63 protein-coding genes, 2 pseudogenes and 1 other annotated feature (1 of these 66 only partly in view) are annotated in these 54,915 nt (G+C 55.7%); of the genes and pseudogenes, 26 read left to right on the top strand and 39 right to left on the bottom strand.

Annotation, left to right across the window (positions count from 1 at the left end; all coding sequences use genetic code 11):
• The 3 genes from KDN35_RS05940 to KDN35_RS05930 form a co-directional block, all read left to right on the top strand.
• On the top strand, window positions 1–904 hold the 3' portion of the coding sequence (locus tag KDN35_RS05940; protein ID WP_171565643.1) for a DEAD/DEAH box helicase. 800 nt of this gene lie to the left of the window's left edge; 904 of the gene's 1,704 nt are visible here — the last part of the coding sequence; its start codon lies off the left edge, out of view; it ends in the stop codon at window positions 902–904.
• 66 nt (window positions 905–970) lie between these two features.
• The gene (locus tag KDN35_RS05935) at window positions 971–2,125 is read left to right on the top strand and encodes a YqhG family protein (protein ID WP_171565644.1); all 1,155 of its coding nucleotides are present in this window, start codon (window positions 971–973) and stop codon (window positions 2,123–2,125) included.
• A 110-nt stretch (window positions 2,126–2,235) separates the two neighbouring features.
• On the top strand, window positions 2,236–3,108 hold the full coding sequence (locus KDN35_RS05930) for a hypothetical protein (RefSeq protein ID WP_481752766.1): 873 nt from the start codon (window positions 2,236–2,238) through the stop codon (window positions 3,106–3,108).
• 100 nt (window positions 3,109–3,208) lie between these two features.
• Here KDN35_RS05930 and KDN35_RS05925 read toward each other — a convergent pair whose 3' ends face one another.
• The 5 genes from KDN35_RS05925 to KDN35_RS05905 all read right to left on the bottom strand — a co-directional run bounded on the left by KDN35_RS05925 (window position 3,209) and on the right by KDN35_RS05905 (window position 7,275).
• Window positions 3,209–3,463 carry a YkuS family protein gene (locus KDN35_RS05925; protein WP_212132359.1) on the bottom strand — a complete coding sequence of 85 codons (255 nt, stop codon included), beginning with the start codon at window positions 3,461–3,463 and terminating at the stop codon, window positions 3,209–3,211.
• 23 nt (window positions 3,464–3,486) lie between these two features.
• On the bottom strand, window positions 3,487–3,648 hold the full coding sequence (locus KDN35_RS05920) for a YqzE family protein (protein WP_171565646.1): 162 nt from the start codon (window positions 3,646–3,648) through the stop codon (window positions 3,487–3,489).
• 66 nt (window positions 3,649–3,714) lie between these two features.
• Window positions 3,715–4,242 (bottom strand): shikimate kinase, encoded by a 528-nt coding sequence (locus KDN35_RS05915; RefSeq protein WP_212132358.1) that lies wholly within the window; start codon window positions 4,240–4,242, stop codon window positions 3,715–3,717.
• A 45-nt stretch (window positions 4,243–4,287) separates the two neighbouring features.
• Window positions 4,288–6,081 (bottom strand): stalk domain-containing protein, encoded by a 1,794-nt coding sequence (locus KDN35_RS05910; RefSeq protein ID WP_249178949.1) that lies wholly within the window; start codon window positions 6,079–6,081, stop codon window positions 4,288–4,290.
• Between the two features lie 228 nt (window positions 6,082–6,309).
• Window positions 6,310–7,275: a substrate-binding domain-containing protein gene (locus tag KDN35_RS05905; protein ID WP_171565649.1), complete on the bottom strand. Its 966-nt coding sequence runs from the start codon at window positions 7,273–7,275 to the stop codon at window positions 6,310–6,312.
• Between the two features lie 150 nt (window positions 7,276–7,425).
• Between KDN35_RS05905 and modA the strand changes: the two genes are divergently transcribed.
• From modA to KDN35_RS05890, 3 genes are read left to right on the top strand one after another with little or no spacing between them, the layout of a single operon-like run.
• Window positions 7,426–8,232, top strand: a complete 807-nt coding sequence (gene modA / locus KDN35_RS05900; protein WP_171565650.1) for a molybdate ABC transporter substrate-binding protein — start codon at window positions 7,426–7,428, stop codon at window positions 8,230–8,232.
• Between the two features lie 24 nt (window positions 8,233–8,256).
• Window positions 8,257–8,943: a molybdate ABC transporter permease subunit gene (modB, locus tag KDN35_RS05895; protein ID WP_212132356.1), complete on the top strand. Its 687-nt coding sequence runs from the start codon at window positions 8,257–8,259 to the stop codon at window positions 8,941–8,943.
• Window positions 8,944–8,958: 15 nt separating this feature from the next.
• Window positions 8,959–9,645, top strand: coding sequence for an ATP-binding cassette domain-containing protein (locus KDN35_RS05890; RefSeq protein ID WP_212132355.1), 687 nt, complete (start codon window positions 8,959–8,961; stop codon window positions 9,643–9,645).
• A gap of 120 nt (window positions 9,646–9,765) precedes the next feature.
• Here KDN35_RS05890 and KDN35_RS05885 read toward each other — a convergent pair whose 3' ends face one another.
• Window positions 9,766–10,530, bottom strand: coding sequence for a LamB/YcsF family protein (locus KDN35_RS05885; RefSeq protein ID WP_171565653.1), 765 nt, complete (start codon window positions 10,528–10,530; stop codon window positions 9,766–9,768).
• A gap of 131 nt (window positions 10,531–10,661) precedes the next feature.
• Window positions 10,662–11,018 (bottom strand): YlbG family protein, encoded by a 357-nt coding sequence (locus tag KDN35_RS05880; RefSeq protein WP_212132354.1) that lies wholly within the window; start codon window positions 11,016–11,018, stop codon window positions 10,662–10,664.
• Window positions 11,019–11,113: 95 nt separating this feature from the next.
• Here KDN35_RS05880 and KDN35_RS05875 point away from each other — a divergent pair, with 95 nt between their 5' ends.
• The gene (locus KDN35_RS05875; protein ID WP_171565655.1) at window positions 11,114–11,437 is read left to right on the top strand and encodes a hypothetical protein; all 324 of its coding nucleotides are present in this window, start codon (window positions 11,114–11,116) and stop codon (window positions 11,435–11,437) included.
• Here the strand turns inward: KDN35_RS05875 and KDN35_RS05870 are convergent.
• Together KDN35_RS05870 and KDN35_RS05865 are read right to left on the bottom strand one after the other, a co-directional pair.
• Window positions 11,432–11,887: a YlbF/YmcA family competence regulator gene (locus KDN35_RS05870; protein ID WP_171565656.1), complete on the bottom strand. Its 456-nt coding sequence runs from the start codon at window positions 11,885–11,887 to the stop codon at window positions 11,432–11,434. The genes KDN35_RS05875 and KDN35_RS05870 overlap by 6 nt on opposite strands.
• A gap of 59 nt (window positions 11,888–11,946) precedes the next feature.
• Window positions 11,947–13,842, bottom strand: a complete 1,896-nt coding sequence (locus KDN35_RS05865; protein WP_171565707.1) for a hypothetical protein — start codon at window positions 13,840–13,842, stop codon at window positions 11,947–11,949.
• A gap of 71 nt (window positions 13,843–13,913) precedes the next feature.
• Here KDN35_RS05865 and KDN35_RS05860 point away from each other — a divergent pair, with 71 nt between their 5' ends.
• Entirely contained in the window at window positions 13,914–14,342 is a 429-nt protein-coding gene (locus tag KDN35_RS05860; RefSeq protein WP_212132353.1) for a protease complex subunit PrcB family protein, read from the top strand.
• A gap of 123 nt (window positions 14,343–14,465) precedes the next feature.
• Here the strand turns inward: KDN35_RS05860 and KDN35_RS05855 are convergent, their stop codons facing one another.
• The 5 genes from KDN35_RS05855 to KDN35_RS20225 form a co-directional block, all read right to left on the bottom strand.
• On the bottom strand, window positions 14,466–14,885 hold the full coding sequence (locus tag KDN35_RS05855; protein ID WP_212132352.1) for a hypothetical protein: 420 nt from the start codon (window positions 14,883–14,885) through the stop codon (window positions 14,466–14,468).
• 84 nt (window positions 14,886–14,969) lie between these two features.
• Window positions 14,970–15,695 carry a thermonuclease family protein gene (locus KDN35_RS05850; protein ID WP_212132351.1) on the bottom strand — a complete coding sequence of 242 codons (726 nt, stop codon included), beginning with the start codon at window positions 15,693–15,695 and terminating at the stop codon, window positions 14,970–14,972.
• Window positions 15,696–16,034: 339 nt separating this feature from the next.
• A complete protein-coding gene (locus KDN35_RS05845; protein ID WP_212132350.1) occupies window positions 16,035–17,084 on the bottom strand; it encodes a MerR family transcriptional regulator in 1,050 nt (349 codons plus the stop codon).
• A gap of 271 nt (window positions 17,085–17,355) precedes the next feature.
• Complete coding sequence (locus KDN35_RS05840) at window positions 17,356–17,799, bottom strand: CBS domain-containing protein (protein ID WP_171565661.1); 444 nt, start codon at window positions 17,797–17,799, stop codon at window positions 17,356–17,358.
• Window positions 17,800–18,114: 315 nt separating this feature from the next.
• Window positions 18,115–18,195: a putative holin-like toxin gene (locus KDN35_RS20225; protein ID WP_171565708.1), complete on the bottom strand. Its 81-nt coding sequence runs from the start codon at window positions 18,193–18,195 to the stop codon at window positions 18,115–18,117.
• Window positions 18,196–18,386: 191 nt separating this feature from the next.
• On the opposite strand from KDN35_RS20225, the gene KDN35_RS05830 reads away from it, so the two are divergent.
• Window positions 18,387–18,731 carry a YugN family protein gene (locus tag KDN35_RS05830; protein WP_171565662.1) on the top strand — a complete coding sequence of 115 codons (345 nt, stop codon included), beginning with the start codon at window positions 18,387–18,389 and terminating at the stop codon, window positions 18,729–18,731.
• Between the two features lie 83 nt (window positions 18,732–18,814).
• Window positions 18,815–19,984, top strand: a complete 1,170-nt coding sequence (gene ftsW, locus KDN35_RS05825; protein WP_171565663.1) for a putative lipid II flippase FtsW — start codon at window positions 18,815–18,817, stop codon at window positions 19,982–19,984.
• A gap of 56 nt (window positions 19,985–20,040) precedes the next feature.
• Here ftsW and KDN35_RS05820 read toward each other — a convergent pair whose 3' ends face one another.
• Both KDN35_RS05820 and KDN35_RS05815 read right to left on the bottom strand, forming a co-directional pair.
• Window positions 20,041–20,373, bottom strand: a complete 333-nt coding sequence (locus KDN35_RS05820) for an Asp23/Gls24 family envelope stress response protein (RefSeq protein WP_171565664.1) — start codon at window positions 20,371–20,373, stop codon at window positions 20,041–20,043.
• A 51-nt stretch (window positions 20,374–20,424) separates the two neighbouring features.
• Complete coding sequence (locus KDN35_RS05815) at window positions 20,425–22,080, bottom strand: thiamine pyrophosphate-binding protein (RefSeq protein ID WP_212132349.1); 1,656 nt, start codon at window positions 22,078–22,080, stop codon at window positions 20,425–20,427.
• A 134-nt stretch (window positions 22,081–22,214) separates the two neighbouring features.
• Here KDN35_RS05815 and sleB point away from each other — a divergent pair, with 134 nt between their 5' ends.
• Window positions 22,215–22,970, top strand: coding sequence for a spore cortex-lytic enzyme (sleB, locus tag KDN35_RS05810; RefSeq protein ID WP_171565666.1), 756 nt, complete (start codon window positions 22,215–22,217; stop codon window positions 22,968–22,970).
• A 55-nt stretch (window positions 22,971–23,025) separates the two neighbouring features.
• On the opposite strand, the gene KDN35_RS05805 is transcribed toward sleB, so the two are convergent.
• On the bottom strand, window positions 23,026–23,283 hold the full coding sequence (locus tag KDN35_RS05805; protein WP_171565667.1) for a hypothetical protein: 258 nt from the start codon (window positions 23,281–23,283) through the stop codon (window positions 23,026–23,028).
• Between the two features lie 168 nt (window positions 23,284–23,451).
• Between KDN35_RS05805 and cax the strand changes: the two genes are divergently transcribed.
• On the top strand, window positions 23,452–24,495 hold the full coding sequence (cax, locus tag KDN35_RS05800; RefSeq protein ID WP_171565668.1) for a calcium/proton exchanger: 1,044 nt from the start codon (window positions 23,452–23,454) through the stop codon (window positions 24,493–24,495).
• 91 nt (window positions 24,496–24,586) lie between these two features.
• Here the strand turns inward: cax and fosX are convergent, their stop codons facing one another.
• Both fosX and KDN35_RS19850 read right to left on the bottom strand, forming a co-directional pair.
• Window positions 24,587–25,000 (bottom strand): FosX/FosE/FosI family fosfomycin resistance hydrolase, encoded by a 414-nt coding sequence (gene fosX, locus KDN35_RS05795; RefSeq protein WP_212132348.1) that lies wholly within the window; start codon window positions 24,998–25,000, stop codon window positions 24,587–24,589.
• Between the two features lie 309 nt (window positions 25,001–25,309).
• Complete coding sequence (locus KDN35_RS19850; protein ID WP_249178948.1) at window positions 25,310–25,510, bottom strand: hypothetical protein; 201 nt, start codon at window positions 25,508–25,510, stop codon at window positions 25,310–25,312.
• A gap of 3 nt (window positions 25,511–25,513) precedes the next feature.
• Here KDN35_RS19850 and KDN35_RS05790 point away from each other — a divergent pair, with 3 nt between their 5' ends.
• Window positions 25,514–25,942, top strand: coding sequence for a hypothetical protein (locus tag KDN35_RS05790; RefSeq protein WP_249178947.1), 429 nt, complete (start codon window positions 25,514–25,516; stop codon window positions 25,940–25,942).
• A gap of 100 nt (window positions 25,943–26,042) precedes the next feature.
• Here the strand turns inward: KDN35_RS05790 and KDN35_RS05785 are convergent, their stop codons facing one another.
• The 5 genes from KDN35_RS05785 to KDN35_RS05765 form a co-directional block, all read right to left on the bottom strand.
• A complete protein-coding gene (locus KDN35_RS05785; RefSeq protein ID WP_171565671.1) occupies window positions 26,043–27,380 on the bottom strand; it encodes a sodium-dependent transporter in 1,338 nt (445 codons plus the stop codon).
• A 63-nt stretch (window positions 27,381–27,443) separates the two neighbouring features.
• Window positions 27,444–27,696 (bottom strand) — a binding site (T-box leader).
• Between the two features lie 103 nt (window positions 27,697–27,799).
• On the bottom strand, window positions 27,800–28,078 hold the full coding sequence (locus KDN35_RS05780) for an Fpa/YlaN family protein (RefSeq protein WP_029099385.1): 279 nt from the start codon (window positions 28,076–28,078) through the stop codon (window positions 27,800–27,802).
• A gap of 157 nt (window positions 28,079–28,235) precedes the next feature.
• A complete protein-coding gene (locus tag KDN35_RS05775) occupies window positions 28,236–29,408 on the bottom strand; it encodes a MalY/PatB family protein (RefSeq protein WP_212132347.1) in 1,173 nt (390 codons plus the stop codon).
• Window positions 29,409–29,542: 134 nt separating this feature from the next.
• Window positions 29,543–31,072, bottom strand: coding sequence for an AbgT family transporter (locus KDN35_RS05770; protein WP_212132346.1), 1,530 nt, complete (start codon window positions 31,070–31,072; stop codon window positions 29,543–29,545).
• A 13-nt stretch (window positions 31,073–31,085) separates the two neighbouring features.
• Window positions 31,086–32,294 (bottom strand): amidohydrolase, encoded by a 1,209-nt coding sequence (locus KDN35_RS05765; RefSeq protein ID WP_171565674.1) that lies wholly within the window; start codon window positions 32,292–32,294, stop codon window positions 31,086–31,088.
• A 145-nt stretch (window positions 32,295–32,439) separates the two neighbouring features.
• Here KDN35_RS05765 and KDN35_RS05760 point away from each other — a divergent pair, with 145 nt between their 5' ends.
• Window positions 32,440–32,943 (top strand): molybdopterin-binding protein, encoded by a 504-nt coding sequence (locus KDN35_RS05760; protein WP_212132345.1) that lies wholly within the window; start codon window positions 32,440–32,442, stop codon window positions 32,941–32,943.
• Window positions 32,944–33,114: 171 nt separating this feature from the next.
• On the opposite strand, the gene sda is transcribed toward KDN35_RS05760, so the two are convergent.
• Together sda and KDN35_RS05750 are read right to left on the bottom strand one after the other, a co-directional pair.
• Window positions 33,115–33,252 carry a sporulation histidine kinase inhibitor Sda gene (gene sda / locus KDN35_RS05755; protein ID WP_171565676.1) on the bottom strand — a complete coding sequence of 46 codons (138 nt, stop codon included), beginning with the start codon at window positions 33,250–33,252 and terminating at the stop codon, window positions 33,115–33,117.
• 324 nt (window positions 33,253–33,576) lie between these two features.
• A complete protein-coding gene (locus tag KDN35_RS05750; protein WP_171565677.1) occupies window positions 33,577–34,788 on the bottom strand; it encodes an ornithine--oxo-acid transaminase in 1,212 nt (403 codons plus the stop codon).
• A 226-nt stretch (window positions 34,789–35,014) separates the two neighbouring features.
• Here KDN35_RS05750 and KDN35_RS05745 point away from each other — a divergent pair, with 226 nt between their 5' ends.
• Together KDN35_RS05745 and KDN35_RS05740 are read left to right on the top strand one after the other, a co-directional pair.
• Window positions 35,015–36,403, top strand: coding sequence for a sigma-54 interaction domain-containing protein (locus KDN35_RS05745; protein WP_212132344.1), 1,389 nt, complete (start codon window positions 35,015–35,017; stop codon window positions 36,401–36,403).
• A gap of 199 nt (window positions 36,404–36,602) precedes the next feature.
• On the top strand, window positions 36,603–38,006 hold the full coding sequence (locus KDN35_RS05740) for an amino acid permease (protein WP_212132343.1): 1,404 nt from the start codon (window positions 36,603–36,605) through the stop codon (window positions 38,004–38,006).
• A 376-nt stretch (window positions 38,007–38,382) separates the two neighbouring features.
• Here the strand turns inward: KDN35_RS05740 and KDN35_RS05735 are convergent, their stop codons facing one another.
• Window positions 38,383–39,600: an MDR family MFS transporter gene (locus KDN35_RS05735; RefSeq protein ID WP_212132342.1), complete on the bottom strand. Its 1,218-nt coding sequence runs from the start codon at window positions 39,598–39,600 to the stop codon at window positions 38,383–38,385.
• A 131-nt stretch (window positions 39,601–39,731) separates the two neighbouring features.
• On the opposite strand from KDN35_RS05735, the gene KDN35_RS05730 reads away from it, so the two are divergent.
• Window positions 39,732–40,622, top strand: coding sequence for a LysR family transcriptional regulator (locus KDN35_RS05730; protein WP_171565681.1), 891 nt, complete (start codon window positions 39,732–39,734; stop codon window positions 40,620–40,622).
• A 59-nt stretch (window positions 40,623–40,681) separates the two neighbouring features.
• Here the strand turns inward: KDN35_RS05730 and KDN35_RS05725 are convergent, their stop codons facing one another.
• Entirely contained in the window at window positions 40,682–41,137 is a 456-nt protein-coding gene (locus KDN35_RS05725; protein WP_171565682.1) for a DUF188 domain-containing protein, read from the bottom strand.
• An 84-nt stretch (window positions 41,138–41,221) separates the two neighbouring features.
• Here KDN35_RS05725 and KDN35_RS05720 point away from each other — a divergent pair, with 84 nt between their 5' ends.
• On the top strand, window positions 41,222–41,536 hold the full coding sequence (locus tag KDN35_RS05720; RefSeq protein WP_230076823.1) for a hypothetical protein: 315 nt from the start codon (window positions 41,222–41,224) through the stop codon (window positions 41,534–41,536).
• Between the two features lie 89 nt (window positions 41,537–41,625).
• On the opposite strand, the gene KDN35_RS05715 is transcribed toward KDN35_RS05720, so the two are convergent.
• The 5 genes from KDN35_RS05715 to rnz all read right to left on the bottom strand — a co-directional run bounded on the left by KDN35_RS05715 (window position 41,626) and on the right by rnz (window position 44,933).
• Entirely contained in the window at window positions 41,626–42,549 is a 924-nt protein-coding gene (locus KDN35_RS05715; protein WP_171565684.1) for a S8 family peptidase, read from the bottom strand.
• A 209-nt stretch (window positions 42,550–42,758) separates the two neighbouring features.
• On the bottom strand, window positions 42,759–42,857 hold the full coding sequence (locus KDN35_RS05710) for a YjcZ family sporulation protein (RefSeq protein ID WP_029099369.1): 99 nt from the start codon (window positions 42,855–42,857) through the stop codon (window positions 42,759–42,761).
• 146 nt (window positions 42,858–43,003) lie between these two features.
• On the bottom strand, window positions 43,004–43,624 hold the full coding sequence (locus tag KDN35_RS05705) for a YczE/YyaS/YitT family protein (protein ID WP_171565709.1): 621 nt from the start codon (window positions 43,622–43,624) through the stop codon (window positions 43,004–43,006).
• 82 nt (window positions 43,625–43,706) lie between these two features.
• Window positions 43,707–43,931, bottom strand: a complete 225-nt coding sequence (locus KDN35_RS05700) for a hypothetical protein (RefSeq protein WP_171565685.1) — start codon at window positions 43,929–43,931, stop codon at window positions 43,707–43,709.
• Between the two features lie 24 nt (window positions 43,932–43,955).
• Complete coding sequence (gene rnz, locus KDN35_RS05695; protein WP_171565686.1) at window positions 43,956–44,933, bottom strand: ribonuclease Z; 978 nt, start codon at window positions 44,931–44,933, stop codon at window positions 43,956–43,958.
• Between the two features lie 134 nt (window positions 44,934–45,067).
• Here rnz and KDN35_RS05690 point away from each other — a divergent pair, with 134 nt between their 5' ends.
• Genes KDN35_RS05690 through KDN35_RS05680 form a run of 3 tightly spaced genes read left to right on the top strand, consistent with a single transcriptional unit; the run spans window position 45,068 to window position 47,617 of the window.
• Entirely contained in the window at window positions 45,068–46,060 is a 993-nt protein-coding gene (locus KDN35_RS05690) for an ABC transporter substrate-binding protein (RefSeq protein WP_171565687.1), read from the top strand.
• Window positions 46,061–46,065: 5 nt separating this feature from the next.
• On the top strand, window positions 46,066–46,863 hold the full coding sequence (locus KDN35_RS05685) for an ABC transporter ATP-binding protein (protein WP_212132341.1): 798 nt from the start codon (window positions 46,066–46,068) through the stop codon (window positions 46,861–46,863).
• Complete coding sequence (locus tag KDN35_RS05680; RefSeq protein WP_212132340.1) at window positions 46,850–47,617, top strand: ABC transporter permease; 768 nt, start codon at window positions 46,850–46,852, stop codon at window positions 47,615–47,617. The genes KDN35_RS05685 and KDN35_RS05680 overlap by 14 nt, the downstream gene beginning before the upstream one ends.
• A gap of 42 nt (window positions 47,618–47,659) precedes the next feature.
• On the opposite strand, the gene KDN35_RS05675 is transcribed toward KDN35_RS05680, so the two are convergent.
• The 3 genes from KDN35_RS05675 to KDN35_RS05665 form a co-directional block, all read right to left on the bottom strand.
• Window positions 47,660–48,151 carry an arsinothricin resistance N-acetyltransferase ArsN1 family A gene (locus KDN35_RS05675; protein ID WP_249178946.1) on the bottom strand — a complete coding sequence of 164 codons (492 nt, stop codon included), beginning with the start codon at window positions 48,149–48,151 and terminating at the stop codon, window positions 47,660–47,662.
• A gap of 149 nt (window positions 48,152–48,300) precedes the next feature.
• Complete coding sequence (locus KDN35_RS05670) at window positions 48,301–49,167, bottom strand: permease (protein ID WP_212132338.1); 867 nt, start codon at window positions 49,165–49,167, stop codon at window positions 48,301–48,303.
• 55 nt (window positions 49,168–49,222) lie between these two features.
• Window positions 49,223–49,672, bottom strand: a complete 450-nt coding sequence (locus tag KDN35_RS05665; protein WP_171565691.1) for a MarR family winged helix-turn-helix transcriptional regulator — start codon at window positions 49,670–49,672, stop codon at window positions 49,223–49,225.
• Between the two features lie 169 nt (window positions 49,673–49,841).
• Here KDN35_RS05665 and KDN35_RS05660 point away from each other — a divergent pair, with 169 nt between their 5' ends.
• Window positions 49,842–50,897 carry a flavin-containing monooxygenase gene (locus KDN35_RS05660; protein WP_216369379.1) on the top strand — a complete coding sequence of 352 codons (1,056 nt, stop codon included), beginning with the start codon at window positions 49,842–49,844 and terminating at the stop codon, window positions 50,895–50,897.
• Between the two features lie 64 nt (window positions 50,898–50,961).
• On the opposite strand, the pseudogene KDN35_RS05655 reads toward KDN35_RS05660, so the two are convergent.
• The 3 genes and pseudogenes from KDN35_RS05655 to KDN35_RS05645 all read right to left on the bottom strand — a co-directional run.
• Window positions 50,962–51,135: pseudogene (locus tag KDN35_RS05655) on the bottom strand (low molecular weight phosphatase family protein); the annotation flags it as partial.
• A 202-nt stretch (window positions 51,136–51,337) separates the two neighbouring features.
• Window positions 51,338–51,604: a hypothetical protein gene (locus tag KDN35_RS05650; protein ID WP_171565693.1), complete on the bottom strand. Its 267-nt coding sequence runs from the start codon at window positions 51,602–51,604 to the stop codon at window positions 51,338–51,340.
• Window positions 51,573–52,607 (bottom strand): TIR domain-containing protein, encoded by a 1,035-nt coding sequence (locus KDN35_RS05645; protein ID WP_171565694.1) that lies wholly within the window; start codon window positions 52,605–52,607, stop codon window positions 51,573–51,575. Before KDN35_RS05645 ends, KDN35_RS05650 begins: the two co-directional genes overlap by 32 nt.
• 418 nt (window positions 52,608–53,025) lie before the next feature.
• On the opposite strand from KDN35_RS05645, the pseudogene KDN35_RS05640 reads away from it, so the two are divergent.
• The 4 genes and pseudogenes from KDN35_RS05640 to KDN35_RS05625 all read left to right on the top strand — a co-directional run.
• Window positions 53,026–53,508, top strand: a pseudogene (locus KDN35_RS05640) (DUF2975 domain-containing protein).
• 10 nt (window positions 53,509–53,518) lie between these two features.
• Entirely contained in the window at window positions 53,519–53,734 is a 216-nt protein-coding gene (locus tag KDN35_RS05635; protein WP_171565696.1) for a helix-turn-helix domain-containing protein, read from the top strand.
• Between the two features lie 79 nt (window positions 53,735–53,813).
• Window positions 53,814–54,611: a DUF817 domain-containing protein gene (locus KDN35_RS05630; RefSeq protein ID WP_212132337.1), complete on the top strand. Its 798-nt coding sequence runs from the start codon at window positions 53,814–53,816 to the stop codon at window positions 54,609–54,611.
• A gap of 11 nt (window positions 54,612–54,622) precedes the next feature.
• The coding region (locus KDN35_RS05625; protein WP_481752765.1) for a hypothetical protein at window positions 54,623–54,915 on the top strand (293 nt) is incomplete at its 3' end.

Raw genomic sequence — 54,915 nt, 5'->3', positions numbered from 1 at the left:
CATCCAGTTTACCAACCGCGTGGTACGGTCCATCCCCATCGTGCTGTCGCCGGAGGAAAAGGCCCTGTACGACGGGGTCACCCGCTTTGTCAAGGAACAGTATCACTCCGGGACGGGCGGCTTCAACTCGCTCGCCTTGATCACCTTGCAGCGAGAGGTCTGCTCCAGCCGGGAAGCGGCGTTCATGACGCTGTACAACATGCACCAGCGCACCCCGGAGGACTCCCCGGCAAGAGCCGAGATCATGGAGCTGGTGGAGCTGATCAAGCGGATCGAGACCCACTCCAAGGCGGCAAAAACCGTGGAACTGATCCGGGAAATCAACGACAAGGTGATCATCTTCACCGAGTACCGGGCGACGCAGAATTATCTGCAAAAGTACCTGCATGAACACGGGATTACCTCTGTGCCGTTTCGCGGCGGATTTAAACGGAGCAAAAAAGACTGGATGACCGACCTGTTTCAAAACCGGGCACAGGTGCTGATCGCCACCGAGGCGGGCGGCGAAGGGATCAATCTGCAGTTCTGCAATCAGGTGATCAACTACGATCTGCCCTGGAACCCGATGCGCGTGGAACAGCGGATCGGCCGCGTCCACCGGCTGGGGCAGCAGCGGGACGTCCACATCTACAACCTGTCCACCGTCGGCACCATTGAACAGCACATCCTCAACCTGCTCTATGAAAAAATCGACCTGTTTGAAATGGTGATCGGTGAATTGGACGACATCGTGGAGCGGCTCAATCTGAATCAGACACTGGAAGAAAATCTCATCAGCATCATCATGGACTCCCGCTCCGAGAGGGAAATGGCCGTCAAGCTGGACAACATGAGCCAGGCCATTCGCGCGATCCGGGAGGCAAACCGGTCGCGGGACGCGCTGCCCGATGTGGCGGAACACTAACCGATCCCGGTGATTGGCCGCGGCTGCCGGCCAGCATTTTATAGTCAGACGGGAGGGAAACGATGCATGCAGCAAGAGCAGATACGCCGATTTACAGAGCGCTACCTGGCCGCCTTTTCCGCCCATATTATGGAGACGCATCCCGACTACCTGACCGTAAAGCTGCCGGTCGAGGTGGACAAAGATATCGGCAATAGACCGTTTTACTGGACCTGGGTGGAGAAAATGAATCTACCCTACCAGCCCATGGTGCTCACGTTTTACTTTGACAGCGAGCGGAAGCCGGAGGGACTGCGAGCGGAGCACCTCCATCTCGGCGCAGGCCGTCTGCAGCAGATCTTTCAATCCGCCCGCAAGCACGGAAGTTTCGTCTGCATGTACGAACAAACCGCATCCCCCCGACCGGGCGGCCGGCGCACCACCCCGCTCGTTCCCTGGCTGGGATTGAACTGGAAAGTCTCCTTTATTTGCGACAAAAAGCGGGACATGCTGCTCCATTTCGGGATCAACCTGCACCAGCCCCAGATCGTAACCGACTTTTACCCGTTTCTGCAGCAGCTGTCGCTCGCCCCGTCCATCCCGGATTACTGCTACACGCTGGAAAGACGCCTCTCTCTGACAGAGGCCGCCGCCATTGCCGAACGGGAGACCCGCCGCCTGCTGGACGCAGAGGACGGACGCTGGGCAGAGGAAGCGCGGCAGCGGCTCAATGAAGAGTTGCAGATTCTGGAAGCGTACTATGCCGAGTTGGTCTCCCGTGAAGCGGAAAGCCGCGAGCGCGACAGCGGCGCGGCGGATGGTGACGAATCCTCGGACAGCGGGAAAAGCGGCGGCAGTGAAGCACATGCTCTCTCTTTGCCGGACGTTCTGGCGAAGACGGCGACAGAAGCTGCTCAGGTGAACCAATCTGTCCCGGCTCCCCCTGTCCATATTGCACCGCCCACCGTCCAACCTGCGACCGAACCGTCTGCAGCCCGGGAGGAGCCGCAGAGCAGCGGCGGCCGCATCCTGGACTTTTTGCGTGCCAACGGCATACCCGAAACGCCGCGCGAAGAGATCGACCAGACAGAGTGGCGCAGCAGCACGCCGGAAGAGGAAAAGCAGCGGCGCATGGACGAACTGCACTGGCAGTACGAGCCTCGCATCGAGGTGCAGTTTATCAATGGCGGGCTGTTTTACCTCCAGTCCGCGCCTCCCGCCAAAAACAGGCGAATTCTGTAAAAGAAGTGCGAGAAAAAACGATCGCAAAGAGACAGATAGCAACAAATCTTTTTCGTCAACCTGGTTACAATAGGTACCAAGAAGCCTTGTACAAAAGGTGGTGCATGCTTGTGGCCAGTAAAATGACCCGATCCGTATGCGCACTGCTCTGTGCGCTCGCGATCGCGTGGCCGGCCGTCACGCACGCCGAAGAGACGGATTGGGACAAGCGTTTTCACACGCAGGTTCAGCAGTGGATGAACACGATCATCGAGCGGGATCCCAGTTTCCGCGACTGGAAAAACGCCCAAATCGATGCTCAATCGCTCGGTGCCAACCAACATCAGTGGCTGGTCAGCATCACGCGAGACGGCAGACAGGTGGGTTACATGGTGGTGGGCGAATCCCCCGCTTCCGGAACACAGCCGACGTTTGTGCTGCTGGAATACGGCGTAGGCGAATACATTTTGTTCGACGACGCGTTTGCCCCGCGCGCAGTGGCGGCGGAACCGGTCTATGACGGATTCGCCTCCCACTGGCTGGTCGCGCGTCAAGAGCAGCGGGAACTGGTGGACGCCAAGACGGGCGAAACGTACCCCGCATCCGCTGTTGCCGGCCCGCCGGTGATCACCACGCTGTCTAAAGCCGAACTGGTTCGCCCGGAAGAAGTCCTCACTGCTGCCCGCGTGCTGTCCGGTGCAGTACAGGACCCGTTTGACCGGATTGACTGGCTGACCGACACGTCCAACAGGCGTCAGCTGACCTGGACAGACCTCTGGCAAAAAACATCCGCCGGCCCGGTAACGCTTACTGTGCCGCTCCACCACTCCAATGTGCTGGCACCGTTTGCAGTGCAGTCGCTGCATCTGTGGAACGGCCGCGCGGCATACGTCGGCGTCTGGGACGAGGGGCTGCGCTTCGTTCCCTACGCATACGCGATGAAAGTGGGACAGTTTCATGCTGTTGATACCGGCGCACACAAAACAAGCTCTCTGCCGGAATGAACCGACAGAGAGCTTGTTGTCTGGGCGGCTGTGTGCTGTATGGGATCAGCTCGCCGCGTCCGTTTCAACGCCTGATTGGGGAACTGCCCCGTCAGCACCGTCAGCTATGCTCAATGGGCGACAGTCGGGTGTGTACCGCATGAAACACTTCCTGGGGAGTCATGCCAGCGGCGTTGATGACCGGAGCACCGGATATGGTTTTGCTCTGGTCGTTCAGCACGTTGACATCCTGGCCGGTGATCACGATGGCGTCCACCATGTTTTGCCAGTTGCCCAGATCCACCACGTCGTACCCGTTGTCACGCAGCATTTTGCGGATATGGGTAAGGGAACGTTCCACTGCCACTCTCGCCATATGCTACCTCCATCCGGCTGGGATTATTTGCGCCATAACAGCTTGATTGACATCGGGATGGCCCCGAACCAGCGCGTGGACCAGGCCTCGCGCGGCTGTTTTCGCCGCCGCCGCTCTTCCTTCGGGGTCTCCACATACTGCACAAACAAGCGGGTCAGGTATTTTAAATACTCCTGAAACGACATCACACGTGCCTCCTTCATACGCACGTTTCCGCGCCGTTTGCCGTGAAGGCGGAGCGCTTTCTTCCCCTAGTCTCTCCCGATCAGGCCGCTTTCAACCATCCTTCCGCGTATTTCCGCCACGATATCGGACACGTCCTTGCCGGTTGTGTCGATTTGAATCGGGGCAAAATCATACGCCCCTTTCCGCTCGTCCAACAGTCTCCGCACCCGTTGCGCCATGTCGCCGGCGATGAGCGGACGGCCGGTATCTCCTGCCAGGCGGCGGATCAGTTCCTCCTCCGCTGCAGACAAGGCGATCACCGTTCCCTCACTCAGCATGAGCCGGACATTTTCCGGACGAAGCACCGCTCCCCCTCCGGTGGTCAGCACCTGCGGCTTCTCTTGCAGCAGCTCCCGCAACATGGCGCTTTCCGCGTCCCGAAAGTACTGCTCTCCCTTTGTAGCGAACAGCTCGGGAATCGAGCATCCCTCCCGCTCTGCGATCGCCTCGTCCAAATCGCGGTGCGGAATGCCCAGATCCTTAGCCAGCGCGCTCCCCACCGTAGTTTTCCCTGTTCCCATGAATCCGACGAAAATCACATTTCCGTATGTCATCGGCTGTCTCCTGCCTTTCGTAGTCGTAGATGACTGTCCGCAACGTCACTGCAAGGTCACGGTCTTTGCCTCTTTGTCATAGGAAACCTGCGCGCCAAGCCCCTGACTGAACAAGGTGAGCGGCGCCATCGTCTTCTCGGCGATTTCCAGCAGCGGCTGCCCCAGATCGACGCGCTGGCCGTCCCGTTCAACAACGCGTTGGCCCTGTTTGAGCACGACCTGATGCCCTCTGCCCTGCACCATCGTCGCCTGCTTGTCCGGCAACCAACTGACGCGATACCCCATCCGTTCCGCCACTTCGCGCAGCGGGAGGTAGACGGTCCCGTTTTTCACCCTCGCTGGAACGGATGGGTAAAAGCTCGTCCCGTTCACGATGGTCGTCACATACGGTTCCAGCTCCACCTGACGCAAGGGCGCCTTGTTTTCCGTCCGGACATTGGGGACGAAGTAGCGCGCTTCTCCTTTCAGCACCTGGCCCAGCGCCTGATCGAGGTGCTCCGGACCGATAACACTGCCGTGGTAGGTGCGCTGCACGCGCTGCAGGAATTGTTTGTAGGCGTCGTCGCCGATCTGCCTGCGCAGGTGGTCGTACAACAGCGCCCCTTTGGAGTACCAGGTCCAGTGGAACTCCTGTTCACCGGCAAACTGGTTGAGCCGCTTGCCCAATCGGCCGGACGGATAGAGCTGCTTCAACTTGTCCGCGTCGCGGCTGTACGATGACAGGAGGGCGGCGGCCTTCTGGGAACCGTAGCGGTGCTGCAGATAGTGATAGACGCTCATTTCCACCAGCCCCTCGTCCAACCAGCCGTGCACCGCTTCCAGCGTGGCGACGCTGTTGTACCACCACATGTGGGCCACCTCGTGCGGCAGCCAGTGCTCGATCAGATTGTTGTGGTGCATGTCCCGCTTAAACACCGCCATGTTGGCGTACTCCATCGCATACGTCGTGCCGGTGCCGGTCTCGGCAATCGCCACCCGGGGATACGGCAGCGGGCCGTACCATTCTGTATAGACCGGAAACACAGACCGGGCGATCGCTTTGATCCGCTCGATGTTGCCCTTGTCCACAGACGCGATGTCTACCGTCAAATTGGGCGCAAAGGTGATCGTCTCCACATGGTAGCGCGGGCTGCCCACCAACGCAAAATTGAGCAGGCGGCTGCCGCGGTACCGCACTTCCTGCCGGTTGCCGGCCAGCGGCTTGGTCTCTCCCCTTCCCCAGGAGCTCACCCATTGAAAGCCCTTTGGCGACACAAACGACACGTCGTAATCAGCGTAATGGTACACGAACGGATCGCCGAAATTGACCCGCTGCGGCGGAGTGTACCAATTGCCGCGCTGGTCCATCGCACCCAGCATCGGATACCAGGTGGTCAGCGTCCAGATGTCGTCCTTTACCCCAAAACGGGTGCCGCGGCGGGGAACGGGATTCTCAAAAGTGACCGTCAAGCTCCCCCGCTTCGCCGAACCGAACGGATTGGTCAGATGGACAACCGCCTGGCGCCGTTCGAATGTAAGCGGCTTGTCCCCGGCGCGAATCTCCTTGATCGTCATCAGATTCCATGGATAGTCGTAGATGAACAGGCGAAGATCCGGCGTGCGCGGATTATCGAACTCCACCGTGACACTTCCAGCAATCATCGCCTTTGTCGTATTCAGTTCAGCACGAATCGTATAGGTCGGATGCAGATCTTTCACATAGGAGGGCAGCGGCGGATTGTAGGCGAACGGATCAGCTCCCGCCCCTGCCGTCACTGTCGCGTTGTTTATGAAAAACGGCGCCAGCACAGGCCACTTGGCGATCACCCCGACCGAAGCGAAAACGATCAAAATTGTCAAACAGATCAACAAGCTCGTTTTGTGCAATGGTTTCATGTCAGCCCCCGACTCATAAGCGACAAGCACGATGTTATTTCGTCGCAAAGCTTATCCAATTTATTGTAGCAAATCTCGACAGGGCTGAATAGAAAATCTTGCCACAACACAGCTACATGACAGCGGCCCGCATGCAGCGACACCCCATTCATAACAGCGGACGCGCTTACTCGCTGCGGCTGTTATGGGTCATTACCACGTCTCGTACATGATCTCGCCCGTGTAGGTCAAATCGTACCCCCCGATCGCAGCCAGTTCGTCGCGAAACGATGCCGATCGCAAAATGTCCCGCACGATCTGGATCAGCTCCTCGTTTTCCGCGTTTTTCAGGATGACCAGATCGTACCGCTCCCGAATTACAGGCAAAAACTCCACTCCGACGATCCGGGCAGCCTTTTCGATCCCCACGCCGACGTCCGCTTCCCCCCTCGCTACTGCTGCGGCCACAGCGAGGTGATTCGCCTCTTCCCTGTCGTATCCAGCCACGTCCCGTCCGGCGATGCCGTGCAGCCGGAGCTGTTCTTCGATCAGGGTGCGTGCTCCTGACCCTTTTTCCCGGTTCACCATGCGCACCCCGGGTTTGCCGAAATCGGTCCAGTCGACTATCTGCTTCGGGTTGCCCGCCCGGACGTAAAAACCGGCCCAGCGGGACAGCAGATTGACGATCACGTAGCGGTATCCGCACAAAATCCGCCGCACATACGGCGTGTTGTATTCCCCGGTGTCGCCGTCGAACAGGTGCGTGCTGACGACATCCGCCTCACCTGCGTACATCGCCAGCAGGCTGTTGATGCTGCCCGCATAAGCGCGAAGCGGCCGCATCGTTTTGCCTCTGCGTTCGAGATGACTGGCCAGCATGTCAAGGCTGACGTCCTGACCGCTGATGATAACCTGACGAACGTGCTGCGCTCCCTGCGGCCAGGCGCTGCGCTGCATGGGCGTCACAGGCGCCGAAGCGCTCGGAACCGCCGCTGCCATGCCGGATACTCCTTTTGCTCTCGCCTTGTACGCTTCCAGATCGGACGCGTCCACCCGCATCTGCCGGCCGACGCGGTACGCGGGCAGTTCCCCTTTTTTGATCAAATCGTACACGGTCAGTTTGGAGATTCGCAGCATCTTGGCAATTTCTTCAGTCGTGTAAGAAATGTCGTCGTTCATCGCCGCCTCCCGGATCAATTGCTGACTTGTCTTTCTCCATTTTCGTTTACTATTCACATGTTTGCAATTGATCAATTGAAATCATTCAGATAATCTAATTATAACTAATTATTATTACATATAACGAAACACAACTCAGGAGGTCGTATCATGCAAAAACAACTGACGGCCATCCTTGCGGCACTCTGCATGATGTGGGCCGCCGGGTGCGGTGCGCAGACCTCAGACCAGCAAACCGCCCCGCAGCAGCCATCGGCCAAGCCGGCGGAAACGACACTGATGGTCTCGGCTGCCGCCAGCCTGACCGACGCGTTGAATGAGCTGAAAACTGCGTTTGAACGCGAACATCCCGGAGTGGTGATTAGCTATAACTTTGGCAGTTCCGGCAAGCTGGCCTCCCAAATCGAGCAGGGCGCTCCCGCCGACGTCTTTTTGTCCGCCAGCAAACAGGATATGGACAGGCTGGAAGAGAAACAGTTGATTGTCACGGACACGCGCGTTGACTTTGCCAAAAACGAGCTTGTACTGATCTCGTCGGCTTCCAGCCCGCTGGCGCTTTCTTCATTTGAAGAGCTGGGCGATGATGCCGTCAAGCATCTCGCCGTCGGCGAACCAACGACCGTCCCGGCCGGCCGCTACGCCAAAGAAACGCTCGAACACCTGAAGATGTGGGACAACCTGTCGGACAAGCTGGTCTTTGCCAGCGACGTGCGCCAGGTGCTGACCTATGTCGAGTCCGGCAACGCCGAAGCCGGCATCGTCTACGCGAGCGATGCGGCCATTTCGCCCAAGGTGAAGGTGATCGCCGCAGCCGAACCGGAGTGGCACAACCCGATCGACTATCCGGCCGCCGTCATTGCCGCCTCCCGTCAGGCGGACACCGCCAGGATGTTTCTTGCGTTTGTGACCAGTGACAAAGGCAAGGCAATCTTTAAACAATACGGATTTCACGAGTAGGAGAACAGAACAGGAGGCGGACACATGAATCATCCCGAATTGACACCGCTGCTGCTGTCGCTGAAAGTGGCGGCCCTCTCCACCTCCATCGTATTTGTCTCCGGTCTGCTGATCGCCCGCTTCCTGACGCGCAGGCACTTTTGGGGCAAGCACGTACTGGAGTCCTTTCTGCTGCTGCCGCTGGTGCTGCCCCCCACCGTCGTCGGATTCGGCCTCCTGCTTTTGTTTGGAAAAAACGGGATAATCGGCAAGTGGCTGACGGAGTGGTTTGGAGTCCAGGTCGTCTTTTCGCTGACCGGTGCCGTAATCGCTTCCGTGGTCGTGTCGTTTCCGTTGATGTACCAGAGTGCCGCCGCCGCCTTCAGCGGGATCGACCGGCGGTACGAAGACGCTGCCCGAACGATGGGGGCTTCGGAATGGCGCGTCTTCTGGACGATTTCCTTTCCGCTCGCCTGGCCGGGGCTGTTGGCCGGATTCGTTCTCTCCTTTGCCCGGGGTCTGGGGGAGTTCGGCGCCACGCTGATGCTGGCGGGATACATTCCCGGCAAGACCGATACGATCCCCGTCGCCATCTACTTCGCCGTGGAAGCCGGCCAGATGGACAAGGCGCTCTTTTGGGTGATCATGATCGTCTCGCTGGGCATGGGAACGACCATGTGGTTGAACTGGTGGAGCCGACGCAGCGTCCGCCGGTTTGCCAACACGAAATAAGGCGGGAGAATGACCATGCTGTATGTCGACATGCAAAAACGGCTGCCTGACGGCGTCCTGCACGCGCGGTTTACGGCAAAAGACGAGATTGTCGTCCTGTTTGGCCCTTCCGGTGCGGGGAAAACCACCATGTTGAATTGTGTGGCGGGATTGACCAATCCCGATGCGGGCATCATCCGGCTGGGCGACACCGTCTTTTTTGACAGCGATTCAAAAAAGGCCCTTCCGCCGCAGCAGCGCAACGTGGGCTATCTCTTTCAGGACTACGCCCTGTTTCCGCACATGACCGTGGAACAGAACATCCGCTACGGACTGAAAAAGGGGACCAACCTGCGGCTGGCCGAACTGCTCGCCTCCGTCGGGATTGATCGGCTGCTGGATAAATACCCGCATCAACTGTCCGGCGGGCAAAAACAGCGAGTCGCCCTGGTACGGGCACTGGCCACGGAACCGGATATCCTGCTCCTGGATGAGCCGCTGTCCGCCCTGGACGCAGATACACGCCGCCAGTGCCAGGATGAACTGCTCCGACTGCACGAGATGTGGCGAATACCGTTTCTCCTGGTCACCCACGATCTCCAGGAGGCGGAACGGTTGGGCAGCGTGATCCTCGTGGTGCAGAACGGCCAGGTGCTGCCCCACGGTCCCAGGCGATCAAACGAGTCGTCTTTCCACGCCGGGACCGCGCACGAATCCTCTTGAGGTGTTAGCTGTTCGGGCATGTGAAGCTGGACGGATACGACAAAAGCCGTGCTTTCGCTCCGCCGCCTTTTGGCTGGCGGCCGGAATGGCACGGCTTTTTCATTCGCTTATACATCTGCGTTATTTGCCACAGAACGGCTCGATTTTCACGTCATGCTGTTTGGCCCAGCGGTGCAGTTCGGTGAGAAACGGCAGCAGATCCGGGCTTTCGGCGTGTACGCAGAGCGTGTCCGCAGCCAGTGCAATCACACTCCCGTCCACGGTTTGCACCGTCTGTTCCAGTACGAGCTGCCTCGTCTGCTGCATCTGCTCTTCCTTGCTGATCAGCACGCTGCCCTCCAGTTCACGCGGAGCCAATCTGCCGTTTGGCAGATACGCGCGGTCGGCAAATACTTCTTCCGCCACCTGCAGACCGTATTCCAGACCGATCTCCACCAGTTTGCTGCCCGACAAGGCATAGAGGATCAGGTCGCCGTCGATGTCGACGATCGCCTGCACTACTGCCTCGGCCAGTTCAGGCTGCTCGGCAGCCTCGTTGTACAGCGCCCCGTGCAGTTTCACGTGATGCAGGCTCCCTCCCAGCGCCTTTGTCACGCCGGACAGGGCGGCCACTTGATACAGTACCAGTTCGTACACCTCCCGCGCCGAGAGGTTCATGGAACGGCGGCCGAACCCCTGTACGTCGGGGTAGCCTGGATGCGCGCCGATTTTCACCCCGTGCCGGAGCGCCGCTTCTACTGTTCTGCAGATGTTATGGGGATCGCCAGCATGCAGGCCGCAGGCAACGTTAACGGACGTAATCCACTTCATGATGCCCAGGTCTTCCGTTTGCCGTCCGCGGCTGAACCCTTCCGCCAAGTCGCAGTTGATATCCAGGTGAATCATGTACGCACCGCCCTTCTGTAAACGCTGTCATTGTCAGTATCGCTTTCCATGTCCATTACATTTCCCATTTCTTACAGCATATCATGCCACACCCACCAGCAAAAGCAAAAAAGCTGCCGAAATGTGGCAGCTTAGCGGACGATTTCTGTCGAAACGCCTGTCGGCACCAATCCATCGTCGTTTTGCAAGTTTTCCGTCAGGGCCATGAGCTGGCTTTTCTCCTGTTTGTAATCGTATTCTTTCGCCTTGTCCGGCTTGGCGTTGTTGTACTCGATTGGAATCTCGTGTCGGTGGGACCGCTCGATTTTCGTGACGAAGTGCAGCTTTTCCATCATGCGGATTGTTTCGTCGATCTGATTGGCATCGACGTACATCGACACGTAGTTCAACCGCTTGGAGATGTAGTGAATGGTGCCAAATTTGCGTAAATTTTTGGCGGCACGCGTGTTTTTCACCCACACGGCGACCCCAAGACGTCGTTCTCTCATGCTGGTCGTCGATCTCCTTCCCGAACGTGATAACATGTTTCATAACAGACGCATTACCCGGCCCGCAAAATACTTCCAAAAGCGAGGGATGACACATGCGCCTGGACACGTACTACCAACGGTTTACGGACGCGATCCTGCAGCAGGACGTCGCCGCTTCAGCGTACTGGCGCCAGTTTGCTGGCCAGCGCTTTTTTTATATAGCCAGTCCGCTCCCCGCCACTCAACTGGCCTGTCAGCTGTTGGCGACGGGGGAACGGATCACGGCGGACACCAAGCTGAAACTGGAGTGCGTCTACGTGCGCTCCGACAGCTCGCAGCACGTCTTTCGCGTGCGCTTCCTCGTGCCGCAGGAGAAGCAGTTCTGCTGCGGAAACTTGTGCGAAGACTGCTTCCTTCTCAGGCAGCCGCGGTCATGAGCGTTTTTTTATGCTGCACCCGCAGCTTCCCCCGCTGCCGCAGCCGCTGCTTTTCGCCTCCAGAAACGGATTGTTGCTGGGGACCTTGATCGTCTCCGAGACCGCGTCAGCGATGGTTCGTCCCACCTGGTACAGCAGACGGTCCAGGTTGTCCTCCGCCCGCTTGAACGCCTGGACAGAATCCAGCATTTCGATTTTCCGCTTCAGCTCGCGGACCTCTTTCGATATCTGATCGTAGTCGGGATGATATTTCCCAAACCGCTGAACATCTTCGTATTGGGCCTTTTTGCGTTCGAACAGCGCGAGCAGGCGCTGCGCCTCCTCGTCCGCTTCCATCCGCTGCTTGGCATGAATGTACTCCGAGACCTCGCGCGAATGGTTGATCATCGTGGACAGCTCGTGCGAATGCAGGATAAGCTCGGCCATATCCACCGTCTCCAATGCTTCCATGCAGCGAGACCCCCTTTCTTGAAAGCCCTTATCTTGCATTGTACCACGAAACAATCCGGCTAGTACAGATAATCCGGCAGGAGAATGCGCACGCGATCGATCTCGTCCAGCCGACACCGTCTTTTTCCGCTGCGATCCTCCAGGACAAGATGCCAGTACCCCATTTCCACAGCCAGCTGCCGCGGGATGCCCTCCCACGTCTGACCGCTCATGAGACGCAGCTGAACCTCCAGTTCCAGTTCGCGGGCCCGCTGCAGCAGATCGCGCAAGGTTTGCGGATGGTAGGACTGGAAATGCTGCGTCCACATCTTGGGCAGAGTTGCCGCTTGAGGCATGCCTTCCCACTGGTTGGGAAAGGTGTTTTCCACTGCGTATCCGTCCCAGGGCCGGTCCACGGCAAACAGACCGGCAGTCGGCCCATCGTCACTAATATCCGTCTCTTCCCTTTCCACACGCATCAGCGCCCCATCCTGCGGCTCGTAGCCATACGCCCGAAACAGGGCCAACAGGCTCTCCTTCTGGGCAGGCGTCACGAGGAAATCGGTCGGGGAAATGACCATCTCCAGATACGGCTGAAACGCTTCGATCTGCCGCAACTCCTCCAGCAGACCGGGGTGGGCGGTCCGCACCCGAAACAGCGGTTCCAGTTGGATTTGCCGCGCGTTTTTCCCCCACATGTGGATCAGCTGACTGACCGCTTCCGGCAGCGGGTGGGTGCAGGACTGGCGCAGCGTCTCCACGGCCTGCTGCTCCGTTCCGCCTGCGGCCAGAAACGCCTGTAACGGTTTGGCCTGCAGTTCGCCGCGCAGCAGCTCCCCATCAAACGCCAGCGGACAGAAACGGCTCAACGCCCATACCGCCTGCAGCGGAACGAGCGGCGGTATGGTAATGATTCCGGCTGGATCGACAAACCACCCTTCTTCCCGGGGCAAACGGGGCAGGCTGTTCCATCGCCAGTAAAGCGCTCCGTCCTCTGCGGTGCCGAGCTGAATCCAGCCAAACCCCAAGAGCAGGTGAAGCCACTCGTCCACGGCCCGTTGCTTTGCCTCGTCCGGCAGAACAAATCCAGCCTCCGCCAAACGTTGCAGCATGTAGTCGAGCGAGTGCCACTGTTCCAGCGGAGAACGCTTCATCCACAAGGCAAGTGCGTCCCACCAGCTTTCATGGGGCAGGTACTGCTCGGCTGCCAGCTCGTACAATTGTTCCCAACTCTGCTCCGGTGTCATGTCCAGCCATTGGAGCACGCGTTGCTCTGCCAGGACCAGACGTTTCTCCTGCGGACGGACAAGCCCCAGGCGCAGCGCCACATCCAGAACGACAGCCAATGGCAGCCCATCCGGTTCCTCATCGGCTAGCGGCGGCAGTTTCCATCCGGCTACATGGCTTCTGTTCAGTGACAGCAGTGCTGCCATCTTTTGCCGGACCCGGCGGTGAACGCCGCCTTTTTGCGTCAGCGGCACGTCATTGTCGCGAATGAACAGCAGGACGGCAAAAAGATCCAGATGTAACCCCCGTCCTGCTGTTATATAATAAGGGAGCGTTTTTGGCGCCAACGATGGGGTTTTTGCCTCCGGCAGCAGGCAGAAGGTCAGATGCTCCCGCACTTCACGGGGCATCAGGTAACCGATTTCGCTCCACCTCTTGCGAACAGTTAGCACCAGCCCGAGCCGGCGCAGTCTGTTCAATCCGACGGCCAGATGCCTGTGGTTTTGGGCGCTGAGCCGATCCCACTCTCTCTTCCGGAAAAATCCTCTGGCAGAAGTGGTGACGAACAGCCGAATTGCTTGCCGTTCGGGTTCGCTGGCCTGCTTCCACACTTCCATGGCAAAGGCGGGATCAGCCAGGCGAATGTGCACATCCCGTTCATCGCGGATGCCCAGCCGCTTTTCCTGCTCGGCTATCATCGCTTGCCGTGTCGAGTGGGAAAGGTATTCGACGCATTGCTGCACACGCACGCTTGTCACCCCGCTTTCACCGTTATTTGCCACATGTTCGTCAACCTACAATCGCAAGGAGGGATATCGACATGTTGCATGCAATGTACAGTTTGATTTTGGCTGCCGCCCTGGCGATTCCGGGGGTACAGCCGTTTTCTATAGATCATCCTACTCCAATCGCCGTCCCTGCGGAAGGGACGAACGCAACTGAATCCGTCTCTGCTTCTTACCCGCCTGCGGTCCGCGATGCCCTGAAGCAGGTGCAAAAAAGCGGCGGTCACACGATCGTCCGCGCCGACGGTAAGACCTATGTCGTCATCGGTGTCGGGCAGCGTCCGACCGGCGGCTACCGTCTGGTGACCGAGCGGGTGGAGCGCACCGGCGCACACGGATTTGTCATCCACGTCCGTGAACAAAAACCGGCCGCCGGCGCGATGAAGACACAGGTTATTTCCTATCCAACCCTGGTGGTTGCGCTTCCTGACGCGCAGGCCCAGGTGCAGGTAACTATCTCTTGACACAGGAAAGCCGGCCCATGCTTGTCCCGTCGATACGGGATGAGGGTCGGCTTTTTGCATGCGCCCGCCCCGGATGCGCGTTCGCTGTCCTAAAGCGGCCGCTCCTGTTTGACGCCGGCCGGGCTACGGCTTGACGTCGATCTGCAGCTTCTGCTGCACGCCGTATGATTCGTGATTGTTGTGCGCCAGTTCGACCACGACTTCGTGTCGGCCCGGCGGAATGTCTTTTAACACGTACTGCGGTTCAAAGATTTTGGCCACCTTTTTGCCGTCCAGGTAGAGATGGACGTGCCCCTCACCGTATCGGTTGTCCTTCCCCATGTTTTCCAGGGAAAAGGTAAAACCGGTCACGTTCAGCTTCAAATGCAGGTCATCCTGTTTCAGCGTATGGGACACGTTCAGCGTAGGGAGCGGGTGCTGATCGTGAACGGCTTCGACCGGCGCTTGGGTGTTTGCATCGCGGTTCGCATAGACAAACAGCTCGATGCACGCGGCCACTCCAATCAGTATCAGCAGGCGGGTGATCAGTTGCGGGGCCTTCATCGGGACACTCCTTTCCACATCCTGTCACCCACCAGTGTTCCCGAACCGAGACCGCTTCATTCGCGTGCGCCTGCTGACCGGCGGCTACCGCTTGGGCGGACGAAATCCTGCTGCCTTGGCCTCTTCTTCCGTGGCGAACCAGACCTCCGCTTTCGTCCGTTCGTAGTTGGCCGATCCGGGCACATGATAGATTTTCTCTCCTTTGGCATTGATGTTGCCCTTGATCGGCTTGCCCGGCGGCGGGGTCTCCGCTGCGCTATCCGTCTGCTTCGCTTTTTTGGTCTTACTGTCTTTGCTGTTATCGGCTTCTTTTGCTGTCGATGTAGTCTGGGAATCGGACAGTCCCCACAGCCCTCGGTTGTGTTCCCGCGCGTCCCGCTCCGCTTCCAGAAACAGATCGGCGTAAGCCACATTGGGCGGGACGGTCATGATTCGCGCGTATCCGTCCCGGACCAGCTTCTCGTTGACAAACGTGCCGTCCGCCATGTACACATAGGCCAGCAGCCGGCCGTAACGGTCGTGGGGTTCGACGTCAAACTTGAGTGTAACTGTTTGCCCCGTCAGCAGTTTCTTGCTGAATTCGCTCGCTTCCTTTCCGTATGGTTCCACGGGGTGGTTGGGCTTGACCGTCTCCGGCGTGTCAACGCCGATCATCCGCACTTTTTCCCCGCTCGAAATCTCAAATGTGTCTCCGTCCACCACGCGCTTGACGACCGCGGTCATCTCGCCGTTGGGACTCGGCTGATCGTTGGCCGCACAAGCGGTCAACACAAGGCACAGGCCGATCAGCCAATGGATGATGTGTTTCATCGGTGTTCTCTCCTTTTCTCGCTGTGCTGTTTACCAGCGTAGCCGATCGTCCTGGAGAGGTCAACCCGGGGTGAAGGCGGACGGGAAAAGGAAATACACAAAAACGACCCAGCCAGCAGGTCGTTTTGTCGAGGAAGTTTAATCTCGGTCACTGAACAAAAACAGCAAGATCACCACGACGATGATAATCCACAAAAAATCATCGTTCTCCCGGTCGAAAAAACCATCCAGAAAACCCATGGTGGAGTCCCCCTTTCCTTCTCGCTTACAGCCTATGCAGCTGACTAGACGGGTGTCATTGGCTGTATGAGCCCAAAAGTGGGCAGGACAGGGGGCCGCTTACGCCAATGTGGCGAAGACGAGGTGTACATAGGTCGTCAACTGCTCCGCTTCCGGCTGAAATCCCAGTTCTTTTAGCGCGGCCAGCAGCCGCGAGCGGTCGGCATAATACCCGTATTCGATCCGTTCAATCGCATCCGTCCGGCCGGACTGCCGCAATGCCTCCAGGTGATTCGCGCGATGGCCGGCGTCCACGAACATGAAGTCGGCAATCGCCAACCGCCCCGCCGGTTTCAGTACGCGCCGGCACTCCGCCAGCGCCAGCACCTTCTGCTCGTCGGTCAGATGGTGCAGCGCGTAACTGGTGGCGACAAAGTCAAACCGGCTGTCCAAAAACGGAAACGCGAAAAACGTGCCGAGCTTGGCCTCCACCCCAGGATTTTTTTGCCGGCATCGCTTCAACATCTCGGGTGACTGGTCGAACGCGCAGACGGTCACCCCTCGTTCCCGCAACCGCCGTGCCAGATTGCCCGTGCCTGTCCCGGCGTCAAGACCGGTTTCACCCGGCTGAGGAGCGACCTTCTCAACCAGGGCATCCAGCACTTGTTCATACCGTTCATGCGGATGAAATCCGTCGCGCGCTTCCGTGACCATTTGGTCGTAGTTGGCCGCCAATTGGTTGAAATTCCACCGGTCCACCCAGTTGTTTCGCGCCTGACGAAGCCGTTTGCTTGCTTCCGCCAGTTCAAACAGGGAGGCGGGATCGCTTTCTCCATCCCTCTTTACCCGCTCAATCATCGCCTCCGTGGTGTGGATCACCTTGCTCAATTCCACCCAGCGGTCGTACACGAAGGAAAGCTGCAGCTCCAGGTAGTGCAGCAGACCGCCCTCTCCTTCGTCCAGCTGCCTCAGCACGTGCCGGATGTCTTCGATGGACATGCCCACCTCGCGCAGGGTGATGACGGTTTGCAGGCGCCACACATCCGCTTCCGTAAACTGCCGGTAGCCGGAACCATCCGCCTTTTTCGGCGTAATCAATCCCTTTTCTTCGTAAAAACGAATTGCCCGCGGCGTGATTTGCAGTCGGCGGGCCAACTCCTTGATCTGCATGAGCCGCTGTTCTCCCCTCCATACGCTTCTTACCCCATTGTAAACCTTGCCGTTGCGTGAATGTACAGCCCTGTTTTTTACGATGGAGAGGCAGCTGCACCCGCGTGTTTTCCTGTCCATACAATTTGCCTGTCCATAAAAAAGAAAGGCTGCCGGTCGCGCGCCGACAGCCTTTCCGTTCCCGGGACCCGGGACAAACGTCCTTTTGCCGCCGTAAGATGGCGGTGTATCATGCGCCTTGCGATTGAGCAGAACGCTCCGCGCCAGCAGCTTAGTGGCGGGGCGCCGGTTCGGAGATTTCGTACAGCGCTTCGCTTGCTTCGTCGTGGTGTGCCTGGCGGACCGCCATGTCTCCCAGCGCAACAATCCCCACCAGCTTGCCGTTCTCCACCACCGGCAGACGGCGAATCTGATGCTGGGCCATGATTTTGGCCGCTTCGTCCACCGTCATGTCGGGCTGACCCAGGATGATGTCGCGGGTCATCACCTCTTCCACGGCAGCCGAACCTTCCCGTTTTTCGGCCAAGCCGCGAATGACGATGTCGCGGTCGGTGATGATGCCGATTACGTCCTGCTTCTCATCCACAACGGGGATGACGCCGACGTTCCAATCGCGCATTTTGCATGCCACTTCGTAGACGTTATCTTTAAGCGTAACAGTAGCCACGTCTTTCGTCATGATCTCGCGCAGCGTGCGGTTTTCCACTTTTGCCATCTTCTTCTCCTCCTTGTCGCTGGTAACGTTTGTAGTGTGTCCGACCCTCATGAGTTTCATGCAAAATGGGACAAGCGGCGTGATTTCCATCTGGAGATGACCGGGTACCTTGTGATAAGATGAGAACATGATGCTGTCAAAAACGGCATCACTCTTGTGTTCGCCCCCAGGCTTATTTGCCGTGGACGGACGCAAAAAAAGACCGCCGGGTGGGGCAACACCCTACGGTCGTAAGTACAATAGACGTTCCCCAAAAGGGGGGCGGCTCTGCATTCCTGATTGTAGACCCCCTGGCTGTTTTAGCTCAAGGGAGGTCTACTTCTTTTTACTAGACGACAGCATTAAGACTAAAGTCCCGAACGCCAGCATAAGACTTAGTGCTTCGAATACTGTCATGCTATCACCCCCTTTCCGATAACGGGGATGAACCGACCACCCTTGAGGAGCCCACCTATTGTGTTACACGATTATACCATATAATGGGAACAGGGTCATCATTCTTTAGGCTCGATATATCCATTGCGCTGTATCCAAAAACAGACTATCATAAGAAAGTGTACAACTTACCAAATGTAGGAGGAACGTCAATGGTAATCAAAGATACGGGAATCGGCGGCAAGGAAGTCATGCTCACCGATCTGGATCACTACATGAAAGATCTCGGATTTACCCGCGGCGCCTGGGATTACCGCCATGCTACATACGATCACAAAATCCTCGATAAAGGCAACACGTATTACCTGCGTATTGAAGCCAACGTAACCGAAGGCAAACTGGAAGATCCCCATGCCGTGCTGAAGCTGGAAGAACCGTACATGGGCAAACACCTGTTCCCGCACGGTCTGGATTACGATTCTCCGATTCCGGATTCCGTCGTGCAGTCAGCCAAACGGAAACTGCAGGTCCTGAACGAGAAGCTGTCCGCGTATTAATGCGGCATTCGCCCAATTGAAAAGAGCGCACACGTCTACAGAGAGGCATCCCCTCTCTGTTTCACGTCAAGGGGGGGTTCGTAATGAAGACACGGGGCGTCCCCGATTTCCTGCTGTTGCTGTTGACCGCCCTGCTGGTTGGATTCGGCATCACCATGGTCTTGAGCGCCAGCTCCATCTTTGCCCTGACCAGCTTCATGGGAAAAGGCTGTACGGTTTGCAATGGAGACGAACTGTACTTTGTCAAACGGCAGGCAATGTGGCTGGTAATAGGTACCATCGGCATGCTCATCGCCATGAACATCCCCTTTTCCTTTTACAAGCGCAATTTTCTTTTGATTGCGCTGATCAGCTTGCTCGCCCTGCTGCTGGTCTTGATCCCTGGAATTGGCAGCAACACCAACGGAGCCCGTTCCTGGTTCAGAATTGGTTCCGCCACGATTCAGCCGGTGGAATTTGCCAAGCTGGGGCTGATCCTCTATATGGCGGCGATCGTGACCAAAAAAGGAGAGGGTATACGCAAGTTGAAAACAGGTCTGATGCCCCCGCTCGTCGTGACCGGGGTGTTTTTCCTCCTGATCATGGCCCAGCCGGACCTGGGGTCGGCCGCGATCGTGCTGGGGACGGCTATCATCATCCTGATCAGCGGCGGAGCGCGGATCGGCCAACTGTTTCTGATCGGCTTTCCGGTGACCTCGCTGGCGCTGGTCAGCTACATCCTGGCGAAGGAACACGCCTTGGGTCGGATCACCGCCTTTTTGGACCCTTGGCAAGATCCTCGCGGCACCGGCCTGCAAGTCATCCAGTCGTGGATCGCCATTGCTCACGGCGGGTTTTCCGGCACCGGATTCGGGAAGAGCATCCAGAAATACTTGTACCTTCCGGAAGCCCATACCGACTTTATCTTCGCGATTATTACCGAAGAGCTGGGCTTTATCGGTGCCACACTCTTTCTGCTGGTCTACCTGCTGTTTCTTCTGCGCGGCTTTCACATCTGCCTGCGCGTCAAAGACACCTTTGCCAGCCTGGTCGGGATTGGCATCGTCAGCATGATCGGGCTGCAGGCGTTCATCAATATCGGCGGCGTCACCGGGCTGATTCCGCTGACCGGTGTCACCCTGCCGTTTATCAGCTACGGCGGCTCATCCCTTCTGGTCAGCATGGTGTCGACGGGCATCCTGCTCAGCGTCTCGCGGGAAGTCAGCCGGCAAAAAATGGCCGAACAACTGCAAAAGCAGCCGTACTCCGCCTGATGCTTCGGGGAAACGGCCAACCCATAAAAAAACGACCTGTATCGACAGGTCGTTTTTTACGTGAGATCGATCGCGTCGACACGGACATGGACAGCCTCCACGCACAAACCGGTCAGCGATTCGACGATCTCCTTCACTTTTTCCTGGAGCTGGCGGCAGACGTGATGAATCGGCAGTCCGTATTTGACCGACACCCGTATCTCGATGCTGGCTCTCCCGTCCACAAGCGACACGGTAATGCCTTTTGTGCCGCCGCTGATGCGTTTCGCCAGGTCCTGGTACAGCCCGCCGGAGTGCACGGAGATGCCGGATACCTCCCCTGCCGCCGTCCCAGCAATTACCGCCACCACTTGATCCGCCACGCGGATTTCGCCGCGCCTTTCCTCCATGGCGCCCCCTCCTTCCTCTCTCCGTCACAGGGCTGCGGCCGCGCTCGGTTATCAGATTTTTCTTTCATTATAAACAGAAGAAGCTTGGGCTTGAAAGGGGATTTCTCGTTTTCGCTCAGTCAGTGTCGGAAGCGTGCACTGCACGTCGAGAAGTGTCAGACGGTCGGACGCACACACCTCGGCCAACGCGGACGCCAGTTCGCCCCTGCTCCGGATGGATCGCGCCGACACACCGCAGGCCCTGGCCCACTGGACGAAGTCGGGGTTTTGTAAACGGGTGCCAAACGGGACGAGGCCGCTTTGTCTCATCTTCCATTCCTCCAGCCCCAGCGTTCCGTTGTTGACGACAATCAGCAGAAACGCTGTCTCTTGCTCCACGGCTGTCATCAGTTCGGACATGTACATCTGCAGGCCGCCGTCTCCCGTCACGCAAATCACCTGCCGCTGCGGCTGGTTCAGTTTGGCTGCAATTGCCGCGGGAAGGCCGTACCCCATCGTCCGCCACTTCCCGGAAAAAAGCGGGCGCTGAGAAACGGCGCGAAAAGCACGATTGAACCAGATGGTGTGCTCACCGGTATCCAGCGTGATGACGGCATCGTCGTCAACGGCCCGGGACAGCGCGTGCATCAGCGCCTCCGGTGTGACCGGCTGGTCGGGCCCAGCGTCGACGGCTTGTTCTGTCTCCTGCCAAAATGCAGCGTGCCACCGCTCCACTCGCGCCATCCAGTCGAGGTCGGGACGCTTGTTCTCCAGCCGGCGCAGCCAGAGCGGCAGGACCTCTTCCAGATCTGCCGTCACTGAAAACAGGTCGGGATGGAAGTGGATCGACTCGATCGACCGGTCTACCTGCACCACCGGCAAGCCGGCCGGGATGTATTCCTGCGGGAACCAACTCGCACCGAGAATCACCAGCAGATCTGCTGCGGCCAGCGCGTCCAGACCGGCGCGGCTTCCTCCCTCGCCCAGACCGCCCAGCATCAGCGGATGGGATTCCTCTATGACGCCTTTTGCCCCCAGCGAAACCAGCACTCCCGCTCCCGCCTGCTCCGCCAGCCGTTGGCACGCATCCGCGACGCCGCGCGCCCCGATCCCGAGAAGCATGAGCGGTCGTTTCGCCCGTCCAATCCATTCCGCCGCCTGCTCCACCTCCCCTCTGTTCGCGCGCAAGCCAGACGCCTGCCTCGGCAACTCGGGGATCAGCGGACAGCCGGTCGTACGGGAAAAGACATCCTTGCACACCGCCAGATGGGCGACGCCCTGCTGCGACTCGGCCGTGACAAAGGCTCGCTGGAGCACCTCGCCGATCGCCTGGGGATGGGTGACCGTCGTCGTGTACCGGCAGATGGGACGCATCACGTCTTCCTGGGGCACGTACTGCTTGTACTCTCCCCCCAACTTGTACGTCTCCACCTGTCCGGTAATGGCCACGACCGGAGCCCGATCCGTCTGGGCATCGGCCAAACCGTTCAAGAGCTGAATGGTGCCCGGACCGCTGGTGGCCGTGCAGACAGCCGGCTTCCCCGTCAGTTTTGCTTCCGCGGACGCCATCATGGCCGCGGCCGCTTCGTGGCGGCAGGCCACATAACGTATCTGCTGCTGCTTGCCGAGCGCGTCCAGCCAGGGCAGAATCGCGTCCCCGGCGACGCCGTAAATCCGGGTGACTCCCCATTGAGCCAGTTGTTCGGTGATGTATTGAGCCACTTGCATCCTGTATCTCCCCTTTCGCGTCTAAACGTCGCATGACCTAGTATGCCGTTGTTCCCATCATTTTACTATCCAAATCTGTCCCAAATTGGAGAACCTAACAGGCAGGATCAGGCGAATCAAAAGGAGGATGAATCATGAAACAGCCTGTCAAATGGCTGGTGGCCCTGCTGGCGATCGCGCTGCTCATCACCTCGGCGGCGATCGTCTCTCCGAAGCGCTCCGACGCGTTCAGCGATCAGATCGTCAAAGTGGGCGCACAGGGCAAGGACGTTCGCGAAATGCAAGGACGGCTGAAATACTTGGGGTTTTACACCGGCAAAGTGGACGGGGTATTTGGTTGGCGGACGTACTGGGCCCTGCGCAACTTCCAGTACGAATTCGGGCTGAAAGTAGACGGGGTGCTGGGGCCCAAAACAAAGCTGAAATTGTACAACGCAACGAAAAACTGGCGTCCTACCGCGGAAGAGCTTGGCGTGCCGCAGACGGCCAAGACACCGACCAAGTCGAAAGCGCCCACCTACCACGCCCACGGCATCTCGGAGAACGACATCCGGCTGATGGCAAACGCCGTCTACGGCGAGGCCCGCGGCGAACCGTACATCGGACAGGTGGCAGTGGCAGCTGTCATCTTGAACCGCACGCGTCACCCGTCATTTCCCAACACGCCGGCCGGCGTCATCTTTGAACCGCGCGCCTTCACAGCTGTGGCAGACGGCCAGATCTGGCTGACGCCGAACGAAACGGCTAAAAAGGCTGTTCAGGATGCGCTGAAAGGCTGGGACCCTACCGGCGGCGCCATCTATTACTTCAATCCGGACACGGCCACGTCCGCCTGGATCTGGAGTCGGCCGCAGATCAAGAAAATCGGCAAACATATTTTCTGCCGGTAACGGAAAGCAAACAGGCACGGTCATCATCCGTGCCTGTACGTTTTGCCGCCGACCATTACGGCCGCTGTCCCCGCATATGTTCCGCCATTTTGATAAAGCGTTCTTCCTGTTCCGTCGTGCCGCACACGCCGCATTGCACCAGGATGCGCTCCCCCCTGTACGGCTGGTGAAACGCATCCAGTTGGTCTGACGACAGTTCCGCCACAACATCGCCAGTCTGCGGGTCCAACCGCACATAGCGGGGGTTTTGTTCAATGACTGTGAACCTCATCCGGTTCGACTTGCATGTGGGGCACAGATACGGTTTAGCCATGCGGATACCTCCTCTGACGATGGTTCACCCGTTAGTTTCCGCCAATCAGGCCAGGCTATACCCGTCTGCCAGGTTCAAATTTCTCGTGACAAGCGCATCGGTTTTGGCTAAACTAAAGAACATCGCATCAAATGGTATAAAATGTTAAACCTTTATCGAGGTGAACGTATGAATCGGCAATTGTTCTTTTTCCTCGTGGGGGGCAGCTTCCTGTTGGCAGCGTACGCCCATTACTTTACGGACAACGAGCTTTTCCGCTTTGCAACAGCATCGTTGGCCATTATTTTTCTTGCCGCCTGGCTGGGAAAATCGACGGAGAGCGTCGCCCATTACGCCGGTGACCGCATCGGCGGTTTTCTCAACGCCACGTTCGGCAACGCAGCCGAGCTGATTATCGCCTTTTTCCTGGTCAAGGAAGGACTGTTTGACATGGTCAAGGCCTCCATCACCGGCGCCGTCATCGGGAACATGCTGCTGGTGTTGGGACTGAGCGTGCTGCTGGGCGGATTGAAATTCAAGGAACAGACGTTCAACAGCAAGCTGGCCGGCCACAACGGCTCGCTGATGACGCTGGCGATCGTCGCGCTGTTTATTCCCGCCGTGTTCATGCAGCAGCTCCCGCCGGCAGAGATCGGTACGCTCAGCATTGTGATTTCCGTCGTCCTGATCATTGCCTACCTGCTGTGGCTGATCTTCTCCATGGTGACCCACCGGGAATTTCTGTCCGACATCGAGCCGCACGAGAGCGAAGCCGAGTGGTCCAAAGGCGTCTCCATCCTGATGCTTGCCCTGTCCACGGTCTTCGTCGCCATCGTTTCCGAATGGCTGGTCCACAGTGTCGAGCATGTCTCCCAGTCGCTGGGGTGGTCGGAGCTGTTTGTCGGGGCGTTTGTCATCGCCATTATCGGAAACGCCGCCGAGCACAGCGCTGCCCTGCTTCTGGCCATGAAGGGGCGGATCGGAGCTGCTGTGGAGATCGCCATCGGCTCCAGCCTGCAAATCGCCCTATTCGTGGCGCCGACGCTGGTGCTCATCAGCCTGCTTCTGGGGCAGCCGATGGACATCGTGTTTACGCCGTTTGAGCTGGCCGCGATCGGCGTCGCTACCTTTATCACCATATCGATCACCAAGGACGGTGCCACCAACTGGTACGAAGGCGTTCTGCTCCTGACCGTCTACATCATCATCGGCACTGCCTTCTTCTTCGTCTGAGAGACAGACTGCCCGATTCGGCAGCCTCAGATTGCAGACAGACGAGAGGGATGGATAATGAAAAAGCTCGGTATCATGCCGAGCTTTCTTATTACTGCTGATCAACCGCCCTGTACGCGGATAACCGTTCCTCCAATGTGCCCGTATGCAGTTCAAACAGGTTGTTATCGTAATCGTAGAAGTAGATGGAGTATCCTTCCCCCTTGATCCTGGGGCGAGGAGGTTTCATCTCCAGGCGCAGGGCTTTGATTTTATCGAGATAGTAGTCAATGTCTTCTTCCTTGATTTTGAATGCCACATGGTGATAGGTTCGGTTGACGATTTCACTATTTTCCATGACCGCGATCCACTGCCCGCCGATGATGAAAAATCGTTCACGGGATATCGAGTGGGTCTTGTCACCGCTGTAATAGACCTCTTGCGCCTGAAACAATTCCTTGTACAACGCAGTTGTTTTCTCCAAATCCTTTACCACAAATGTAATGTGGCTTACACTTTCAATCATGCCTATCATCCTTTTCTCACAACATTGACAAAGTATTTTGTCTATCTTCACCAATCTCATTCCGTTGTGTTCCATCCCACTGTGTAGACGAAGAAGTACCCGGCGATGTTTCCAAATGTTTCGATCAACCACCATTCCAATACGTGTTCCCTATCCGTTTATCGCAGGTAACGCTTGTTAATGCCACATTCCGTGTATATACTCGGTATATCTGTAAATATATGAAAATTTCGCGAATGGGTCGAAACAACAGCGATCCGATCGTAATTATCCAGAATATACAAAGGAGACACATCTATGGAGTTTATTTTAACCCATAAATGGATGTTCTTGATTCTCGCAGAAGTCATCTTTTGGATTTCCATCATCACTTTCTTGGTCCTCAGGTATTGGTTTGGCAAAAAAACACTCAGTTTTGTGTTTTTTCTTCTCTTTATTATCAATGACCTGTGGATCGCTTCCCTGGGCTTTTTCGATTATTTGCAAACAGGGCAGTTTTCCAGCTACCAAGTCGTGATCGTAGTTGTTTTTCTCTATGCGATCACGTATGGGAAAAGCGACTTCAAAAAACTTGATTACCACATCCAAATCTATGTCGCCAAGTGGAAAGGGGAACCTGCTCCCGCTATCGCTCCGCCGAAAAAACTGGTCGGCAAGGAACACGCCAAAAAAGAACGGAAGCATTTTTACGTTCATCTGGCCGTCTATGCGGCAGCACACCTGGTTTTCTTCTTGCTGTACGGGCTGTCCTCACGAATCTATGAAATGGCAAGCATGAACCAGTTTTTTGACGAGTATTTCTCATCCATGGAAGGAACACTGCCGTTTGCCAATCAAACCGTCAACAACCTTAGCAGGGTTTGGACCTTGATCTTCATAATCGACAGCATCATCGCACTTTCGTATACCGTATTTCCAAAGGGCGGCAGGAACGCCTCCTAGACGTTAATCATTTCTGTAAATAAAATAAAAAAGCCTGCAGACGTGTTCTTCGACGAACCCTTGTCTGCAGGCAAGGACTGCCCGATGCGGCAGTCTTTTTTTATAGAAAGCCAAGCGAGTGCATAAACACCACAATGATGGCAAGCGGTGCCGCATACCTGAGCAGCAGCAGCCAGGCGGCAAACAGCTTCCGGCCCAGCGGTGTATGGGCGGTAAGCTCCTGCATCAGGATTTCCCGCTTCATCTTCAGCGGCACGAACACCGCGATCAACAGCGCCCCCAGCGGCATCAGCACGTTGCTGACAAGGAAGTCGGCGGCGTCAAACACGGATTTGCCAAAGAAGGTGACGTCCGACAAGGCCCCGAAAGAGAGCGCGGACGGAATCCCGACGATGAAAATCAGCATGCCGACAATCCAGGAAAGCCGCTTTCGTTTGACCTCGTCCCCCTTGGCGAGCGAAGCCACGATCACCTCCAGCATGGAAAAGGCGCTCGTCAGCGTGGCAAACAGGAACAAGGCAAGAAACACCAGCAAAAACAGGGAGCCGAACGGAATATGCTCAAACACCGACGGCAGGACGATAAACAACAGGCCCGGCCCCGCCTCCGGTTTCACGCCGAGTGAAAACACCGCCGGGAAGATGGCCAGCCCCGCAAAAAAGGCGACCAACAGATTGAGACCGACAATCGATCCGGCCGATTTGACCAGGTTTTCCTCTTTGCCAAGGTACGAGCTGTAGGTGACCATCACCGACACCCCGACGCTCAACGAGAAGAACGACTGCCCCATGGCGTACAGGATCGACTCTGCGGACAGTTTGGAAAAGTCCGGCATCAGGAAGAACGCCACCCCGTTTCCCGCTCCGTCCAGCGTCAGCGAACGGACCATCAGCACCAGGAACAGGATAAACAGCCCCGGCATCATATACCTGTTGGCTGACTCGATCCCGCTTTGTATCCCGCGAGCCACAACCATGATCGTCACCAGCATGAAGGCGCATTGCGCCGCGACGGAGCCGATCGGGTTAGCGATTACGTCCAGGAACAACTGATCATAGGACTGTCCGATCAACTGTCCGGTAAGACCGCGAAAGAAATAGGTGAGAATCCAGCCGCCGACCACGCTGTAAAATGACAGCAGCAGAAAGCAGGTAGCCACCCCGAGCCGCCCGATCCAATGCCAACCTGTACCCGGAGCAATGGTGCGGTAGGCGGAAATCGCCTCCTGTTGGGTGCTTCGTCCGATGACGAATTCCCCCAACAGCAGCGGCATGCCGATCAGCACGGTAAACAGCAGGAACAGGAGAAAAAACGCCCCGCCTCCGCTGGTGCCCGCCACATAGGGAAATTTCCAGATGGCCCCGAGCCCGATCGCTGACCCGGCGGCCGCAAGGATGAACCCCAATCGGTTCGTCCACTGTTCCGTTTGGTTCGTCATTCACGAACTCCTCCTTCATCCAATCGTCTGTCCTGTATACATAAATAAAAAACTCGTCCCCACGAAAGGGACGAGTTGAATTACTCGCGGTACCACCCTGATTAAGCCAAAGGAGCCTTCAGGTGAAGGACAGCTGCGGCTTCACTTTTGCCATTGATAACGGGAATGACCCGGTGCTCCTCCTACTGGGACAATCGTTCAGAGGACAGCTCCAGAGGGAATTCCACGGGGCGTGCTTCAGAACCGCTTTCAGTCTCCGACGATTCCTCCCTGTCAAGCCGCTGGACCGTGTACTGGTCTCTGTCATCGCTTTTGACACAATGAAAAATGATATGTATAAATGTAAGGCAGTCATTGAAAAATTGCAAGGAGTTTTTCATGAAAATGAAAAAGCGAGGAACGTCTCCACCCCCTCGCTTTTACTTCTGCCGGTGTTCATGCAGATCGGCCAGCTTCCGCTCCAACGAACCCATGATCTCGCGGCCGATTTCCTCTTCGATCAATCCCAGACGGACGGCAAATTCTACTTCTCGCGACAGCCCGAACATCTGCGTGTCCAACACTTCTTCATACAACGGGCACTGCGGCATGGTCAGGTTTTCCATCTGTACGTCGATCAGTTTATAGATTTTTTCTGCGTCTGCTCGCAGCAATGCTAGCGCTTTTTGTTCCAGATCGGGAACCTTAATCTCTGTCAAAACCTATCCCTCCGTTTGCCACCATCCTTACCTTACATAGTACGCCATTCTGGGCCATTTGAAAAGGGGAGATGGGGAGACAACTGTAACCGGCTCGCTGCCAGTTACAACCGACAGCGCCAATGATTGCCCGTTCCCTCATTGTAATGAGTCCCCCTTACTCATGGAGCGCCCGTTCCAGGCGTGACATCGCTTCCTCCAGGACGACGCGCGGGCAGGCAAAGTTAATGCGCTGAAACCCCGCCCCTTCCTTTCCAAACACGGTCCCGTCATGCAGACCCAGCTTCGCTTTCTTGCGCACGAGCGCGTTCAGTTCGTGTTGGCTCAACCCCAGCCGGCGGAAGTCCATCCAGCCGAGATAGGTAGCCTCCGGGACAGCCATGGATACCTCGGGAATTCGCTCAGCCAGAAAGTCGCGGATGTACTCCGCATTCCCCTTCAAATAGGCGAGTAATTCATCCAGCCACGGCTCGCCGTGCCGATAGGCGGCAATGGCCGCTTCGATGCCGAACAGGTTGAGCACTGTGTGCCCCATCCGCCTGGCCGCCTGTCTGAATGCCCGCAGCAGCTGAGGAGCAGGAGCGATCACGAACGCGGTTGACAACCCGGCGAGATTAAACGTCTTGCTGGCAGAGACCAGGGTCAGGCTATGGCTGGCAAGATGATCCGGGAGGGAGAAATAAGGGACGTGCCGCCCTTTTTCGTAGACGAGGTCGGCATGGATTTCATCCGCCACGACCACGATGTCCCGTTCCGAGCACATCTCCCCGAGCCGCACCAGTTCCTCCCGGGTCCACACCCGTCCCACCGGATTGTGCGGACTGCACAGCAAAAACAATTTCGGCCGGCTTTCGTCCAAGATCTGTCGCAGGCCGTCCCAGTCGATGGTGTACCGGCCATTCTCTTCCCGCAGCGGATTTGGCACGAGTCTGCGTCCCAGGCTTTCCACCGCGTGATAAAACGGATGATAGACCGGCGTTTGGATCAGGACGCTGTCGCCCGGTTCGGTAAACGCTTCGACAGCGATGTGCAGTCCCGGCACGACCCCCGGCAACGTTCCCAACCAACCGGTGTCGACGGTGACGCCATACCGCCTGGCATACCAATCGGCCACTGCCTCGTACAGCGCATCGGGCCGCCCGGGATACCCGTAGACCGGATGCTGCGCGCGGCGAACCAGCGCTTCCGTCACTGCCGGCGGACACGCAAAGTCCATATCGGCCACCCACATCGGCAAGACGTCATCTGCTCCCAGCACCCGCTGGTAGTAATCCCACTTCAAACTGTTCGTCCCTTGTCGCTCAATCCGGATATCAAAGTGATGCTGCACTGTACTCCCCTCGCTTTTGCATGTTTTTTCTTTTCACCATACCCCGTTCTTTGGCAAATGTCCAAGCCTGAATGTCTCGTGTGCCCAAAAAAAGCGCCGCAGCCTCGTCAGCATGCGGCATTTTCCGTTTGTCCTCAGCGCGGGTAGACGCCGGGACCGACCGGCAGATCAAGGACAAACCAGACGACCATCTGTACCATCCAGATCAATAGGAAGGACAGCGCATACGGCATCATCGTCGCGAAGATCGTGCCCATGCCCGCGTCCTTCTTGTACGCTTGGTAGTAGGCCAGGATCAGCGGCAGGTAGGGATTTACAGGTGATATGGTGTTGGTCGCCGAGTCGGCGACGCGGTAGGCGACCTGGATGAACGCCGGATGGTAATCGAGCAGCATCAGCATTGGCATGAACACCGGAGCCAGCATCGCCCACAACGCCGAGCCGCTGGTGATGAACAGGCTCGCGAATGCGGTAAACAGCGTGAACCCGAGCACGACCGGCAGCCCGGTCATCCCGATGCTCTTTAGAAAATCAGCACCGCTCACGGCCAGCAGGATGCCGATGTTGCTCCAGTTGAAAAAGGCGATAAACTGGGCGGCCGTGAAGGCCATCACGATAAAGCCGGACATGTCTTTCACCGCTTCCGTCATGTAGCGCGGAATGTCCCTTGTACTCGTGATCAGCCCCATCTTCTTTCCGTACACGGCGGACACGGTCACGAAAAAGAGCAGAATCACCGGGATGATCCCCTTCAGGAACGGCGACGTCAAAAACCCTCCTGTCTGGGGATCGCGCAGGAGCGCTCCTTCCGGCACGACCAACAGAGCTGTCACTGCCGCAAAGACCAGGGCGGCGATGCAGGCTGCGCGCAGCGCCTTGTTCTCCCTGTCGCTCAGCTCCTCAAAGCGAACCTGCTGCTCTCCCTGATACTCGCCCAGGCGCGGTTCGATCACCTTGTCCGTAATCCAGGCGCCGATAAAGGACAGGAGAAAAACGGATGCGGACATGAAAAACCAGTTGTCCAGCGGCGAGACGTGGGCATGGGGATCGATCGTCCTGGCCACTTCGGTAGAAATGCCGGAAAGCAGGGCATCCGTGCCCGCGATGAACAGGTTGGCTGTGAATCCTGACGAGACCCCGGCCATGCCGGCGGCGATACCGGCGATCGGATGGCGGCCCATCGCCAAAAAGACGAGGCCACCCAGCGGCGGGATGATCACCATGGCCGCGTCGGAGGCGAGATTGCCCAGCACGCCGACAAATACCACCGTGAAGCTGACGATCGTTTTTGGCACGCGGGTCATGAGTTTGCGCAGGACGCTTGTGAGCAGACCCACTTTTTCCGCCAGACCAATCCCCAACGCCATGGTCAGCACGAGGCCGAGCGCCGGGAAGTCGGTGAAGTTTTTCAACATGCTGGTGAGAATCCAGTGGATTCCTTCGACGCTCAGCAAACTTTTCACCGGGACGGTTTCTCCTTTGCCGGGGTGTGTCACGGAGATGTCCAGTCCGGCGAGAATGGCTGAAATCACCATCATGATCAGGCACAGATACACAAAGAGCATAAACGGGTGAGGCAGTTTGTTCCCCACGGTCTCGATCCATCGCAACATCCCTTTTTGGTGTTGCAGCTCTGGCTGCATGCCTGCCGCTCCATGTGGCATGGTTGATCCCCTCCTACCCGTTTGCAATTGGTTGGCCGGATTTGGCACCCGTCCATTTCAATGCCCACCGAACAAACAGGGCAACCCCGTCACGCAGCGCGTCCTCGTCAATGGTGAAGCGCGGATGGTGATGCGGATACACGATACCCTTTTCTTCGTTGCCAGCGCCCAGACAGATGTAACAGCTTGGCACGCATGCGGCGAACGCGGAGAAATCTTCCCCGCCCATCATCGGCGGAATGCGCTGCAGCGCTTGCTCCCCCCATTCCTCCACGATCAGTTCTTCCACCGTCCGGGTGACCCGTTCATCATTTATCACCGAAGCGTATCCGTACCGGTAGTCAAAGCGATACGCGGCGCCGTGCGCTTCCGCAACTCCCTTGACAATCTGCTCCAGCCGCTTCGCCGCCGTTTGGCGAACGTCCTGGCTGAAACTGCGCACAGAGCCGCGCAGTTCCGCCTTGTCGGGAATGACGTTGTAGGCCCCTGTTCCTCCGTGAAAATTGGTCACGGAGATGACCAGTTGTTCCAGCGGATCGGTGTTGCGGGAAACGATCTGCTGCAAATTGGCAATCACCTGCGCGCCAATCGCCACCGGATCAATCGCCGTATGCGGCGCGGAGGCATGACCGCCCTTACCCTGAATGGTAATCTCGAACCGGTCGGAATTGGCCGTGACCGGTCCGTAGGCAATTCCAATCTTACCGACTGGAATATACGCCATCAAATGGATGGCGAGCATGGCATCGATGCCTTCTGCCACCCCTGCCTCCACCATTTCACGGGCACCGCCGGGGTGCATCTCCTCCGCGTGCTGGAAAATGAAGCGCACTTCCCCTCTGATCTGGTCCCGCAGGCGGGACAGCACGCTTGCTGCGCCCAGGAGCATCGCCGTATGCCCGTCGTGCCCGCACGCATGCATGACACCGGGAACTGCCGATGCGAATGGAAAGTCGTTTTCTTCCTGGATCGCCAGTGCGTCCATGTCGGCGCGCAGACCGATCACGGGGCCCGGTTGGGCACCGACGAGACGGGCGACCACACTGGTTCTGGTCGGCCGGGAGAGCTCCAGATTCCCAAACGACTGCAACCGCTCGTACACGAACGCCGCTGTCTTCTCCTCCTGAAACGACAGTTCCGGATACTTGTGCAGATGCCGCCTCCACTGGATCACGTCGTCCGCAACAGAGTCCAGCAGAGAGCGCACGTTTTCCTTGTCCATGACAATCTCCCCTTCAGATGGTAGTTTCCACCAATTACAAATTTCTATATTTTCGGAAAATTTCCTTTACGATGATTCGTTTGCCGCATCCCGGCATGTACAGTACAATCAGGAATAGGATTTCGTATAAACGGAGGAATGCTGGATGTCAGATGTGATCGTGTTCAAGGGGGCCGTATCGTTCCCCATCACGCTGGACCCGAGTGTGTGGATCTTCGACGAACGAAAAATCGACCTGCGCACCTATCGGGGCGAAGAAGAGCAGACGGACGGACGGCAATCCGCCTACCTGCAGGGCACTGGTTCCCAGTGGGACAAGGAACTGCGGGAAGGCGCCACACTGCCGTCAGAACGGCGGAGTCTGGCGGAAGAACGGAAAGCGCTTGAGGGCGACTACGGCATGCGGCTGGCTCCGTTTATTGACAACGCCAAGCCGCTGCCGGAAGCGACGCACGTGCGCATCCACCGCGACGGCCAGGAGCCGGTGACGCTGCCGATCGAAACCGCCAGACAAGCAATTCTGCAGTTTTCCCGAGATGGCAAGCCTCTGCGCGAAGATGGCCCGGTCTACTTTTTCCTGCCGGAGTGGTTGACCGCTGGCGAACAACCGCTCAAGGCCATCACCGCATTTGAATTCGTCACAGAATGATAAAGTACGTCTGGCCTGGCCAGACATGCTGCGGAAGACAACCGCACCCGACTCCATTGCGGCACAGCAAGAGACAATAATCGCGAACATATGTGTGAAGCCGCATCAAAAAAAGCCATCCGCCGCGGCGGATGGCTTTTCTATGATGGATGCTGCCTGGAGGTTTGCCCATCAAGCGCTGAATTGAGTAATTTGGAGGTTTCTCCTTTCTATCTCTTCGCAAAGCAACTCGATGAAGGCGGGATCCAATTGAAGGTCGACAGCACGCTGATACACTTCTATCAACATCTGATCGCTCAAAAATTTCACATTGGTCACCTCCATCTGTTTCATGTGCCCATTGTAGCAGATGGGACGTGCGCGAACAACCGTTCCGATATCCACAACCCATGTGGAAATCGTGTGGGTAAGCTGTGGGCAAAGTGTTGACAACTGGAAAAAGATACCGGTTTTTTCCTGTGGATTCCTACCCAACATTTATCCACATCTTGTCAAAATTTGTCGAACGATTTTGTATAATCAGACCCGACTGTCGACCTCCGCTCCTCCCTGAGGACAGGGGAAGCAGCTTACAGGAAAAACCACCCGGGACCGGGTGGTTTTCCTTTTTGACGGTATGGACACAACCGTGTATTACGCGTTGGCCGGCTCGGTGGTGTGCAGCACTTGTTTGATCCGTTCGATCGCCCAATCCAGTTCTTCCTTGCTGATGACCAGCGGCGGCGCAAAGCGGATCGTCGTCTCATGCGTCTCTTTGCACAAGAGGCCCTGTTCCTTCAACTGCTCGCAGTACGGACGGGCCGCCGTATGCAGCTCCAATCCGATAAACAGGCCGCGGCCGCGGATTTCCTTGATCAGCGGGTTGCGAATTTCTTTCAGCTTTTCCATGAAGTACGCCCCGAGCTCGCGGGAACGATCCACCAGCTTTTCATCGATCAGGACGTCCAGTGCAGCCACCGCGACGGCGCAGCCCAGCGGATTGCCGCCAAACGTAGAGCCGTGGGAACCCGGGTCAAAGACACCGAGCACTTCCCGGTCCGCAGCCACTGCCGAGATCGGGAACACGCCACCGCCCAGCGCTTTGCCCATGATGTACATATCCGGCTTGACCTCCTCCCAGTCGGACGCGAACAGCTTGCCCGTGCGGCCAAAGCCGGTCTGAATCTCGTCGCATACGAGCAGCACGTTGTTGGCTTTGCACAATTCGTAGGCCTGCTTCAGGAAGCCCTCGGGCGGAATGATGATGCCGGCTTCGCCCTGGATCGGCTCCAGCATGAATGCCGCCGTGTTCGGCGTGATCGCCTTCCGCAGCGCTTCGATGTCGCCGTACGGGATGATTTTGAAGCCCGGGGTGAACGGTCCAAACCCGCGCTTGTAGGATTGATCGGATGAGAACGAGGTGACTGTGATCGTACGGCCGTGAAAATTGCCTTCACAGACGATGATTTCCGCTTGGTTTTCCGGCACCTTTTTCACATCGTACGCCCAGCGGCGCACGGCTTTCAGCGCTGTCTCCACCGCCTCTGCGCCCGTGTTCATCGGCAGGATCATCTCCTTGCCGGTCAGCTGCGCCAGTTTTTCATAGAAGACGCCCAGCTGGTCGTTGTAAAAGGCGCGCGAGGTGAGCGTCACCTTGTCCGCCTGATCCTTCAGCGCCTGAATGATGCGGGGATGGCGGTGGCCCTGGTTCAATGCCGAATACGCACTCAGCATATCCAGGTATCTGTTGCCTTCCGGATCTTCCACCCATACGCCTTCCGCCTTGGAGATGACGATCGGCAGCGGATGGTAGTTATGTGCGCCGTATTTCTCGGTTTGATCAATTACCGCTTTGGTCTTGTTCATGTTGTCTGCCTCCTTGAATCGCTTGTTATCTGTAGTATCATTCAAGAACGATGCCAACCGAACCAAATCTTGCCGCAGCGTTGCTATTGCGCAATTCCCTTCCTCTACCGGCAAAATTTTTTTGCATGTCCCCCGCAATTTTTCGCATCAGTGCAGAATCATTTTGCACACGCCTCTACCTAATGGTATGATAACCTTCGTAGAAATGACAGGCAGGTGCATTTTGATGGCGAACGAATCGCATGAAACCTTCTTGCGCATCTACGCACACATTCTCGACAACATCAGCGAAGGGGTACACGTGATTGACGCCCAGGGGACATCCATCGTGTACAACCGCAAGATGTCGGAACTGGAGGCGATGAACAAGCACGACGTACTGAACAGGCCGCTGACAGAGGTGTTCCAGTTTCCGCAGGGGCAGGAGAGCACGCTCCTTCGCTGCCTGCGAACGGGCAAAAGCGTGCGCAACGTTCGGCAAACCTATTTTAACGACAAGGGGATAGAAATCACAACCATCAACAATACCTTCCCGCTGATGGAAGACGGCCGGATCATCGGGGCGATGGAGATTGCCAACGATGTCACCAAGATGGAGCGGCTGATCCGCGAAAATCTGTGGGACAAAAACGGCGCCCGCTACACATTTGACACCATTATCGGCGACAGCCCATCCATTCGGGAAGTGATCGAAAGCGCCAAACGGGCGGCGCGAACCTCGTCTTCCGTGTTGGTAGTGGGTGAAACCGGCGCGGGCAAGGAGCTGTTCGTGCAGAGCATCCACAACGCCAGCCTGCGCGCGGGAGGGCCGTTTATCTCGCAAAATTGCGCCGCCCTGCCCGATACCCTGATTGAGGGGCTGCTCTTCGGCACAGCGCGCGGCGCCTTTACCGGCGCGGTGGAACGGCCGGGTCTGTTTGAGCAGGCGGAAGGCGGCACGCTGTTTTTGGACGAGATTAACTCGCTTAGTATGCCACTGCAGGCCAAATTGTTGCGCGCCCTGCAGGAAAAGTCGATCCGGCGCATCGGCGACACCAAGGACCGGGCGATCGACGTGCGCATCATCGCCGCGCTGAACGAAGACCCCATCGAGGCGATCTCCCAGCAGCGGCTGCGCAAGGACCTGTATTACCGGCTGGGCGTGGTCACGCTTTTCATCCCGCCGTTGCGCGAGCGAAAAGAGGACATTCCCCTGCTTGTTAACCATTTTATCTGCAAGTACAACCAGCTGTTTCAGATGGACGTGACAGGGATCAGCGAGGAGGTCATGCGCTTTTTCCTCTCTCACGACTGGCCCGGAAACGTGCGGGAGCTTCAGCATGTCATCGAAGGCGCGATGAACCTGATGACGGACGAAACGGTCATCACCACCGCGCATCTGCCCTATCACTTTTTGCGCCGCACAGGAAGTGCCGCCAAGGAAAAGATGCCGGTTCAGCCATTAGCGGATGAGATCAAGCCGCTGAAAGAAAAAATGCGTGAGTTTGAGGCATACTACATTCAGCGCGTGGTTGAAAAGCACAAGGGCAACATCTCCCGCTCCGCCAGGGAGTTGGGCATCAGCCGGCAGAGCCTGCAGTACCGCCTGCGCAAACTGGGAGTCAAGCATACGTGAGGTGCGCCAACTTTTTTGGCGAGTGACGAATTTTTTTGCGCTAATTGCCCAATACGTTTGCACAAGCTGACTCTATTTTTGCGATTGTACGCAAACGTATGACAATTCCGACTTGGTACACTCCTTGCATAATACTTGTCCTCGCAGGTTGTACAAGGCTGATTGTACCATTCCTGAATTTCCTGAAGGAGAGGGTTACATGACATCACGAAAAGAGCACCACAACGAATTGAACCGAGCGATGAGCAGCCGCCACCTGTTCATGATTTCGCTCGGCGGCGTAATCGGAACCGGCCTGTTCCTGGGCTCCGGCTATACCATCAGCCAGGCGGGGCCGATCGGGACGATTGTCTCCTACATGGTTGGCGGTCTGATCATGTATCTGACGATGCTCTGCCTGGGCGAGCTGGCCGTGGCAATGCCGGTGTCCGGTTCGTTCCAGACCTACTTGACCCGGTTTGTCAGTCCGTCGCTCGGCTTTGCCGTCGGCTGGCTGTACTGGTTGGGCTGGGCCGTTACGGTTGCGCTGGAACTTTTGTCTTCGGGCCTGCTGATGCAGCGCTGGTTTCCCGATTCACCAGTATGGATGTGGTGCGCGATATTCGGTGCCGTCCTGTTCGTATTAAATGCGCTTTCCGCACGGGCGTTCGGGGAGACGGAATTCTGGTTTTCGAGCATTAAGGTAAGCGCTATCATCCTGTTCATCATTCTGGGTGGCGCCGCCATGTTTGGCCTGATCGACATGAAAAACGGCCAACCCGTTCCGATGCTCTCCCATTACCTGGACAGCCCGCTGCTGCCCAACGGGATTACCGGTCTCTTGCTGACGATGATCACTGTCAACTTTTCATTCCAGGGAACGGAACTGATCGGTATTGCCGCCGGCGAGAGCAAGGAGCCGGAAAAGACGATTCCCCAATCGATTCGCAACACCGTTTGGCGCACGCTTGTCTTTTTCGTGCTGGCGATCTTCGTCCTGGCCGGCATGATCCCCTACCAGCAGGCGGGCGTGATTGAAAGTCCGTTTGTCGTCGTCTTCGACAGCATCGGCATTCCGTATGCGGCCGACATCATGAACTTCGTCGTGCTGACAGCGCTGTTGTCCGTGGCCAACTCCGGACTCTACGCAGCCACCCGGATGCTCTACTCCCTGTCCAAAGACGGCATGGCCAGTGACAAACTGGCGACAGTCAACCACAAGGGGATTCCGATGCAGGCGCTCCTGATCACCTTCGCCATTTCCCTGCTGTCGCTCTTGTCCGGCTTCATCGCAGAAGACACCGTGTTTATGATCCTGCTGTCCATCGCCGGTCTCGGGGCACAGGTTGGCTGGATTTCCATCTCCCTGTCCCAGATCGCATTCCGCCGCCAATACCTGCGAAACGGCGGTTCGCTGCAGGACCTGAAATTCCGGACACCGCTCTACCCGGTGCTTCCGATGATTTCGCTGATCCTCAACATCACGGTTCTGATCAGCCTGGCATTCGATTCGGAGCAGCGGATCGCGCTATACTGCGGGATTCCGTTCCTCGTGATCTGCATCCTCATCTACCAACTGCGGATCAAGAAAAAGAACGGCTTGACGGATCAAAACGCTGCCTGACAAGCGGATGCACCGCTGGATGGTGGCGCAGGCCATTTCCTGATCGCATCAAGCCAAACCAAATCAATTTCGTGTTGCGCGTCTATTCACAAAGAAAAGCTTGCGGCCTGTGAGGAACCGCAAGCTTTTCGTTTTCGCAAGCAATTCATGCTAGCAGTCGTCGTGCAATCATGTGTTACATGGCTACGCGCACGATCTCCGTAATGACCACCATGGCAAAGACGGCAAACCCAAGGGAACTGGTTACAAGCAGCATCCGTTTCAGTTTCTTCATGTCATCCATTTGTGATTCCCTCCCTTTCTCTTGTGCCAACCATCTCTACCGTTATATACGAGCGGGAGTTGGAAAAAGTTTCAAGTCAGCACAAAAAATTTTTCAGGATCGTGCCATCCTCACACAGTCGCTTTTGGATTGAGCCATTTCCTGCTCCATCCGGTACAGCTTCCAGGCTACCCAAAGGCCGACAAACAGGCACAACATCCACGGCAGCCAGGGCATCTCCTGCCGCTGTGCCAGATCATACACCCAACCGCCGGCAAACTGGCCCACGGAACCGCCGATCGCCAGCGAATACCCATTGAAGCCGTAGTAGGCACCGACGTGCTCGGGCGGCGCAAAACGCTGCACCATGTCCATCATATGAGGTACGGCGATCATCGTGCCCAGGGCGAACAAGAGTGCATCGGCGACCAACATCCACAGCGTATCAGCAAACGCCAGCAAAAACAAGCCGAATCCCATGACAAATGTGCCCAATCCAATCAGGGTGAGGCGCTGCGGGTATCCCTCCAGCCACTGGCTGACCTTCATCTGCAGCAAAATGACGGAAACGGAGACGGACGACAAGACGATGCCGACGGCGGTTTTGCTGTGCGTCACGTCCTGCGCAAGTTGCGGTATGGTGAGAAACAGCTGCATGTTGAGGTAGTAGTAGCCCATCAGGATCAACGTGTAGCGGACGAAGCGCCTGTCCCGTACGACCAGCGCCATGCTCGCCCAGATGCCGTGCCGCTCGTGCTTCACTTCGATCGGCTGCAGCAGGAACAGCGCGATCAGCCCGTTTCCCGCAAAAATCGCCCCGGCAAACAGCGACAGGTACGTAAAATCGAAGGCGGCCAAAGCGGTCCCCACGACCTGGGAGCCGACAACGCCGACGTTGGTCAGCACGTTGCGAAAGGCAAACACGTCCTTGCGAATCGAATCGGGAGTCAGCACGGCAAAGGCGGCCGACATGGCCGGTTCAAACAGCGAGCCGCCCAATCCGGAGAGAACGGCCGCCAGAAAAAACTGCCACGGCGCTGTACAAAACGCAAACAGGGCAAAACCTGCGGCGCGAATCAACAGGCCCAATACCATGGTACCCTTGTAGCCAAAGGTGTCAGCCACCACCCCGCCGAGAAAGGCAAATCCCTGCTGCGAGAATTGTCGCACGCCAAGCACGAGGCCAGCCATCGCCACCGTCCATCCGATGCTGCCTGTCAAGTACAGGGTCAGGTATGGAATCAGCGCGTAAAACCCCAGGTTCATCAAAAACGAGGTGACCAGCAGCAGCTTGACGGAAATCGGCGTTTCCCTCCACACGCGTCTCTTCATCTCTATCACACTCACTCTGTCTTCTGTCTGACATTTCGCGATACTCCCAGCTTACGAAAGCTGGTATAATTTGAGAAACGAACAATTTTGCACAGAGTTATCAAAGAATGTGATAAGAGGGAACACAGCGCATGGATTTCGAACAGTTACGTGCCTTTTATACCGTGGCGCAAACGAAAAACTTTACAAAAGCGGCAGAAATGCTGCACGTTGTCCAATCGACCGTTACGACGAGAATCAAACAACTGGAAGAAAAAGTAGGCAAGCCGCTGTTCACCCGGGACAAACGCAGCGTGAAGATCACCCAGGCCGGTTTGACGCTGCTGCCGTACGCCGAACGCATCCTGAAGCTCGCCACCGAGGCGCTGAACGAAGTGGCTGCCCTCCAACCGTACGAGGATTACCTCTCCATCGGCAGCCTGAATTCAATCTGGACCGCCATCCTGGAGCCGATACTCAAGGAGTACCACTACCGCTATCCGCACATTGCCATCAGCACCAAGACGGGGCACTCCGCCGACGTAATCCAATTTCTCCTGGACAACGTGATCCAAATCGGGATCGTCTACGTGCCGCCGTCTCTGCCCAACTTTGAGGTCATTCCCGCCTGGGAAGACGAGATCGTCCTGGTCAGTCCCCCGGACGACTCGATTATCACAGCGCCACATGTGGACGCTCGCGAACTGCGCAACCTCCCTTTGCTCTTCATGAATTGGGGGCCGCCGTTTGACCAGTGGATGCGGCAGACGCTGCCGCGCAGCTTTGTCCCCAAACTCCACGTGGACAAGGCGGAACTGGCCATCGACCTGGTAAAGGAAGGCCTGGGCGTCAGCCTGCTAACCCGTTCGACGGTGCAGGCCGACCTCGCCAACGGAACACTGAAGGAAATCACCATTGTCGGCAACAGACCGCCCAAACGGTCCGCCTACATCGTCCTGCCCCGGGACAAAAAGAACAAGCCCAGCGTGGAAAAATGGCTGGGCCTGATGCAGGAATTCGGTTATTTGCCTGAGCGGGCGTGACAGGACAGACGCCTTCGTCCGGCTTCCTCACAGGGGATCGGCCATATGGCGAGGCAGCCTCATTCCCCCTCCTCCATCAACGCACGCAGTGCGGCCGCAAACCGCTGATCGTCCTGCTGTGTGCGTGCAGACGGTCCGCGGGTTCGCCCGCCTCCCCGGCGGAAGCGCGCTTTTTCGTTTCGTTCTTCCAATTGGAACGTGATCCGTTCCGCATCAAACACGGACCCGTGCGGTGTCACGGCCTTGGACCGTTTCCCCAGCACGAGTGCGGCCAGTCCGATGTCCTGGGTGACGACGATGTCGCCCGCCTTCGCTTCGTTGGCCAGCCTCATGTCCACTGCCTGGGGGCCGGCGTCCACCACGACGTGATCTTCACCGTGAATCTGGTGATGGTAGCTGGCAAAGGTGACACAGCGCCACCCTTTTTCCTTGCACAGCGCCCGGGCAATCTCCAGCGCGCTTCGCGGACAGGCGTCGGCGTCAATCAGCACGCGCCCGTTGACTGCAGTCGTCACATTGGTTCACCTCTTGGCAGGCATGGCCCCTCCCCCTGCGGCTCCTTTTTTGATATGATGTGAATGGAGAGGAGTGAAAGGGCTTTGCGTTATCAATTTCAGTACGACGAACGGCTGGGCGTTCGGCTTCCCGTCCTCTACCACGACTGGGACGAGTATTCGCCGGAAGAACGGGCCAGCATGCTGCTGGAGTGGGAAGAAATTCGCGCAACCATTCCCGATCGCATCATTCAGTTGGAAGCCATTATCATCGAAAAGCAAAAACAGATGTTTGAGGAAGAAAACTTCGCCCGCTCCTGCGAATTGAACAGCGAAATTCACGAATTGGCCAGCATTATCAATGATCTTAATATATGGTTTCGCGTCCAACAAGACTACGAAACAAAAACGCACCAGTAACCGCAGGCAAACACGGGACGGCACAAAAGGGCAGGCGATAAAGAATCGCCTGCCTCTCTTTTTTAGACGTTTTATTAGGCGTTGGCCGGTCAACTCGCGGCCGATTTTTTCCGCGCCAGGCGCAGCGCGATCAATCCGGTCACGTGCGGCGCCGCCATCGACGTCCCGTTCAGCTTTTTGAAGCTGTTGCCCGGCCAGGTGGACAAAATGTCCACGCCCGGCGCCGTCGTCGTCATTCCTTTGCCGCGCGAGCTGAATTCCGCCAGCTTGCCGTTTTGCGCCACTGCCCCGACACCGATTACCTCCCGATACCGGGCCGGGTATTCCACCTGTCCCCCGTTGTTGCCGGCTGACGCCACCATGACGATTCCCCGGTCCGCCGCCTTTTTGACAATCCGCGCCAGCGCTTCGCTGTACTGCGGCATGCCGAAGCTCATGTTGATGATCTCCATGTTGTTTTTGATCGACCAGTTCAAGGCCCGCATGATGTCGGCCAACCTGGCTGTGCCGTCCTCCCGGAACGTGCGCACATCGTAGAGATCAGCCTCCGGGGAGACCCCGACTATCCCCCGCTTGTTCATTTCCGCTACGATGATGCCGGCCACATGGGTGCCGTGCCCGTTGCGTTTGCCCCGGACCAGTTCGATGCCTCCCTTCACTCGATTGCGCAGCTCGAAATGATTGCGGTCTATCCCTGTATCGATGACGGCGATCTTCACGCCGGCTCCCTTGCTTCTCTTCCACAACCGTTCCGCCCCGACATACTTCACGCCCCAGGGCACCTCTTCTTGCGAGTGCACCCTGACCACCACGTTTTCTTCCACGATCGGATTGTGCCGTAAAAAGTGGTCCTGGTACATCTCAAAAAGTTCATCGCGAACGCACATGCAGGAGACGTCGTCAAAGCAGCGCCACGGCTGTTTCGCCGCCCGGGTAGCCAACTTCAACTTCGCCTTCAGCTCCGCCAAAATGTCGGCAAACGGCGCTTGATGATGAAACGTCAAAATCTTCACCTGGATTCCTCCCTGTCGTGACGAATGTCTGCATCATCCTATGTACAGATGCTGCCTTTTGGGTTGGGTGTTCACACAGGAGCGAGAAAAAGGGCGATTGTCTGAGCGCAGTTCAAACTGTCCGCCGCGCTGCGTCACCGCAAAAGCGCAAAGCAAAAGGGAGCGCGTGTCCGCTCCCTGTTTGCTCATACCCGCCAGTTGTGCCTGGATTAGTTGTCGCAGGCGCACCCGACGATCGTCAGCAATACGAACAACACCAGCACCAAGGCAAAATCGTCAAAGAAACCGCCGTTAAACAGGCTACTCATTACGCTTCCCCTCCTTTGTTGGCAACTACTCATACGGTATGAGCCAAACGGGTGGATTGATTGGACGGACGCCCATGTCCTGCATTTCAGCACCGTCCAATTTGGCTGGCCTGACGCTCGCAAACGCCAAAAAAGCCTGCGCTCCATCAAGAAGCTGCAGGCTTTTTGGATTGGGGGGCAGGCGCCATCCCGTACGGTTTTTGCATGACGGTCTGCCAGAAGGGGATCGTGCGCTGGATCAGCGGACCGGTCAACAGCGCGATCAGCACGGTGCCGATCGACACCGGTCCGCCCAGGGCCGCACCCGCCAACAGGACGGTTACCTCGATGGCGATGCGTACCTTTTGAATGCTCCAGCCCATCCGTTCGTTCATCGCCAGCATGAAACTGTCGCGCGGTCCAGCGCCCAGCCGCGGCGAGATGTACATCCCGATGCCGACGGCCATTATCAGCAAACCGGCGAGCAGCATCAGATACTGTTCCAGCATGGTTTCGGCTGTCGGGACAATGTCCAGCCAGAGAAAAAAGTCGAGAAAACTGCCAAAGCAGACCATATTCAAAAACATGCCAAACGTCGGCTTGATCTTAGCCAGCACATACGAAAGCAGGATGACGATGACCCCTACGATTTGCGTCCAGATGCCGATGGTCAGTCCAAACGTTTTTTGCAGACCGATGTGCAGCACATCCCAGGGCGAGACGCCCAGGTGTGCCTTGATCGTCAGTACGCAGCCAAATGCGCCAATGAACAGCCCCAGCACAAACATGGCGTAGCGAACCGCGAGCGGCCCGCCAAGTCGTTTCCCATACACTCCTGTTCACCTTTCCGTTCTCTCTGTTCTCTGCCGGTTAGCGCCAACCGGCCACCACTTCGTGAAAGATCCCGGCACTGCGGAAGTACGCCTCTGCTTTTGGGCGGTTGATGTAGGTTTCCAGCTCGTTCAGCCGCTCTCCCTCCAGGACGACCTGCCGCTGCCGGTTTTCCTCGTCACGGTACTCCACGATCAGGGACAGGTTCTCCCGCAGACAGTGTTCCCGCAGTTCTTCCGGGGTAGCAAAGGTAACCCGTTTCATGCTCTCCCTCTTTCCTGATGATGATCATTCATTATAGCAGGGATTCGCCGTTTCGCCCACTCCGCCGCGCACTCGTTTTACAGGTAGGCTGGCCAGATCTTCCGCCAACGTCGTATTGGGAAAGACGTCCCTGGCCTCCGCCAAGAGATCGGCCATTGTCAGGTCCCCGTCTTCATTTTCATAGCGCGGGCTGAAGTGGGTGAGGCAGAGCGCCTTCACCCCCGCTTCCCGGGCCAGAAGGGCCGCTTCCCGCGCCGTGGAGTGGCCGCTGCGCACGGCCAGCTCCTTGTCCCGGTAGGCGTACGTCGCCTCGTGAATCAGCAGGTCAGCACCGGCCGCCAATTCCCGGACGGCGCGGCACGGCTGGGTGTCTCCGCTGTAGACCACTTTGCGCCCCGGCTGGACTGGTCCGACAAAATCGCGGCCGTCAAAGACACGACCGTCTGGCAGGGTGATCCGCTCCCCCCGCTTCAACGCCCCGTACAGCGGCCCCTGCGGGATGCCCGCCTGTTCGGCTGCGTCCGCCAGAAACGCGCCGGGGCGATCCTTTTCCACCACCGCATAGGCGTACGCCGGCACCCGGTGCTGCACCCGGCGGCAGGACACCGTGAACGCTTCGTTTTCCCAGATGGTGCCTTCCTCGACGATGTGCACATGAAGCGGGTAATGCAGATGGACGGGACTTACGTCCATCACCGCCTGGATGTAGCGGTCCACGCCCGGCGGCCCGTACAGTTCCACCGCCGATGCTTCGTCGTTGCGCAGCGAGCGGCTGGCCAACAGGCCGATCAAGCCGTACAGGTGATCCCCGTGCAGGTGGGTAATGAAGATTTTTTCCAATTGACTTACTTTTAGCGGGGAACGCAAAATCTGGTGCTGTGTGCCCTCACCGCAGTCAAACAGCCACCACTTGCCTGTTTGAATAAAGCGGAGGGCGATCCCGCTGACGTTTCGACGCGTCGACGGAGCACCCGATCCGGTTCCCAGAAAGGTAATGATCATGCTGCGAGTGGTCTCCTTTTCATTCTGACGTTCAGGTGCCTGTCAGGTTGCTGGGCATTCACCCTTTTTTCCGAGGGCGCATACCCTACATCAAGCAGATTGTTCAGGCACTTGCCTTGTCAGGAGGGATGATGATGAAGCGACTGCTCTCTCTGGGGCTTGCCGCCGGACTGGCGCTGACGGCGCTGTTGACCGGCTGTGCCGACGCCCCGGAAAAAATACGGATCGGGGAAGTAACCCGATCGATCTTTTACGCCCCCCAGTACGTCGCGCTGGAAAAGGGCTTCTTCAAGGAAGAAGGGCTCGACGTGGAACTGACCACCACGTGGGGCGGCGACAAAACCATGACCGCCCTGCTCTCCGGCGGCATTGACGTGGCGCTGGTCGGTTCGGAGACGAGCATTTACGTCGCCCAGCAGGGAGCGGCCGATCCGGTTATCACCTTTGCCCAATTGACGCAGACGGACGGCACCTTCCTCGTCTCGCGCCAAAAAGTGGAACACTTCAGCTTCGACCAACTGAAGGGCAGCGTTTTTCTCGGCCAGCGAAAAGGCGGCATGCCGCAGATGGTCGGCGAGTACGTGCTGAAAAAGCACGGCATTGACCCGCACAACGACCTGCAGTTGATTCAAAACATTGAATTCAAAAACGTCGCGTCCGCTTTTGCCTCGGGGACGGGAGAGTACGTCCAGCTGTTCGAGCCGCAGGCGTCCCAATTCGAGGCAGACGGCATCGGGTACGTCGTCGCTTCGTTCGGCCAGGAAAGCGGCACGGTTCCCTACACCGCGTACATGGCCAAACAAAGTTATCTCGAGAAGCAGAAAGCCGCTATCCAAAAGTTTACCAATGCCATCTACAAAGGGCAACAATGGGTGGCCAGCCACTCTCCCAAAGAGACCGCCCAGGTGATCGCCCCCTACTTCCAGGAGGTCAGTCCGGAGATTCTGGAAAGCTCTGTCAAACGCTATCTGGAGCAAGGCTCGTACGCCACCGACCCGATTCTCGACGAATCTGAGTGGAACCTCCTGCAGGAGATCATGGACCAGGCAGGTGAACTGAAACAGCGCGTCGATTACGCCAAGCTGGTCAACACCACGTTTGCCAAAACCGCCAAGGAAGGGAAGTAAGCGATATGAACCAGCTTCTTTCTGAACCGGCCAAAATCGAGCTGCGTCACGTCACCCATCTCTACGTCACGACCACTCGCGCGTTCATGGCGGTCAAAGACATCAACCTGCGCGTGGCGGAAGGCGAGTTCATCTGCCTGGTCGGCCCCAGCGGCTGCGGCAAAACGACACTGCTCTCCCTGATCGCCGGGCTGGAAAAACCGACAGCAGGCAAGATTCTGATTGATGGACGGCCGGTGGAGGGCACTTCCCGCCAGGTGGGCTACATGCTGCAGCAGGATTTTCTGTTCAACTGGCGCACGATCGAGGAAAACATCTTCCTCGGCCTGGACATACAGGGCATCCGCAGCCGGGAGACGGAAGCGTACGCCCTGCACCTGCTGGAGGAAATGGAACTGGCCGACGTGCGCAAGGCGTATCCGGCACAGCTTTCCGGGGGGATGAGGCAGCGGGTGGCGCTGGTACGTACACTCGCCTGCCAGCCTGACATCCTGCTGCTGGATGAACCGTTTTCGGCGCTGGACTACCAGACCAAACTGAAGCTGGAGGACCTGATTTTCTCCACGCTGCGCCGCCACAAAAAAACGGCCGTACTGGTGACGCACGACCTGTCCGAGTCAATTGCGATGGGCGACCGGGTGTACATCCTGGCGCGCAATCCCGGACGCATCCGAAGCGAAGTGGCCGTGCCGCCAGCAATCCGCGATGCGCTGCCGTTTGACGCCCGCAATCGTCCCGGGTTTCACGAGTTGTTTCACCAGGTGTGGAAAGAGATGGAGGTGGTGACCGATGCAGCCACATGAGATTGAGGCGATCCACCGCAACCATTTGCGACGGATGGCGAAACAGCGCTGCCTGGTCGTCGCCACCCAACTGGCCCTGTTTCTGCTGTTCATCGGCATCTGGGAAGGGCTCGCCCGTGCCAACGCCATCAACGTGCTGATCTTCAGCTACCCGTCCAAAATGTGGCAGTTGTTCTGGTCGATGATCCTGGACGGCAGCCTGCTGCCGCACGTAGCGATAACCGTGGGAGAGACCGTTGTCGGCTTTCTGCTGGGCACGCTGCTCGGCACGCTGCTCGCCACCCTGATCTGGTGGTCCCCCTTTCTCTCCCGGGTGCTGGAGCCGTATCTCGTGGTCGGCAACAGCATGCCCAAGGTGGCACTCGGCCCCGTCTTCATCGTCGGTCTGGGGCCCGGCCTGGTCTCCGTAATCGCGATGGGCTGCGCCATCTCCGTCATCATTACCACGATCGTGATCTACACCAGCTTCAAAGAAGTGAATCCTAATTATGTCAAGGTAGTCCAGACGCTGGGCGCCAACAAGCGGCAAACCTTTACGATGGTGATCCTGCCCGCCACGATTCCGACAATTCTCTCCACGCTCAAGGTAAACGTCGGCCTCTCCTGGGTGGGCGTGATCGTTGGCGAATTTCTCGTCTCACAAAAAGGGCTGGGCTATCTGATCATCTACGGCTTTCAGGTGTTTAATTTTACCCTCATGAAGGTAATGAAAATACCTGCATTACTCGTACGCGCTGGTGTTCCCTCCAGGTAAGCATTATCAGCCCTTCTGTCCAAGGAATGTCTCCCCATCCTCTCAAAGAATTTTTTCCAAGGCCATCACATCAACGAAGTTTCCATCCAATATACCTTGGTTGTGAAACACACCGACTACACGGTACCCGCATTTTCTGTAAAGACCTTGGCCAAGTCCGTTAAACGGAAAGGTAAACAACACGATTTTGTGAAATTTCTGGACGCGCGCTACCTCCTCAAGCCTGTTTAACAGTACCTTCCCGACGCCTTTTCCTCGGTAAGACCGCTCAATATAGATTGATAAGTCAGCGACGCCGTCATAGGCACATCGATTCGAATAACGGTTAAGAGAAGCCCATCCAATGACGGCACCATTCATCTCTGCGACAAGAACGGCGTATCGCCCCTGATGTTCATCAAACCACTTTTTGATGTACGTGTAGTCCTTCTCTTCTGATTCCAAGGTCGCGATTCGGTCAGCAATCCCTTGATTGTAGATCGTGAGGATTGATTCAAGATCTGCCGCACTTGCAGCTCGAATGCAAAGGTTCATGACCGGAATCCCCCTTTTCACAGTCCTCCGACTCATTTGGGCTGCAAACAGAATCTTTTGTATCCTTGACCTCTTCGATTTTTACCTTGCAACAAGAACCCTCTTTTTTTCCAAACAAACCTTTCAAGAATCCCATGTTATACTCCTCCTCAGATAATATAGAATAAAAATCCAGACATGGTGGACATGGTGAACACAGATACAACAAACGCTCCAACTAATCGCTTTTTAAAAATAGAGTGAAGCAGTGTTAACTCTGGCAAGCTTGCTCCCGCAGAACTGATCATAAGCGCCATTACTGGACCAAGAGCCATTCCTTTTGCAATCAAAATTTGCGAAATGGGGATCATTGTCGAGAGTCGAATATAGAGCAGAATACCAATAATGGCTGCGATTGGCACCATCCACCACTTATCTCCACCTATATAGGTCGTAATCCATTCGGTAGGTACAGCACCATGAATGACAGATCCAATCGCAGCACCAATAATGAGATAAGGATAAACCGATTTTATCAGTCCCAATGTTTCGGCGAAGGCAGCTTTCAGGCTAAAGGACTTGCTTGACTCGTTGTATCCAGTCATGACAACTTGTTTAACTTGTGTTTCAAACCCTAATCGTTCCAGGGTAAACCCGATGATCACCGATAACACGGAAGTAATGACAGTATAGGCAATCGCTACTTTTACCCCGAGCATTGTTCCCATGAGGGTAATTATAGTTGGGTCTAACACCGGTGATGCGAAAAGGAACACCATCACAATCCCGAAACGGATTTTTTTGTTTAACAAGTTCACAACCACCGGTATGGTTGAGCAAGAGCAAAATGGTGTAACGAACGCGAATACCAATACCATAAAGGCACCCAGGGCTGTGTTTTTCCCCGCCAAAAAATTTTCAAGCTTTTTATAAGGGATAAAGCTCTGGAGAAAACTGATGGCAAACGAGATCACAATAAACAATACCGTTAACTCTAATGCGATCCATAAAAAACTGTCCAGAACTTCGCGCCACATGTTCACCACCCCTATTTATTTGCATTTTACAAGTATTTTAGAAAGAAAAGTGGGTTTAATCACCCATGGGATTGCAGCATTGCTTGGTTCTAGCCATCGCTTGATTCAACAATTGTAGGGAACGAATCACCGTTTCTTTTTCAAATTGGCTCATATGAGAAAAGATATCCTCATAATACGAGCACATTAGCCTATCAATATAATCATGAATGCGTTTCCCTTTTTCCGTTAAGGAAAGGATATGCACCCTGCGGTCTTCTGCATACGGAGTCTTTTTTACGAGTTCTGCTTCAACCAATGCTTGAACCTGGCGGCTGAATGTCGTGACATCCATTCCTAAAATCTCAGCAATTTGTTGCATGGACGGCTGATGGTTCCGGTTGATTTCGTATATGATGTGGCTTTGCACAACCGATATGTCAATTCCATCTACTGAACAACAGTTTTTATTTAGAAGTCCAATACGCCGAGTCATCGTCTGTAAAATTTCACGTATATTATCCATTTCCTCACCTCTTTACCCATTTATACACGAATTACTTGCAATTAGCAAGTTATTTTTATAAATTCTTTATGTAGAGATTAATTGGTACCTATATACGCAATTGTTGTAAGTGAACACTAATAATATTTTTCTAAAAATCACATCGTTATAATCCGATTTTGCGAAAGGAATGATTAAGGTGCCCCCTATTTATGATTGTATTGTCATCGGTGCCGGTCAGGCTGGTTTAGCGGCTGGTTATCACCTTCAACAACAGCAGCTTAATTTTCTTATTCTCGAAGCTGCTGATAAACCTGCAGGCTCATGGCCACAGTATTATGACAGCCTTACCTTGTTCTCCCCTGCTCGCTACTCCTCCCTTCCCGGGCTGCCGTTTCCAGGAGATCCCACTCGCTATCCTGTCCGAGATGAAGTCGTATCGTATTTGATACATTACGCCCAATATTTTAACTTGCCTATTCGGACCAATACCTCAGTTACTGATATTCAAAAGGAGAAACATTTGTTTTTGCTCGCAACTGGATCGGGGGAATTATTCCAAGCAAAAAATGTAATCGCTGCTACGGGCGGATTTAGTCGTCCATTTATCCCTCATATTCTTGGGATTGAACATTTTCAGGGGACCACTCTTCATTCCAAGGATTATAAAAACCCCTTTCCCTTTCAAAACCAACGAATTGTAGTGGTCGGGGCAGGTAACTCAGCGGTCCAAATTGCAGTCGAGTTGGCAGCACATGCAGACGTTACCATTGCCACACGCTCGCCCATTCTCTTTAAGCCACAGGTAATTATCGGTAAGGATGTTCATTTCTGGGTCACGGTGCTTGGGATCGACCAAACTGGTTTTGGAAAATGGCTGCTTCAGTCAAAACCAGAGGGTGTCCTGGATACGGGGAAATACCAGAAAGCCATCGAGAATCAAAAGCCAAGTCGGAAGGAGATGTTTGTCCAATTTACGAAAGATGGCGTTATTTGGTCAGACGGTACGGAAGAACATGTTGATACCGTCATCTTCGCCACCGGTTATCGTCCGAACGTCAATTACCTTTCCTCTCTTCATGCTTTGGACAAAGATGGCTCCCCTTTGCATCATAAGGGCGTCAGTACAACTGTAAAAGGTCTGTATTATGTTGGACTCCCTTGGCAACGCTCTTTGGCATCAGCGACACTTCGTGGGGTTGGGAAAGATGCGAAATATGTGATCAATCATATGAGGAATACCTAGCTATATGTTCTTTCTAAAGTAAACGACCATGAATCGCATGGTCGTTTACGAATGCCCCTACTTCCTAGATACCTTCAGCAAGAAATTTTTCAATGCGAGCTTTGATGGAATCACGTACAGTACGGTATCGAGTCATAATTTCTTGTTCGGTTCCTGTTGCTTTCGCAGGATTGTCAAAACCCCAATGCCATTTCACGATGTTTTTATTGGAAATAACAGGGCAATGTTCATCTGCATACACGAGTGGTTTTTTATCCATGATCTATTCTCCTTTTGTATTGTTTGTATTGTTGAAATATCTCTTATGAAACCAAAGCGTAACGTTTACTACTTCAATCATGACTGACACTTCTGCCAAGGGACCGATAATGGCTGCAAACGCTGCACCCGAATGAATCCCGAACACCCCTAAAAAATGAAGGAGGCTCGTCGCCCCCTGTTTATCCAAACATCGGTTCGTCAAAATGAACATTGCGCGTTGCTACAATTCGAACATGGTCATCATTCTTGGTAACACTCGGACCGTCAGCGTAAATTTCTTGAAACAGCTTTTCATCGGGTTTCGCATATTTTTTCCTGGCCTCCATGGCAGCCTGGACCGCAGCTTTTCTTTTTAATGTAATCGCAAAGTCGGATGGTGAATGAACGACGAACGCTCTGACCTTTCTGCCAATCTTAGTAAATTTGCGCGGGTTGTTGTTCAACATATGCTTCAACTCCCCTTTCCAGAAACGTATTTAACGAACTGAGGATTGCTTGGTTTTCCTTTTCAATAAACTGTTCCAGCAGCGCATCGTATCGTTCTTCAGGCACTTGTCTATTGATAAGCAAATGGACGGTCACCACAAACGTTTTTGCAATCGGAATACAGATGATATATTCGTATTCACCGCGAACCGTATTTTGTTCTTTAAAAGCCATGATGGATTTGTTGGACAAGAAGGACTCAACAACCCAACTCTTATCCTCCGGGAACCTCTCATTATGATCCAAGCTGTACCGTTTTCCTTCATCTACGTCTCTGGCGTGACCGATTTGTACCAGTTCATCTTCAACGAGGGAAAATAGAGTTGCCGCTGATGGGCTGAATCCGTCGGGAGTTGAACAGGAACCAAGAAAGTTCTCCATGACCCGATTGTATTTAATCGCCGTGTGATTGCTGTGTTTTACCAACGAGTAAAGAAAATTGACTTGAGCGGTGAGGCGTTTGTTTTTTTCCATTATATCACGCGAATCCTGTCTGCGGCCGAGCCTGTTGATAATTTCACTGAGTTGATAGGCAAACACACTGACGGCTGACATTGCGTTATCGTCGTCTCGATCAATCTCGTATTCACCTGGAGTAATGCCAAACAAGTCCGTGGGAATGCGGAAGTCTGCAAGTCCTCTTGGCTTGACGAAGAAAGCACGGTCAGCACCAAGTTTTCCAATGGAAAGTCCAAGTTCAAAAATCACATTGTCCCGTGCTGCTGTCAGTTCCGCCCCCCGCAGATATGTACGATCGTCCGGAGAGAAAATAAATACGGCAAAATCTGTCGCATCGAGGTGATTCAACAGACTTTGTAACGCTGTTTGATTTAGTTGAAATATCCCATGTGACCAGATTGTGACCTGGGCTTCATGTGTCAGTGAAGCATGGAGCGCTCGTGCCAGTCGGTGTCCCTCTGCGGAAGAGCCAATGAAAACTCTGGGTTTTACCGCAACATTCATGGTACGCCCCCTCTCACACCGAAAATGAACGTCATCTCAATTGGTAAATTTCCGTCTATTTTCTACATTATTCAGCCGTTCGCCATCCGTATACCTTTTTCGTGCCGATTCTTTTCCTCCACTGTGTCAGCTTCAAAAACCACGCTCTTACCCCAAGGCATTTCCACCTCTTTCCATTTTCGCATATTGGATGCAGAACATTGCCAGACAACTGCTATGCGTTTTGGTTCTTTTTACTATCGGGATAAAGAGCCATTGGAGGTAACGATTCAATGGCTGCTTCCGTATTTGTAAGCGCGGGAACGCCTTGTTCCACAAAAAAACAACAAAAATATATCTTTTTACGGCATTTTTTTATTGAAAAACGATAAATTGAGTGGTAAAGTCAAAGCGAATTCAGCAAAGTGAGGGGTTTTTTATGAGACGAGGAACAACACTCTTTTTAAAGGGAGCTGTTATTCTGATTGGAATGCCAGTTCTCGCCATGTGCCTGTTTTTGGTGCCTGAGATCGCCAATTACGCAGCTGAATTGTATCCGAATATCGCGATGATGAAATATCTCGTTTTTATCCTTTTGTATGCAACAGCGATCCCTTTTTACGTTGCGCTGTATCAAGCGTTTAAACTTTTAAGCTATATTGACCAAAATTAAGCCTTCTCAGAATTATCTGTAGTCGCTTTACAGAAAATCAAATACTGTGCCATTACCATCAGTATTTTGTACATGGCAGGCATGCCGCTTCTCTATCTGATGGCTGAAGCTGACGACGCCCCAGGCATCATCGTCATCGGATTGGTCCTGATATTTGCCTCCATGGTGATCGGCGTTTTTGCTGCGGTTCTCCAAAAGCTGTTGCAGGAGGCTATCGAAATCAAAGCAGAAAATGATTTGACGGTCTGAGGTGAGTAACGTGGCGATTATTATCAATATTGACGTGATGCTGGCCAAGCGGAAAATGAGCGTTACAGAACTATCGGAAAAGATCGGAATTACAATGGCCAATCTTTCCATATTGAAAAACGGAAAGGCAAAAGCAATTCGATTATCAACTTTGGATGCGATTTGCAAGGCGTTGGATTGTCAGCCTGGAGACATTTTAGAGTATAAAAGCGACGAAAACACGTAAGGTTCTAAAGAGAATCAACATAACCGTTTGTGAATCTGCGTAGAAGGTGAACAATTTGAAACGACGATTATTCCATGCCATGCAGCAGCTGGTACGCTTCGGCTGGCAGCAGGCGCTGTCCTGTGTCTTTCCTGTGGTCATCTTTGCCTCACTGGCTCTGACAAAGTTCATTCACCTTCCCTGGCTGCCCCGTTACGACTGGCTGCTAATCATCTGCCTGGCCATGCAGGTATGGATGCTGCGCTCCGGTCTGGAAACACGCGACGAGCTGAAGGTGATCACCGTCTTCCACTTGATCGGTTTGGCGCTGGAACTGTTCAAGGTGCGCATGGGGTCCTGGTCGTACCCGGAAGAAGGCTGGACGAAGGTGTACGGAGTCCCTCTCTACAGCGGATTTATGTATGCCAGCGTGGCCAGCTACCTGTGCCAGGCCTGGCGACGCCTGAAGGTAGAACTGGTTCGTTGGCCTTCTCTCTGGTTGGTTGCCCCGCTTGCCGCTGCAATCTACCTGAATTTCTTCACCCACCATTTTTGGGTTGACATTCGCTGGTGGCTGGCTGGCTTGGTGCTGGTCGTCTTTAGCCGAACCTGGGTTACCTATGAGGTCGGCCGTCATCGCTACCGGATGCCGCTTATCCTCTCCTTCGTGCTGATCGGCTTCTTCATCTGGATTGCGGAGAACGTCGCCACCTTTTTTAGCGCGTGGGAATACCCGAATCAAGCCGACAGCTGGCGTCTCGTCCATGTAGGTAAGGTCAGTTCCTGGGTTCTGCTTGTCATCGTCAGCTTTCTGATCGTCGCCTCGTTGAAACAAATCAAGGAAAAGCGAACTGAGAATGGAAAAGACAGCAGCACCCCCACTCGTCAGGAGATGTAAGCGAAAAGAGGATGAGAGAGCGCAATTTGCTTCTCATCCTCTTTTTGTACTTCGAGATTCTCTCACTCGTATCGCTCTTTCCTGCTGGAAAAGTAACGAAAGCAGGAAAACTTTTTAATTTTCTGAAGAAATACGGTAAAGGCGACATTGCAGATGCAGTAGCAGGAATGGGAAAGGTTTTAAAGCATAATAGCAAGGCTGTTTTAATGGAAGGAACCTCTAGTAATGGATGGAAGCATATTGTAGAAAATCACATAACCGGAAAATCAGGCAAGACATTGTTTTCAAAACATATGGGCGAAGG

Source organism: Brevibacillus sp. NL20B1 (assembly GCF_018195675.1).
Taxonomy (GTDB): Bacteria; Bacillota; Bacilli; order Brevibacillales; family Brevibacillaceae; genus Brevibacillus; species Brevibacillus aydinogluensis.
The sequence above is the reverse complement of the archived record's forward strand: the minus strand, read 5'-3'. Positions and strand labels throughout refer to the sequence as shown.

Bases quoted from the DNA above. Each gene is read 5' to 3' on its own strand.
- KDN35_RS05935 (WP_171565644.1), top strand. From the start codon at position 971: ATGCAGCAAGAGCAGATACGCCGATTTACAGAGCGCTACCTGGCCGCC.
- KDN35_RS05925 (WP_212132359.1), bottom strand. From the start codon at position 3,463: ATGGCGAGAGTGGCAGTGGAACGTTCCCTTACCCATATCCGCAAAATG.
- KDN35_RS05920 (WP_171565646.1), bottom strand. From the start codon at position 3,648: ATGTCGTTTCAGGAGTATTTAAAATACCTGACCCGCTTGTTTGTGCAG.
- KDN35_RS05915 (WP_212132358.1), bottom strand. From the start codon at position 4,242: ATGACATACGGAAATGTGATTTTCGTCGGATTCATGGGAACAGGGAAA.
- KDN35_RS05905 (WP_171565649.1), bottom strand. From the start codon at position 7,275: ATGAACGACGACATTTCTTACACGACTGAAGAAATTGCCAAGATGCTG.
- modA (WP_171565650.1), top strand. From the start codon at position 7,426: ATGCAAAAACAACTGACGGCCATCCTTGCGGCACTCTGCATGATGTGG.
- modB (WP_212132356.1), top strand. From the start codon at position 8,257: ATGAATCATCCCGAATTGACACCGCTGCTGCTGTCGCTGAAAGTGGCG.
- KDN35_RS05890 (WP_212132355.1), top strand. From the start codon at position 8,959: ATGCTGTATGTCGACATGCAAAAACGGCTGCCTGACGGCGTCCTGCAC.
- KDN35_RS05885 (WP_171565653.1), bottom strand. From the start codon at position 10,530: ATGATTCACCTGGATATCAACTGCGACTTGGCGGAAGGGTTCAGCCGC.
- KDN35_RS05880 (WP_212132354.1), bottom strand. From the start codon at position 11,018: ATGAGAGAACGACGTCTTGGGGTCGCCGTGTGGGTGAAAAACACGCGT.
- KDN35_RS05875 (WP_171565655.1), top strand. From the start codon at position 11,114: ATGCGCCTGGACACGTACTACCAACGGTTTACGGACGCGATCCTGCAG.
- KDN35_RS05870 (WP_171565656.1), bottom strand. From the start codon at position 11,887: ATGGAAGCATTGGAGACGGTGGATATGGCCGAGCTTATCCTGCATTCG.
- KDN35_RS05860 (WP_212132353.1), top strand. From the start codon at position 13,914: ATGTTGCATGCAATGTACAGTTTGATTTTGGCTGCCGCCCTGGCGATT.
- KDN35_RS05855 (WP_212132352.1), bottom strand. From the start codon at position 14,885: ATGAAGGCCCCGCAACTGATCACCCGCCTGCTGATACTGATTGGAGTG.
- KDN35_RS05850 (WP_212132351.1), bottom strand. From the start codon at position 15,695: ATGAAACACATCATCCATTGGCTGATCGGCCTGTGCCTTGTGTTGACC.
- KDN35_RS05845 (WP_212132350.1), bottom strand. From the start codon at position 17,084: ATGCAGATCAAGGAGTTGGCCCGCCGACTGCAAATCACGCCGCGGGCA.
- KDN35_RS05840 (WP_171565661.1), bottom strand. From the start codon at position 17,799: ATGGCAAAAGTGGAAAACCGCACGCTGCGCGAGATCATGACGAAAGAC.
- KDN35_RS20225 (WP_171565708.1), bottom strand. From the start codon at position 18,195: ATGACAGTATTCGAAGCACTAAGTCTTATGCTGGCGTTCGGGACTTTA.
- KDN35_RS05830 (WP_171565662.1), top strand. From the start codon at position 18,387: ATGGTAATCAAAGATACGGGAATCGGCGGCAAGGAAGTCATGCTCACC.
- ftsW (WP_171565663.1), top strand. From the start codon at position 18,815: ATGAAGACACGGGGCGTCCCCGATTTCCTGCTGTTGCTGTTGACCGCC.
- KDN35_RS05820 (WP_171565664.1), bottom strand. From the start codon at position 20,373: ATGGAGGAAAGGCGCGGCGAAATCCGCGTGGCGGATCAAGTGGTGGCG.
- KDN35_RS05815 (WP_212132349.1), bottom strand. From the start codon at position 22,080: ATGCAAGTGGCTCAATACATCACCGAACAACTGGCTCAATGGGGAGTC.
- sleB (WP_171565666.1), top strand. From the start codon at position 22,215: ATGAAACAGCCTGTCAAATGGCTGGTGGCCCTGCTGGCGATCGCGCTG.
- KDN35_RS05805 (WP_171565667.1), bottom strand. From the start codon at position 23,283: ATGGCTAAACCGTATCTGTGCCCCACATGCAAGTCGAACCGGATGAGG.
- cax (WP_171565668.1), top strand. From the start codon at position 23,452: ATGAATCGGCAATTGTTCTTTTTCCTCGTGGGGGGCAGCTTCCTGTTG.
- fosX (WP_212132348.1), bottom strand. From the start codon at position 25,000: ATGATTGAAAGTGTAAGCCACATTACATTTGTGGTAAAGGATTTGGAG.
- KDN35_RS05785 (WP_171565671.1), bottom strand. From the start codon at position 27,380: ATGACGAACCAAACGGAACAGTGGACGAACCGATTGGGGTTCATCCTT.
- KDN35_RS05770 (WP_212132346.1), bottom strand. From the start codon at position 31,072: ATGCCACATGGAGCGGCAGGCATGCAGCCAGAGCTGCAACACCAAAAA.
- KDN35_RS05765 (WP_171565674.1), bottom strand. From the start codon at position 32,294: ATGGACAAGGAAAACGTGCGCTCTCTGCTGGACTCTGTTGCGGACGAC.
- KDN35_RS05760 (WP_212132345.1), top strand. From the start codon at position 32,440: ATGTCAGATGTGATCGTGTTCAAGGGGGCCGTATCGTTCCCCATCACG.
- KDN35_RS05750 (WP_171565677.1), bottom strand. From the start codon at position 34,788: ATGAACAAGACCAAAGCGGTAATTGATCAAACCGAGAAATACGGCGCA.
- KDN35_RS05745 (WP_212132344.1), top strand. From the start codon at position 35,015: ATGGCGAACGAATCGCATGAAACCTTCTTGCGCATCTACGCACACATT.
- KDN35_RS05740 (WP_212132343.1), top strand. From the start codon at position 36,603: ATGACATCACGAAAAGAGCACCACAACGAATTGAACCGAGCGATGAGC.
- KDN35_RS05735 (WP_212132342.1), bottom strand. From the start codon at position 39,600: ATGAAGAGACGCGTGTGGAGGGAAACGCCGATTTCCGTCAAGCTGCTG.
- KDN35_RS05730 (WP_171565681.1), top strand. From the start codon at position 39,732: ATGGATTTCGAACAGTTACGTGCCTTTTATACCGTGGCGCAAACGAAA.
- KDN35_RS05710 (WP_029099369.1), bottom strand. From the start codon at position 42,857: ATGAGTAGCCTGTTTAACGGCGGTTTCTTTGACGATTTTGCCTTGGTG.
- KDN35_RS05705 (WP_171565709.1), bottom strand. From the start codon at position 43,624: ATGTTTGTGCTGGGGCTGTTCATTGGCGCATTTGGCTGCGTACTGACG.
- KDN35_RS05700 (WP_171565685.1), bottom strand. From the start codon at position 43,931: ATGAAACGGGTTACCTTTGCTACCCCGGAAGAACTGCGGGAACACTGT.
- rnz (WP_171565686.1), bottom strand. From the start codon at position 44,933: ATGATCATTACCTTTCTGGGAACCGGATCGGGTGCTCCGTCGACGCGT.
- KDN35_RS05690 (WP_171565687.1), top strand. From the start codon at position 45,068: ATGAAGCGACTGCTCTCTCTGGGGCTTGCCGCCGGACTGGCGCTGACG.
- KDN35_RS05685 (WP_212132341.1), top strand. From the start codon at position 46,066: ATGAACCAGCTTCTTTCTGAACCGGCCAAAATCGAGCTGCGTCACGTC.
- KDN35_RS05680 (WP_212132340.1), top strand. From the start codon at position 46,850: ATGCAGCCACATGAGATTGAGGCGATCCACCGCAACCATTTGCGACGG.
- KDN35_RS05675 (WP_249178946.1), bottom strand. From the start codon at position 48,151: ATGAACCTTTGCATTCGAGCTGCAAGTGCGGCAGATCTTGAATCAATC.
- KDN35_RS05670 (WP_212132338.1), bottom strand. From the start codon at position 49,167: ATGTGGCGCGAAGTTCTGGACAGTTTTTTATGGATCGCATTAGAGTTA.
- KDN35_RS05665 (WP_171565691.1), bottom strand. From the start codon at position 49,672: ATGGATAATATACGTGAAATTTTACAGACGATGACTCGGCGTATTGGA.
- KDN35_RS05660 (WP_216369379.1), top strand. From the start codon at position 49,842: ATGATTAAGGTGCCCCCTATTTATGATTGTATTGTCATCGGTGCCGGT.
- KDN35_RS05650 (WP_171565693.1), bottom strand. From the start codon at position 51,604: ATGTTGAACAACAACCCGCGCAAATTTACTAAGATTGGCAGAAAGGTC.
- KDN35_RS05645 (WP_171565694.1), bottom strand. From the start codon at position 52,607: ATGAATGTTGCGGTAAAACCCAGAGTTTTCATTGGCTCTTCCGCAGAG.
- KDN35_RS05630 (WP_212132337.1), top strand. From the start codon at position 53,814: ATGCAGCAGCTGGTACGCTTCGGCTGGCAGCAGGCGCTGTCCTGTGTC.